The sequence below is a fragment of the Brevundimonas sp. GN22 genome (genome assembly GCF_054824005.1).
On the sequence record NZ_JSYD01000075.1, the window covers coordinates 1 to 46,676 of the forward strand.

The following is a 46,676-nucleotide window of genomic DNA, read 5'->3' on the forward strand; positions in this document are numbered from 1 at the left end:
CACGGAACAGCACGCGGGTCACCAGTTCCGACGTCGAGGAGGTGATGTTGACCGAACGCAGGCTGCGCGCCACGCCCAGCACCTTCAACTCGTCCGAGAAGCTGCGCGCGACGGGGCTGGTCACTTCGACCTCCTGCCCGCCACGGCCACCGCGACCGCCGGGACCACCGGGCCCGCCAGGGGCGTCGTTACCGCCCAGGGTGATCTTCAAAAGAGCGGCGACAAGCATCAGCGCCACGACGGCACCGGCCAAAATAATGAAAAAATGGCGCTTAAACACGCTCGAAACTCTCCCCGACAGTCTGCGGTTTCGCATAGCGCCTTTGAGCGGTGGCGCAAATGAAACTCATTTAACGCAGCGCAGGGAGTATTCCGTCGATTAAAATCGTCGCCACAATGCCACAATAGGCCCGTCGCCGGCATTCACCTTGCGGCCTGCAACGGTGGACCGCCAGCCGAACTGGGCAGACCAGTTATCCCAGTGGCGAATCGAACTGATTTCGGCTGTCAGCCAGCGCGCCCCGACCTCGTTCTGTTCGGCCTCGCCCTGACCGGCATAGACCTGAGCCATTATGGTGTAATGGCGGGCCATATGCATACCGGCGGTCGCCTCGATACGTGTTTCTGTAGGCAGCTCGTCGCGCCACCTGCGGGCGAGTTGAACCTCCACGAATTTGGAGCGCGACCCCACGAAGGTGTGGCCGGCGAGAAGGCGAAGATCGAACTCCTCGGCACCCTGACCGGGGGAACCCCACGCGGCATTGCGTCCATCGCTGTCTGTAACATAGGTCGCCTGTAGCGAGGCGACCGACGGTCCTTTCGAAAGGAACTGCCAGCGGCCGCCCAACTCGGTCGGTCCCATCCCCCTGAACGAGCGCATTCTATCATCAGCGTCCTGCCAGTCGGTTTTAAGCAGGACAGTCAGATTATCCGTCACTCCATACTCGGCCCAAAGCGACGCCACATGGTCCAGCCGCTCGTGATGAAGCCGCACCCTGTCGCCATCCTCGTCGAACCCGTGGATCGACCAGACCGGTTCGTATTTCACAATGGCCTGCCCCTGCCCCTTGGGCTGGTTCCAGGCTCCTGCAACGGCGCTGTGCGGCACAACCAGTGCCGCCGCACCCAGCGTCAACGCCCCCAACACCCCCCGATGTTGCATTAGGCATCATATCCCGGCGACTTGCGATCCAACTGACGAAGAGCCCCCGGCCACGCGAGGCTGGACACCATGCCAATCGCCTCTCCCTGATGGCGTGTCTCTTCCTGCGCGGCATCGGGTGCATGCAGGACATTTTCGATGCCCGACGAAAGCGCCGCGACCTGTTGTGCGCAGGCCCGCTCGAGGAAGAAGATACGAACCCAGGCCGCAGCGGCAGTCTCACCAATAGCTAATGTGCCATGATTTCTAAGCAACATCATATGCTTGTCGCCCATATCTGCGACCAGGCGTTCGCGTTCGTCATGGTTCAGTGCCAGCCCCTCATAGCCGTGATAGGCGACGTCCGCCTGTAACAGGCAGGCGTTCTGGCTCAGCGGTAGAAGTCCGTGCTGCTGCGCCGCGACGCCCACCCCCGCGACCGTATGCAGGTGAATGACAAAATGGGCGTCGGGTTTGGCTGCATGCACAGCCGAATGGATGGTGAAGCCTGCCGGATTGATAAAGCTGTCCGTCTCCTGAACGATGTTCCCGTCCAGATCGACCTTCACCAGCGAGGACGCCGTGATCTCTTCAAAATAGAGGCCATAAGGGTTGATGAGGAAATGCGTCTGCGGCCCTGGAACGCGCGCGGAGATATGGGTGAAAATCATATCGTCCCAGCCGTGCAGCGCCACCAGTCGGTAAAGCGCAGCCAGTTCGACACGGGTACGCCACTCGGCTTCAGACACGCTATGGCGGATCGTTGAAACTGTGCCGTCTGCCATGATCTCCTCCCGTCGCATTATTTACACTGAACACTGTTCCGTAGGAGCGCTAGCGTCAACCCTCGCGCAGCTTTAGAGTTAACGGTGTTTTCACTGGCGAATCGTAGCGTAAATCCCTGAACCTTCGGAGTTTCGCGCGTTTGTCTTCACCCGACCTGCACCTTTCTGTCCCCTCTCGTTCCGAGGAGTGGGCGAAAGTTATTGCTGCCGTTCGGTCGCGCCCTGCGGCGGACCAGACCCGTCTGGTGATGGGTGTCGCGGACCTCTACTCGCGCCATGACGCTTCCCCGCCGCAACTGGGTAAGCTGGCCGCGATTTTCATCGAGCTGGTACGATCCGTCGAAGCCCAAGTGCGACAGGGATTGTCCGAGCGACTGGGCGCTACCGATTGGCTGCCACACGGACTGGTCCAGATGCTCGCCAGTGACGAAATCGCCATTGCCCGTCCCGTCATTTCGGCCAGTCCTCTATTGAACGACGCCGACCTTCTGCATCTGCTGGCTTCGGCCTCGACCGAACACCGGCTGCAGATCGCCCTGCGCCCTGATCTGGGTGCCGCCGTTTCCGAGGCGATACTGAATACCGACGAGCCACTCCTACTGACCGCACTGGCGTCCAACGGATGTGCGCAGATGCCCGCAGACGGCATGATGCGTCTGGTCAACGCGTCAGAGCACATCATCAGTTTGCGACAGCCGTTGCTGGACCACCCCAAACTCACCGAGACATTGGCCGAGAGACTTTATCTCTGGGTGGGCGACATCATGCAGCAAGCCCTGTGCGAGCGTTTCCCGCATCATGCCGACCAACTGCGCTTGGCTGTTGATGACAGTGTTCGTGTACTGGCCGACGCCCGCGTCGCGCTCAAGATGCACGATACAGGTCGCCTTACACCGGTCAGCTTGCTGCGGTTCCTGCGCGAAGGTCGGCGCGGTCTATTCATGCAGGGGCTTTGTCTGCTGGCGGAGATCCGCACCGATGAAGCCGATGCAATCATCCGCCAGCCCAGTGCGCGGCAATTTTACCTCGTGTGTCTGGCAGCCGGTATTGATCGCGCAGCCTTCCCCGAAACGCTCGAAGGGTTGCGTCGCGCGGGCGTGAGTGTCCCGCCCCCCCTCATCGACACCGAACTCCGCCTCGGCGAGCGGGATCGATATCAGGCCAAACTTGAGCTCAGAGCCCTGCTGGACAGCGTCGCACACGCTCACATTTTCCACTAAGTGACGGGTATCGTTTGACACTCGGTGAAAGCTCGGCTTGCCTGTCGCTGTGACTCAATCAACGCCCCTACCCACCCTGCACTTTGTCGCCAGCGATCGCCCCGAGGCACGCGAGGCGTGCAAAGAACTGCAGGATCGGTACGGCATCGTGCCGCTGGAGCAGGCGGACGTGATTGTCGCGCTCGGTGGTGACGGCTTCATGCTGGAAACCCTTCACGCCAATCTGCGGGCTCGCAAGCCGGTCTACGGCATGAACTGGGGCTCGGTCGGCTTCCTGATGAACGACTATGCCATCGAAGGCCTGCCCGAGCGCGTGGCCGAGGCGGATCGTACCATCATCCACCCGCTGCAGATGGATGCATGGGCCCAGACGGGCGAAGTCCACAGCGGCCTCGCCATCAACGAGGTTTCGCTCCTGCGCCAAACCCGCCAGACCGCCAAGCTGCGGGTGACAGTTAACGACCGTGTGCGTTTGGAAGAACTGACCTGCGATGGATGTCTGGTCGCGACCCCGGCGGGTTCTACGGCATACAATCTCTCCGCACACGGGCCGATCATCCCTCTGGATGCGCCGAGTCTGGCTTTGACCCCGATCAGTGCCTTCCGCCCGCGCCGCTGGCGTGGTGCCCTGCTGTCCCACACGGCACGCGTCCGTTTCGAAGTTCTGGAAGCCGAAAAGCGTCCGGTTTCCGCCACTGCGGATAATTTCGAAGTGCGCAACGTTAAGGCCGTCGAAGTGCGCGAACGCCGTGACATCAGTCTCGTTATGATGTTCGACGCTGGCCGTACCTATGAAGAACGTGTGCTGGCCGAGCAGTTCGCCGGTTAAGCTTAGAGAAAATCTTAAGCGTAAGCGTTCAGGTTACGACGCCTATAGAACTGTAAGGACTGCTCCCCGTGTCCCAACCGCCTGAAATGATCCGACGCCCAAACACCTTGCGCACCAAGCTGGGTGGCGGATTTGGCGGAATTGATGCCGCAGCGGTCGCCCGCGCCGAAGAGGCCCTGAAAGCCCTGTCGTCACAGTTCGACCAGTGGCTGCAGGACGAGATCACCAAGCTGGACGCTGCCGAAGCCGTCATTCGCAATGAAGGCTTTACCGAAAAGGCTGCTGAAGGCCTTTATCTGCGCGCGCACGATCTCAAGGGCCTGGGCACCACCTATCAGTACCCACTGGTCACCCGCATTGCTGGGAGCCTGTGCCGGTTGATGGATGATCCTGTCCAACGCATGAAGTCGCCTTGGCCGCTGATCGAAGCCCATACCAATGCTATTCGCGCCGTCGTGCGCGATGGCATTCAGGATGAAAACCATCCTGTCGGTGTCGAACTGGCGACCGCACTAGAAGCCGAGGTTCGCGCCCTGGGGCTTTAAGCCACACGGGCCTTGAGTGCGACGGTGTCCGCAGACGGCACCATGTCCAACCGCTCCATCAGATAATCCAGATCGGCACGGCCAATGGTGTGCATCTGGGTCATGAACCGTTCCAGCATGCGCTGACGGAACGCCTCCGCATCCAGATTTGCCCCTTCGGCCTGAATGGCGCGCCACGTATCGACGCCCGAGCGGAAGGCCGCAAACAGGCGCGGCGGCAAGCCCGCGCGATCATAGATCGCTCGCAAGCCCAGCGGCCCCGCGTCATGGATCATCAACCACGCGCGGTGATGGGGCACCTGTGCCAATATCGACAGCCCGTGCTCGAACAGGGCCATCTGCCCACGCGCAACGGCGCGCAGCAGTAAGGATGCATTCAGCGCCTTGCGTGCATAAAGCCCGCGCACAAACTCCGGCAGGTTCTCGGCCCGTATCGACTCATCTATCAGGTCCAGCGTGGCCCGTTCGCGGGCGAAGTCCGACAGACGCACCGCCGTATTCAACGGCACCTGATGGCGCTGAACGAGGTGGTGTTTGACCTGTTCGGTTGCCAGCACGACCAGACGATCGACAATGGACGGCGGCAAAATATTTCGATGTGCCAGCAGGTTGATCGTCTCGGCATCATGCCCAAAGCGGTCAATCGCGATGCCCATGGCACGCTCCGACACGTCGGCATTGTCGTTGGCCGACAAGGCGCGGACAGCCTCGACCACCGCCTCGGAGGCAATCACCTCCGCCACATCGCGGCTGAGGGCCGGGCGCGAGGCGACGGCCACCTGCACATGGGTGCGCCCTGCCCGCACAATGGCCATAAGGTCTTCGTCAGAAAATAACGGCGACTGGCTAATCAGCGGGATAGCAATCGTTTCGACATCCCCCACCAAACGCATCGCCACGTCGTGGGGCATCAGGTCAGACGACCTCAGTGTGATGACCAATGCCCGCCGCACCAGTTCCGCGACATCGCGCGAGAGGAAGGTGATGATTTTCCGGGCCGCCGCGCGCTCTTCCTCGCTGAGCTCCAGCTTGAGCATGCTGCGACACAGTTTGTGGGTGGCAGTTGCACGTTCTTCTTCGACCTCTGACCGTATCAGAAGCTTCAGATCACTATCGCTGAGCGCGAGGGAGCCACTGTTCATGATACCGCTCTCGGACGGAAGGATGGGAGTCTTAACCCAAGCCTAGCCATAACGACGTTAAGCGGTCGTTACGATTTGATACAGATATCAAACGTAATGCGATTGTCCCGATTCGGAACAGTCAGTTCTTTACGGCTTCACTGAACGCGCCGCCAAAGTGCGAGCCCTCGCCTTGGCTCAGCAGCAGGGACAGTAGGCCCTGGTCCTGTTTCAGCCGATCCATACGCGCGGCCAACGCCATATCCTTGGCACCCATAGCCGGCGCGGCAGGTTTTGCGTCGGGCAGGACGGGCGTCGATCCACCGGCCGTGCTTTGGAGGTTGGCATACACCTCGGCCACCGTCGCAGGGCGTCCCTGACGATAGAAGATCGAGCGGTTGGACGCAGCAGCCTCGGGGAACAGGTTGACCGCATTGCCGTTGGGGGACGACCGCATCGCCTCCATCAGCTTCGCAGCCCCTGCGGGACCAAGGAAGTGCGCGGCATAGAGATCACCGCCGTTCGGCGTCATCCCTGTCCTGCCCCGCAAATAGGCGGCATTGGAGGCTGTCAGCTCGCCCGCCATGACAGAGGCCGCCTGCGGATCAAAGCGAAGGTCCAGCACCACATTGCGGGCCGATCCCCTCACCTGCCAACGGCCGTCATTGCCCTGATAGATCAGGTCCGCGTACTGGCCATAGCCATGCTTGGCACCGTGCTGTTTGACGGTCGCAAGCCACGTCTGCTCGATGAACTGGAACAGGCCGGAAGCCGACGAAGTGCGGGCCTTGGCGTCAGGGTTGAACCCGCTTTCACGACGCGCCGTCTTCATCAGGAAATCGAAGTCGACCCCTGTTGAGGCAGAGGCGCGCCGGATGGCCGCCTCTATGCCTGATGAAGATGGAATCGCTCTGACGCTCATAGGTCAACGGTCGCTAACCAAGGTTAACAGAACCCTAACACGGGACCTCGTGCATTAACGAATCAGTATCATCCAGACCAAGGTCGGACACTTGTCCACAAAACGACGTAATTTGAGATGCACCTTTGCCATAGGGCCCGGGGGGGCCTGCGATTGGAGGCGCAGATCATGATGATGATGACACGTGCCGCTGGCGGAGCCGATCTATCCGCCCTGTTGGGTCCACGGCCGACGACCATGTCGTCGCGCAAGACGTGGATCGCAGTGCTCTCTGTGGCCCTTGCGGCCCATCTGGGAGCTGGTTTGTTCCTGTATCACCAGAAGTTCGAACTTGCTGCCACGGCACCAACCGCACGGGAGGTACCGCCGACGGTCGTGGTTCTGGAGCGTCCCATCATCAAGCCCGAGGTAAAGCCGGACACGCCTGCGCCCGCAGCAGCGCCGCCGCTGCACTGGCCCGATAATGTCATCGAGACAGACGTCCCGCCCTTGGTCGCGACGCCGTCGCCCGTAACCACGCCGGATACGGGGCCGGTGTTCACGATCACCGAACCGGCCACCAGCACCACGCCGGGTGACGCCGTTCCGCCGCCCAGCCCGCCTCGCGCCCCCTCGGTGATCAACAACCCCGACTGGATCAAGCGCCCTACGGCAGACCAGTTGATGCGGGCCTATCCCGCCGCGGCCCTCGACCAGGGGCTGGCCGGCAGCGCGACGCTGAACTGCTCGGTGCGGGTCGATGGTACGCTCAACGACTGTCAGGTCAGCAACGAGACGCCCGAGCGCAAAGGCTTTGGCCGTGCTGCGCTCAGCCTGTCCCGTCAGTTTCGTATGAGCCCGCGCACAGTGGACGGAGCGCCGGTTGACGGTGCCCGCGTCGCTGTCGCTATCCGCTTCAATGTGACGGATTAAAAGGTCCGCGAGGGATCGAGGGCTGCCTCCGGAAGGGACAGTCCCTCGAGACCGGCCACCACCTGCCCCGCCACCAGCGGAGCCAGCAACCACCCATTACGGCGGGGTGCCAACGCCACGTGCAGACCCCGGGCAACCGGACCCGCCATGGGCATGCCATCCGGCGATGCGCCCCGAATGCCTGCTCGCCATTCCATGTCGATCTCGACAGGCTCATTACCCAGCAGCGCCCATGCCGCGTTCATCATCTGCTCGCAGAGCTGCGCATCGGTCGCGACCTCGCGAACGCCCGTTTCCATTGTCGCGCCGACCACCGATCCGCCTTCATAGGAGCCCGCGTTGACCGGAGCGATATAGGCCCCCGGTCCGCGAATGACGTGATCGGCCAGACGCTCGTGCGTAATACCGATCTGGCCTCGCACGGGGATAATCTTGCTAATGAGTGCCGCCAGCACCTCGGGCATGCCATCAATGGCAGCCGCCGCACCCGTAGCAATTACCACATGCGGTGCGGTGATGGAGCCTGCACCAAAATCCACAGTCCAGACATCGTTTTCGAAACGCACGGCCTTCGCCGTCGCATTAATCCGCTCAACGCCTTGGGACAGAACGGCGAGTGCCGCCTCGGGGTCCAGTTTGGCGTCCTCTTCGGTCACGATCCACTGGTGGTCGGGCAGATAGGTGTATTCAAACTCGTTGTTCTCCAGCGAGGTTGCCAGTCTGTCGGCACCCTCGCCGCGCCATTCGGCGGGCATGTGCTGGAGTTGGATGCCCGTGCGCGTCGCAAAGTCCGCCCATAGCACGCGGCTGCGTTTCAGAATGGCGGACTGCTCGCGTGACAAGCCGTCGATGGCCGTTTCCATGGCCGGAGCAATCATGCCGGCAGCAATGGCCGAGGCCGCGCCACCCTCGGGCGCAACCACAGTCACCTTATAACCGGCAAGGCGTAGTTCCGCCGCCGTGGCGAGGCCAAACGCACCTGCACCAAGGACGACAACATCAGACGAAGCGGAGGGAGAATTGATAAGGGGCACGGGCTGTCATTCGACCTCCCGCGCCCCGATTTCAAGCCGTTTTTTAGTCGGACTTATTCCGCAGCCATGCGCGAGGCGCGGGCCTCTTCCAGACGCTTCGTCAGCGCAGCGTGCTGATCCCACAGGGCCTTGGGCAGGCGATCACCGAACTTCTCGTAGAAGGACGGGATCAGGCTGGCTTCCTCGGTCCAGACGTCGGCGTCGACGTCCAGCAGGGTCGAGAGCTGGGCTTCGGTCAATTCCAGACCCGACAGGTCCAGACCCTCGCGGCTAGGCACGCGGCCAACGGCGGTGTCCACGGCGGCACCCTTGCCTTCCAGACGCTCGACGATCCATTTCAGAACGCGGGCGTTGTCGCCAAACCCCGGCCAGACGAACTTGCCGTTCTCGTCCTTGCGGAACCAGTTGACGAAGAAGAAGCGCGGCAGCTTCGAAGCGTCCGGAGCCGAAGCGCCGACCTTGAGCCAGTGCGCGAAATAGTCGCCCATGTTGTAGCCGCAGAACGGCAGCATGGCGAACGGGTCGCGGCGCAGCTCGCCGACCTTGTTTTCAGCCGCAGCCGTGCCTTCCGAGGCAACAGTCGAGCCGAGGAACACGCCGTGCTCCCAGTCAAAGGCTTCGGTAACGAGCGGCACAGCCGAGGCGCGACGACCACCGAACAGAATGGCGTCGATCGGCACGCCAGCCGGATCTTCCCATTCGGGGGCGATTGACGGGCATTGACCGGCCCACACAGCAAAGCGGGCGTTCGGGTGGGCGGCAGGCTCGCCCGAGGCCGGGTCGTGCGGCTGGCCCTTCCAGTTGGTCATGCCTTCCGGCACTTCCTTGGTCAGACCTTCCCACCACACGTCGTTGTCGGCGGTCAGGGCGACGTTGGTGAAGATGGTGTCTTTCACCAGAGTTTCGAGCGCATTTTTGTTGGTGTTGCGGCTGGTGCCCGGTGCCACGCCGAAGAAGCCCGCTTCCGGATTCACGGCATACAGACGACCGTCTTGGCCGAAACGCATCCAGGCGATGTCATCACCGACCGTCTCGGCCTTCCAGCCGTCCAGCGCCGGTTGCAGCATGGCAAGGTTCGTCTTGCCGCATGCCGACGGGAATGCGGCCGCAACGTACTTCACGACACCTTCCGGCGAGGTCAGCTTCAGGATGAGCATGTGCTCGGCCAACCACCCCTCGTCACGTGCCATGATCGAGGCGATACGAAGGGCGTAGCACTTCTTGCCCAGAAGAGCGTTGCCGCCATAGCCCGAGCCGTAGGACCAGATTTCGCGCGTTTCAGGATAGTGGACGATCCACTTGTCGTCGTTGCACGGCCAGGCGACGTCGGCCTGACCTTCGGCCAGAGGTGCGCCCAGCGTGTGCACAGCCGGAACAAACACGCCGTCGGTGCCCAGCTGCTCCAGAGCGCCCTTGCCCATGCGGGTCATGACGCCCATCGACAGGGCCACATAGCCGCTGTCGGTGATTTCAACGCCCAGAGCCGAGATGTGCGAGCCCAGCGGGCCCATGCAGAACGGCACCACATACATGGTGCGGCCCTTCATGCAGCCGTCGAACAGCTTCTCCATGCGGTCACGCATTTCAACCGGATCGGCCCAGTTGTTGGTCGGACCGGCGTCGGCCTCTTCTTCCGAGCAGATAAAGGTGCGGCTTTCGACGCGGGCGACGTCCTTGGGATCGGAGGCAGCGTAATAGCACCCCGGACGCTTGGTCTGGTCCAGCTCTTTCAGCGTGCCCTTTTCGATCAGGTCGGCAATGATCTGCTGCTTTTCAGCTTCAGACCCATCGCACCATTGAACGCGATCCGGCTTGGTCAGGGTTGCGATCTGCTCCACCCAGGCGACAAGGCCCTGATGTTGCGTCGGGGCCGGGAAAAGGCCGGGGATCGATTGGCTCACGTCTGCTCTCCTGAGTCCTTACCGTCGTCCGTACTCAACGACGGATCGCGTGCTGGATCACGCATAGTTACGGGCGAAATGGCCTGTCAGCGACGCAAGGTCAACCTTCATAACGCCATTCCGCATTGCAGCAATTTCCGTAGGTTGTGCCGGATTTTATTTTCTCGAATGGGCTTAGAGATTTAGCGCCCCAACCGACAGGTACGCCTCCCTATTTGCGACTGTGGATTGTGTGCACGCTCCGCACGGCGGAGTGTCCGATAGTCGGCAGAGGCCAAACCCGCGTTCGACCGCACAGATTCGCTGCGCTCGGGACTATAGACGCGGGCCAACAACCGCTAGTTTCGGCCCATGCAAACGATGGATAATCTGGTCGCGACGCCACAGGGCGCTCTGACATCTCCGGCAGCACAGCGTAACGCCGACGCAATCCTGCAGCGTCTGAGGCCCCACCTTCCGGCCAAGGGACGTGTGCTGGAGATTGCTTCCGGCTCGGGCCAGCACGCTGTCCATTTCGCAAAAGCCCTGCCAGACATTGATTGGCAGCCTTCCGATCCCAGTGCGGAAGCCCGCGAGAGTATCGACCTTTGGGCCAAGGCCAGCGCACTGCCCAACCTGCAGCATGCCATGGCGCTGGACATGCTGGACCAGAGCCAATGGCCGCAAGATTCCTACGATGCCATCGTCTGCATCAACATGGTCCACATCAGCCCGTGGGCCGCGACCGAGGGGTTGATGCAGTTGGCAGAGCGGGCCTTGCCGCGCGGGGGCTTGCTCTATTTGTACGGCCCTTATCGGGAGGAGAAGGTGCCGCTGGCTCCTTCCAATGCAGCCTTCCATGCCAGTCTGAAATCGCGCAACCCCGAATGGGGCCTACGTGATCGCGCTCACGTCTCCGCACTGGCCAAACAGCACGGACTGCTCCCGACCTTGCGGGCCGAAATGCCTGCAAACAACATCAGCCTGATGTTCCGCCGCTTCTGACGCTTTCTTTACGGTGCTGCACGGCTTAAACAGCCCGCCCTGACAGGAGACCCCCATGGCCTTTACCCGCACCTACGACGGCGACGAACCGGTTCGCATCAACAAGTGGCTGGGCCAGTCGGGCGTCTGCTCGCGCCGCGAGGCCGAAGCCCTGATCGCCGAGGGCTATGTCACCATCGACGGCGAACAAGTTACCGACGCGGGCCGCAAGATCGAAAAGGGCCAGACGCTGGTCCTGAACAATGATGCCGAAGAAGCCCTTCAGGCGGGCGTCACCATCATGCTGCACAAGCCGGTCGGCTATGTCTCGGGTCAGCCCGAGCCGGGCAAGATTCCGGCTGTTCGTCTGCTGTCGTTCAAGAACCGGGCGGACGAAGGCTATATCCCGCGCCGTGATGAATCCCTGCCGCCGATTGGGCGACTGGACGAGGACTCGCGCGGTCTGCTCCTGGTGTCGTCGGACGGCGTCGTCGCCAAGGCCGTGATCGGGCCGGAGTCAGATCTCGACAAGGAATATCTGGTCCGCGTGTCAGGGGACATCACCGCCAGCAAGCTGGACAGGTTGCGCAATGGTCTGGAACTGGATGGCCGTCGCCTGCGCCCTGCCAAGGTGACGCTTATCCGGGGTCAGGACCTGAAGTTCATCCTGAAAGAAGGCCGCAAGCGCCAGATCCGCCGTATGTGCGAACTTGTTGGCCTGGAGGTCGTGGACCTGTTCCGCACCCGCATCGGCCCGCTGCATCTGGGCACCCTGCCCGAAGGCAAATGGCGTCACATTACCCCCGAGGAACGTGACGCCCTGATCAAAGCCAGCGTCGCCTAGATCGTCAGCTCTGCGCTGATTTTTACCAGCCGCTCCAACTCGGCCACATGGGCCTTGAACGCCTTTTTGCCGCTCAGGGTCATGGATAGCCACGTCCGCTGTCGACCTTCAAAGGGGGCTTTGCGCACGGCGACATAACCGGCCTCTTCCAGCGCCTTCACGTGTTTGGATAGGACAGAGTCCGAGACCTTGATGGCATCGCGCACCACCGCGAACTCGGCCTCTGCTGCCGACAGGATGGCGCAAATCTGCAGCCGTCCCGGCGCGTGGATCAAAGGATCAAATACGGGCGCTGTCATTTCAGATCCCTCACGTCTTTGCGGTACAGGGCCATCCACACCCGCATGCCGACCAGACCCAGCACGGCGGCAACAATCCCGCAGACGATCGGCACCCAGATGATGTCCTGCACGCGTCCATACCAGACGCTGATGGCCATCAACCCGAGCAGCAGGCCTGCCAGTCCGAACGCAGCCCAACGGGCACGCTTGGGGCCGTAGCCGTTAACCCACATGCCAGTCTCGGCCTGCCATTTGCGCATGATGAGGACGAGGATGGCGATAGCGACTGCCGTGCAGGCCACGCCAATGGTGGTGCCCAGCCCCTGCCCTGCGACCAGCAGTCCACAGGCCGCCGCATAGCCGGCGTCATACCACCAGGGCCAATAGTCCATCTTGCCGAGCGCCTGCTCGCGCGTCTCGCGGATGCTGTTCAGAGCCTCCATCGCGCCAGCGCCGTCAAACTTTTCATGGTCGTTGGTCATCAGCGTTTCCTCACTTTCCATACTGGAAAATGACACCGACTTTCCAACTTGGCAAGTCGTAACTTTCCAAAGTGGAAAATTACCTTACAGCAAAACCCAGTTATGTTGAGGGTATTTACGCCAGAGCTTCAAACCAACGTTGCAGCATCACCGTCTCGGCACGCTGGGTGGCGGCGCGGGCAGCGGCTTCTTCGTCAATGCCCCAACGCTCTTCGGTGAAGGCCTCGTCCAAGCGAGACAGATCATAGGCAACCTCGCCCGTCAGCTTTCCCTGTTGCAGGGCCAGACCCAGCACGGCTGAACCCAGCAGCGGCACCGCCATAGCCAGACCCGACAGGTGGAAATGGTCCAGCGACAGAGCCAGCGACTTCACCTTGTCCAGCGAGGCCTGATCCTGTGGTTGATGGACGATGCCCTGAACCGGGACCAGACGGATGCCGTGCTCGTCCTCGGCCCATTTACGCCATGCGCCCCACTCGCGCTCCTGACGCTCGATCAGGGATTGCGGGGCTTCGGCGAGATAGCAGGTCAGGTCGTTACCGGCATAGGCGGTGATCTCGTCGGCCACCGCCTCCATTACCTCGACCACGCGATCGATCGCGGTCGAGGCTAGACGGGTGGCAGGCATGGTGCCCGGTTCAAGGAACTCGCCCTGCGCGTCCCATTCTGCGGCCACCAGTTTCGCCGCAGCCTCGGTGGGCAGGACCAGCTTGCGGTGCGCAGGGGTTTTCGGCGTGCGACCATCCAGAACCACCGCCCAGCCCTCTTCGGTTTGAACGACGCCCGCTTCTTTCCAGAAGCGTTTGATGCGCTCTTCGGATTCCTTGAAGCCTTTACGGGCGGCGACGTTCGGGTCCAGCGGTGGGATATGGCTCATGGTCTTAACTCGGTTCTCAGGCCGCGAGGGCCGTTGAGGCAAAGCGGTTCAACGCCGCCTGCAAATCTTGGAAATCATCGGCAACGTGAACGGCACCTGCCGCCAGTTGCTCTTCGACGGTGTGGAAGCCCCAGCCGACGCCCTGCCCCGCCACCTTGGCGTTCACGGCCATCAGCATGTCGTGGCTGGTATCCCCGATCATAACCGTTCTGGCCGCGCAGGCACCATTGCGGTGCATCGCCGCCAGCAGCATCGACGGATCAGGCTTGCCCGGACCATCGGACGCACAGTGCGCCGACAAGAACAGGTCGCCCCACTCCGGACGGGCCAGATTGCGCGCCACGCCACGGCTGTTTTGTCCGGTCGCAATGGCCAGCTTCCAGCCGTCCTTCTTCAACTGGCGCAGGGTCGGCATTACGCCATCGTACAGCGGCTCTTCGTGGCCCGCTTCATAACGGTCGCGGAAGCTCTTTTGGAAGGCGGCAACGAACTCGGCCAGTTCGGCCATGGTCAGTTGCGGCTCCAGCGTGTGCAGCGCCTTGTCCAGCGTCAGACCCACAATCTGGCGCACGCGGTCATAGCTCGGCTCGGGCAGGCCCAGAGCCTTGGCTGCCTCGCACGCGCCGATGTGGATCGAGCTACGGCTGTCGACCAGCGTCCCGTCGACATCGAATACAGCCAGCGGGGCATCGGAAGCGGTCATAAGGTCAAGCACTCAGACAGGGATCAGATCGAAGGCGATGGTCAGCCGGTGCCGCTCGTCTTCGAACGGCAGGGTTCCATGCCACATACAGGACGGAAACAACACCAGCTTGCCCGGTTCCGGCTTTTCGACCTTTAGCGGTTCAAGCGGCGTCTGCATCCGATATGGGGGCACGCCAAAGCCGATCCAACCCTCGGTCCCGCCGCGATCCACCGCCGTTGGCAGATCAATGTAGCAGGCCGACGACAGCCAACCGTTGGAGTGGATATGCGCTTCGTGGAAGCCACCCGACTGCAACCGCACCGACCAGCAGCCGACGATCCGGTAATCACCCGTATTGCGGCTTCGCACGGCATCGCTGCCTGTACCCATCGCCGCGAGATGGCGACGGATCGGACCGTCGATGGCCTCGAAGAAGGCCTGAATGACGGGATCGTCGACACGGCGCAAATCGACCGGCGTCTGCGAACCATGACGCAGGCTCTGACCAATGGGATGGCGCGAGAAACTGTGCTGCGCCTCCAGCGCCTTGGTCAGGTCCGCCAGATAGTCCGAAAGCGTATCCCAACCCTGTGGAGCGTCGATCGTCATGCCGCGGATCAAACCATCGGCATCGTCCAGTCCTGTGGGATTGGGACGCCCCGCCATGCGCATCGCCGTGGCGTGGATGGCCAGAGTGGCTTGGTCGTGACCCGCCACGCGGACCAGTTGATCCATGATGGCAACCGCGTCTTCGGCCTGTCCGCTGACCAAGTGGCATTTGGCCACAGCCGTCCAGGCCGGAAGGTCGTTGGGAACGATCTGCGTCGCCGTTACAGCGTGGGCCATGGCCCGCTCGACATCGAAATCCAGCGCAAGGTGCGATGCGGCGACCTCGACGGCGGCGTCTCGCAGTGCGGCCTTGGTCCTTCTGGCAACCAGATCGTCGTAAACAGCTTTGGGATCAACACCGACATAGGCGTTGAAAACCGCCAGCGCGCGCAGCAACGGCGAACTGGCCGGAAACTGCTCCAGCGCCTGCTCGAACGGCTCACGCGCCGCCTCGACGGCACCGCCTGTCATCCAGATCTGCTGGGCAAGTTCATTGACCGCTTCGACGTAGTCGGGCTTTAGGCTCAGTACCTGACGATAGGCGTCGATGGCTTCATCGGCCTTGGCTTGGGCCTGAAGCGCGCGGGCCAGCACCAGCCAAGTCTCGGGCGAGTTACCACCCAATGCTATGGCCTTGCGGGCGCTTGCTTCGGCATCGGCCTGTTTTCCAGCATCGCCCAGAACAGAGCCGAGATTATGATGCGCCACCACCGAGGCGGGCTTTTCGGCCACCTGCTGGCGACGCAGCGTCACCAGCCCGTCAAAGTCCTGACAGGCCCGCAGCAGGCCGATTTCCAGTTCACGAAGCGCGGCGCGATCCGCCGACGACGCGGCCTGCACCAAGGCCAGCGCCTCGCTGATCTGCCCCTCGCGGGCCAGCGACTGGGCCGTCTGGCCCCGCTCCTGAACCGAAATCTGCTTCACGACGCCTTCTCCCCCGAGGTACGTCCTTAGCGCATGCGTTTGACGTTGGCGAAGATGTCCTCGTCGGCATCCTGCTCGGTAAAGCCAAAGTGCTCGAAGCCAGCGCGCATCTCGGGGCTGATCGGTGCCTCGACGATCAACTTGCCGCCGTTGGGGTGATCCAGCTCGATACGACGGGCGTGAAGCTGAAGCTTCAGATTGCCCGACAGAGCGTTGGACTTCTCGTCACCGTATTTCGGGTCGCCAAGGATCGGGTGGCCAATGGCCGCCATGTGGGCGCGAAGCTGGTGCGTGCGGCCCGTAAACGGACGCAGCGCCATGAAGGCGGCACGGTGTGCAGCGCGGCTGATGGTGATGAAGGCGGTCTCGGCGGTCTCGGCGTTGGCATCCTTGGGATTGGCCGGACGCATGATCTCGAAATCGTTGATGCCTGACTTCTTCAGCGGGATATCGATCTGGCCTTCGCTAGGCTTGGGGTTGCCGATGACGATGGCCCAATAGGTCTTTTTGGCCTGACGACGGGCGAAGGCACCGGCCAGACGCTTGGCAGCTTCCGGTCCCTTGCCCAGTAGAAGAACGCCCGAGGTGTCTCGGTCGAGGCGGTGCACCAGACGCGGACGGTCCATGCCCTCGCCCCATGCCGACAGCAGACGGTCGACGTGCTTGGTCGTCTTGGTGCCACCCTGACAAGCCAGACCAACCGGCTTGTTCAGCGCGATGACCATCTTGTCTTCATAGATGACCAGAGACTTGGCGTAGTCGATATCGCGCTGGGTCAGCACTTCGCGCTCGCCCGGTGCGCGGACAATAGCTTCGGGGATCGGCGGCACGCGCACAGCAGCACCGGCCGTCAGGCGAGCCTCGGGCTTAACGCGGCTGCCGTCCACGCGGATGTTGCCTGCGCGAGCCATCTTCTGGACCTGAATGTGCGACAGGTGCGGCCAGCGGCGTTTGAACCAGCGGTCCAGACGGATGCCGTCTTCGTCCTCGGCAACATAGAGGGTTTGTGCTTCGCGGCTCATCCGAAAACCTTACGCATGACAGTCAAGCCGATGAACACGGCGACCGTCGAAAGAAAAACTGAAGCGAGCGCGTAACCCAAAGCCATGGCTATCTCGCGGCGCTCAAGCAAATTGACCAGTTCGAGCGAGAACGCCGAAAAGGTCGTGAACCCGCCCAATACTCCGACAACGGCAAAAAGGCGAATGCTCTCGCTGTTCGCGGGCCCTTTAAATGCAATCCAGCCGGTAATCAGGCCGATCAGCAGTCCGCCGATCAGGTTGGCGCCGAACGTGCCCCACGGCCACGCGGTCGCGCCCAGCCAGCGGCTGGCGGCCAAGCCCGTGCCATAGCGCGCCATCGCACCCATAGCGCCCCCTATTGCCACAATCAGGAATTGGATCATGGTGTGATCTAACGCTTCTAGCGGATTTTGCGAAGGGAGAGCCCATGCTGTCGCTGATCCTCGCGTGCCTTCACCACCTGACCCTGCTCGGCTTGATTATAATGGTAGGCCGCCAAGCCGTTCTGCTCGAACAAACTCCGCTGCCCATCCTTCCGCTATCCAAGTTGGATAAGGGCGTGGGCATGGGGTCGGGCCTGATCCTCGTGATCGGACTGTCCCGTGTCATCTGGGGCGAAAAAGGCTGGGCCTTTTACCAATCCAACCCCTTCTTCTGGGCAAAGATGGTGACCTTTTTGCTGATCGGATTGTTGTCCATCGGGCCGACAGTAATGTTCGTCCGCTGGTGCTCGTTGGCTTCCTGTTCGTGTTCGCTGCCGCGATGGCTCGCTGGCCCTTCTAAGGCTCTAGAGGCGATGTCCGATGGCTTCCAGCACGCCACGCGCCGAATAGGCTTCCGGGCTATCGGGCTTGGAGCCGCGTCCCATCACAACCTCCAGTGTCGTTGAGGTGGGCGACGGGCCGTTGAGGTTGAGGCCCACACCAACACCCACACCCGACGTCGACCATCCGCCGTAACGTCCGCTGCTTGCCCCGATGGAGACATTGGGACGCACACCGCCTGCGCTGTCGGGTCGTCCGTCAATCCAGCGCTGCGTGACCTCAAACCAGTCATAGCCGTTCTGGGTCGCCAGTTCGGCAGCGCGATAAAGCGCAAGGTCGGCCACCGGCCCCACCGCGCCGACGCCCGAATAAGTCACGCGAAAGCGGTTACTCTCTATCTGTTGCTCGGAATAGCCCTGCCCCCGCGCCGCCATCTGCGGCCCATAGGGCGCGAGGCTGGCACAGGCTGTCAAAGCCAGCGCCGAGGCCGCCAGCACAGATACGGTCAGGCTCTTTTTTGAAAAGACAGACGTCATGGCGATCACTCCGAACAGATCATACGGACTCAGCGAATATGAAGTCCCATTGTTCCGATATGTGGGCTGAACGCCAGATGAAACCGCTTACAGCCCCGCTGCTGCCCGCAAGTCCGCGAAGTCCTTAGGCTCGGGCGCTTCGACCATCATGCGCTCGCCCAGCGGATGCGGGAAGGTCAGCTTGGCAGCATGTAGCATCAGGCGTGGCGCTCCACGCCCTGCGAAAGTCAGCGCACCGCCATAGCGGACATCACCGACCAATGGCCGTCCGATATGGGCCATGTGGACACGCAGCTGGTGCATACGGCCGGTCAGAGGTTCAAGTTCGACCACCGCGCCCTCATCGTTCGCAGTCAGCGTACGATAGCGGCTTTGCGAGGCCTGCGCGCCCTCGGCATCATCGGCGACGACGCGCATATAGGCTTCTCGGCCAATCTCCTCGCGACGCAGAGCGGCCTCGATCATCCCCTGCTTTGGCTCGGGAGCTGCAGAGATGATAGCGCGATAGGTCTTCTGGAATCTGCGATCCTGCATCGCCTTGCCGAGGAAGCTCGCCGCAGGTTTGGTCTTGGCGATCAGGATGACGCCCGAGGTGTCGCGGTCGAGGCGATGCACCAGTTCCGGACGCTTGCCATTGGAGCGTTTGAACGCCCACAGCAGGTCATCAAGCGTATGCGCCTGAATGCGCCCGCCCTGACTGGACAGGCCCGACGGCTTGTTCACCACCATGACATGCGAGTCCTGGAACAGGACCAGTGAACGCATGAAGGCGACGTCTTCGGGGGGCAGGTCTAGGGGCTGGCGCTTACTCATGGCGCGCTCTTAGCCCACCCGCCCCCGAAGGTCGATTAGCTTAGCGGATAATGCTGCGCGAACGGGCGAAGTGGGCATAGGCCGCCGAGGCTGCCGCCACGACGATCACAGCAATCGCGGCATACAGGGTACCGACGCCGAACACTTCGCGGCCATTGGTCATGACCTGCATGTAGATGGTGTTGGCGACAACGGCGATCAGGCTGGCGACAAAGGCGTTGAAGGCCAGCTTACGGCGGAGCAACAACATCAGCGCACCCAGCACGCCGGTCCAAACACCGACGCCGAACAGGACTTCCACCCACACCGGCTGGGCCTGCAGGAACTGCACCTGCTCCATGGTCATCTGCGCGTAATAGCTGCGGACCTTCATCGCCTGCATATACCACTGGGACGCGCCAAAGCCGTTCCAAATCAGGGTCAGGAGGCCTACGGCATACAGATGCCAAGGTGCTTTTGTATTGCCGTTCATGGTTCAACTCCCAGCCAGAAACCTGAGCGAGCCGTAGGGCAGCGCTCTGGGCTTGGCAATGGTCGTGTTCAGCTTCCAGCCACGCGCCAGGGCGGATCGAGCCGGTTCGTCCCCGCAAAATAAAGGCACAGCCGATTGCCATCCGGATCGCGCAGCCACGCCTCACGCCAGCTCCAGTTCTGATCGACAGGATCGTTGTCGAAAGCGATGCCCTTCGCTTTCAGAGCAGCAACACGGGCGTCCAGATCATCGCACTCGAAATAAACGCCGCCCATATTGGGTCTCACAGGATCGGCAATATGGATCGAAAAGGTCGAGGCGGCGTCGCTCTCCGGCCCCACGATGAAGCGCGCATAGTGGTCGCTGGACACGATCATCGTCAGGCCCAACGACTGGTAAAATGCCTTGGCGCGCGGAATGTCCGAGACTTCGACCGTGACCTGATTAAGCCTCACTGACGGCCCCAGTCGTCGTCCTCTTCGGCAGAACCGGCCTTTTGCGTCTGAATCCGCGCGCGCATCTGGGCCCAACGCTCCATGCGCTGTTTGACCTTCTCTTCGTGGCCCTCACCCTTGGGGTTGTAGAAGCGCTGGCGCGGCATGCCGTCGGGGAAGAAGTTGTCTCCGCTGAAGCCTTCTGGCGTATCGGGGTCATAGTTGTACCCCTTGCCGTAGCCCAGTTCCTTCATCAATTTGGTCGGCGCATTGCGGATATGGGCGGGCGGTATCAGAGAGCCGGTCTCGGCTGCTGCCTTACGCGCCGCCTTATAGGCCGCATAGACGCCGATGGACTTGGGCGCGGTCGCCAGATGCACCACGCATTGCGCGAGTGCCAGTTCACCCTCTGGCGAGCCGAGGAAGTCATAGGTATCCTTGGCCGCATTGGCGACGAGGATGGACAGCGGATCGGCCTCGCCGATGTCCTCCACCGCCATGCGAACCAGTCTCCGCGCAATGAACAACGGATCCTCCCCGCCGTGCAGCATCCGCGCAAACCAGTATAGCGCCGCGTCCACGTCCGATCCGCGCACCGACTTATGCAGGGCCGAGATCAGGTTGTAGTGCTCTTCCCTGCTCTTGTCGTAGGCGGGGGCGCGTTTCTGCAGGATGGCCGACATGCCCTGCACGTCCAGCTGTTCGCCTTCCGCCAGATTGAACAGAACCTCAACCATGGTCAGCAGATAGCGGCCATCGCCGTCGGCCATGACGAACAGGGCTTCACGCGCTTCGTGCAGCAGCGGCAGCGGCTTGCCCATGTGAGCTTCGGCGCGTTGCAGCAAAAGCTCCATCGCCGCATCGTCGAGGCGCTTGAGCACATAGACCTGCGAACGTGACAGCAACGCGCCGTTCAGTTCAAAGCTGGGGTTCTCGGTCGTTGCGCCGACCAGCGTGACCACGCCCGCCTCGACGAACGGCAGGAAGCTGTCCTGCTGGGTGCGGTTGAAGCGGTGGATTTCGTCGACGAACAGCAGAACCGAACGGCCCGAGGCCCGAATGGCCTTGGCCTGTTCAAACGCCTTTTTCAGATCGGCCACGCCGGAAAACACGGCGCTGATCTGCATATATTCATAGCCTGCGGCCTTTGCGAGCAAGCGGGCAATCGTGGTCTTGCCGGTGCCGGGCGGCCCCCAAAGGATCATCGAGCCGAGACGGCCAGCCGCCGTCATCCGGCGGATCGGTCCACCTTCACCCAACAGATGGTCCTGTCCCACCACCTCGTCCAGCGTCGTCGGGCGCAGACGGTCGGCCAAAGGCGCGTCGGGGGGATGGATGCCGGAGGCTTCGAACAGATCACTCATGACCTTTCCATAAGCCGTCCGGCGTCCGATTTCACCTGCTTACGGGCAGCAACTTAAGGGATACGACCGTTCAGTTGGCGACCGCCGCGGATGATCGTCAACTCCGAACCGCGCGCCGCACGGCTCACAGCCTCGACCGAGTTCACAGCACGACCATCGATGCTCTTGATCACATCATTGGGTCGCAAGCCGATCCGTTGCGCGATGCTTCCACGCTGGATACCGGTGATGAAGACACCCGTCATGAACGGATCACCGCCGAGGCTTTCGGCACGCGCAGGGTTCAGCGCAAAAGCGGTGATGCCCGCCAGTGCGCCTTGGGATACCGCCGTGCCCTTGTCCACTGTCGCGTCACCCGGAACCGGCGTCACGCGGGCATTCACCGTGATCTCGCGCCCGTCACGCAGCAGCGTCACGCGCACGGTATCATTCGGTGCCTTGGTGCCGATCTGATAGTTCAGGCCGCCTTGATCGTTAATCTCGACGCTATCGATAGAGGTAATCACATCGCCTTGCTCGATCGAGGCGCGATCCGCCGGACCGCCCGAATAGATCTCTGTGACCAGCAGGCCCTGCGGTCGGGACAGGCCGAGGCTGCGGGCCATGTCGCCGGACAGGGTATCGCCCTTTACGCCTAGCCACGGGCGGATCACCCGCGTTTCACCGCCAACAGCCGATTCCAGCACACGACGAACCATTGCCGCGGGCACGGCAAAGCCTACACCCGAGGACGAGCCCGAACGGCTGTAGATCGCGGTGTTGATGCCGATCAGATCACCATCCATGTCCACCAGTGCACCGCCCGAGTTGCCGGGGTTGATCGGTGCATCGGTTTGGATGAAGGAGCCGGAATCGCTGATGCCGGTGTCCGTGCGGTTCAGGGCCGAAACGATGCCGTTGGTCACCGTCTGGCCGACCCCGAACGGGTTACCGATAGCCAGCACCAGATCCCCGACCTGCTGCTCTTCCTGATCGTCGAGGCGAATGGTCGGCAGGTCACCGTCAACGCCTTCCAATTGAAGCACCGCAATGTCCGACCGCTCGTCGGCCAACAGGACACGGGCCGGAAACTCTCGACGGTCGTTCAGCGTAACGCGGATTTCACTCATGTTCTTGATGACGTGGGCGTTGGTGATGACCACACCATTAGGCCGCACGATCACGCCCGAACCTATAGAGCCGGTCTGGCGTGCCGTCGGGATGCCCCAGAACGGATCGCGACCCTGCTGAACGCCACGCGCCGAGATGTTCACGACTGCCGGTGCCGCCTTGCGCACCACAGGCGCAAAGCTGGATTTGACCGCGCCTGCGTCGGTGGGAACGACGCGTGGCTGTTCGGCAAATACGCCCTCCTGCGCCTTTGACGGCTGGGACTGGCCGCAGGCTGCAACCAGCAAAGCTGCCGTGATAGCAAGATGTGAAGTCTTCATATCAATCCTAAATCTTCAGGCACGTCAGGGTATTGGACGCCATTCCGCAACGAAACTGCGACCGGATCAAGGCACTCTGCGGAGCGCCGGTCTGCCATATTTCATTTAAGGGCGAAGTCAGCCGCTTCAAGGCGACGCGCAGACGCAGAAACGGGCGGCCCGACATCGCCGAACCGCCCGTTATTCAAACTCTCGTATAGCTTAGCGCTTTGTGACCGGCAGGGTGTCCGCAGGATTGCCGTCGCCCTTGGGCACTTCGATGCCCAGCAGTCGACCCAACAGAGGCTGAACATCGACGCTGTCCAGATTCTGGAGCTGACGGCCAGCCACCACCCCATGACCATGTGCGATGAAGACGGCCTGCATATCGGCCCACTCATTGTCATAGCCATGCGCCCCGCCCGCACGGGTCAACGGTCGGGCCCGTGTCGCAACAACCCAGTTGTTCTCGGCCAGACAAACAAAGTCGGTCACGCGGCGATGGGTCCCCAGCGCAAAGCGGGCGGGAATCTCGCCCTTGCGCCAGCACTCCATATGCGGGTGTTTACCCACCAGAGCCCCGGCAACCTCAGCCTCACGACCCTCGGACGCATTGATGAAGCCAACAGGGCCCGAATAAACGACGCTGAACGCATCTGCAGGTACCAGATCATCGATATAGGACACACGATCCGGCGACACGTCCGCCATGCCGTGATCGGATACGACGATAACAACCGCGTCCTTCTCCATGCCGCGGTCTTTCAGACCCTGCATCAGCCGGCCAATGCTGGCGTCGGTTGCCTTGACCGCGTCTTCGGCTTCTTGGGAGTTGGGGCCGTGGTGGTGGCCCATGGTGTCGACCAGATCGAAATACAGGGTGGTCAGACGCGGACGCTGGCCCTCGGGCAGATCCAGCCACGACAGCAGGCGGTCAACGCGCACATCGCCCGGCATCGACTGCTCGAACACAGCCCAGTGCGTAGGACGCACACCGCGGACATCAGCTTCGGACCCCGGCCAGAACATGGTGCCGGTCACAACGCCCTGCTTTTCCGCCGTCACCCAGATCGGCTCGCCGTCATCCCACCAGCGGCGATCCGTGACCGCAGCGCGATTGCCCAGAGAGAACGATCCCAGCTCCGCATCGCGCATATTGTTGCCGACGATGCCGTGATGATCGGGGTGCAGGCCCGTGACCAAGGTGTAGTGGTTGGGGAAGGTAATCGTGGGGAAGGACGGCTTCATCGCGCCTGAAGCCCCCTCTGCCGCAAGTTGCGACAGGTTTGGCGTAATACCGCGGTTCAGGTATTCTGGGCGGAAACCATCGATGGACACCAGAATAACCGTGCGCGGCAGCTCTGCCTTGGCCTCGGCGGCGACCGGAGCCGACATTTCCGGCGTGGTGGCGCAGCCGCTCATCAGCAGGCCCAGGCCGATAGCCGACCCCAGTAACAGGTTACGCAACGACAGGGGGTTGGCCATACACATCACTCCGGCGACTCAAAAATAACCGGGTCACACTGCTAAGCTGTTTGTGTCACAGCTTGAAGACAGCGTTGAAGATGAATCGACTTGCCGCAACCGCGAAGTGACGTCAGTGTCCGGTTATGAACGCTGTTATTTCAATCGAGCGACTCACCAAGTCCTTTGGCGACGTCCGCGCGCTGGACGGGCTGTCCCTCGAAATCCCGCAAGGCGGTGTTTACGGCATTCTGGGGCCGAATGGCGCTGGCAAATCGACACTGTTCCGCATCCTTCTGGGGCTCATACAACCGACAAGCGGTCACGCTCAGGTCATGGGTTATCCCCTCGCCCACACCGAGACCCTGCGCCGCATTGGCTCGATGATCGAAACGCCGCGCTACCCCGCCTATCTGACCGCGCGGGACAGCCTCCAATGGTTGGCGGCCGCCCACGGCCAGGCGACACAGATCGACGTCGACCACTGGCTGGAACGCGTAGGTCTTAAGGACGCTGCCGACCGGAAGGTGCGCGGCTTTTCGGTAGGCATGATGCAGCGTTTGGGCTTAGCCGCCTCGCTTATGACAAGGCCCGATCTGGTCATTCTCGACGAGCCCACAAGCGGCATGGACCCGCCCGGAATTCACGAGATGCGTTCCCTGATCCGTGATCTGGCCGAAAACGACGGCGTTACGGTTATCTTGGCCAGCCATCAGTTGCTGGAAGTCCAACGTATCTGCGACCGCGTCGCCATTTTAAACCGCGGTCGTCTCGCCGCCGAGGGCAAGGTCAGCGATCTGACCGAAGCCACCGAATACCTGCATCTGGAAGCCACCCCGCTGGCGAAGGTGAAGGAGATCATCGGCGATGCCGCCGAGATCGTCGGCGATGCCATCCTGGTCAACATCCGCCGCGAAGATACCGCAGGCCTGATCCGCCATCTGGTTCAACAGGATGTCGACGTGATGGAGGCGCGCTGGGTGGGTGGCGATCTGGAAGCTGTGTTCATGTCCGAGACCCTCGGTGTCCCCGAGGCAGAGGTGAGCGCCCATGTTGATTGATGCCATCCGAGCAGAACTCTTCCGGTTTTCGCGCAACGGCACCGTGTGGCTGTGGTCCTTGCTGGTCATCCCGTTAGGCTCGGCCATCGTGGGCATTTTCGCCCGCCAGTTTTTGATGACGTCGCTCCAGAAAGCCGCCGCATCCTCGCCGGCCAGTCTGGTTATTCCCAAAGCCGCGATGAACCTCGGTGACGTCATCACCGACCAGACCGCACAACTGGCAGGCATCAACCTGCTGGCATTCTTCCTGATTGCGGCGGCCACGATCTCGGCCTCGGACTATCGTTGGGAAAGCTGGCGGCTTATCCGCCCGCGTAATAGCGGGCGCAATCTCATACTGGGTAAGGGCATCGCCATTGCTGTGATTGCCCTCGTACCGCTGTCGCTGCATCTCGTATGCGAGACGTTCGGGCGCATCATCAGCGCCAGTCTGGAGAACCGGTCCATCGTTATCGGCTTCGAAACAAAACAGGCTGGTGCGACGGTGCTCATGTTCGTTGTGGCGTGGCTACGGACACTACAGGTCGCAGCCCTCGCGCTTTTGGCCGGTGTCGCCACCCGATCGATCTTCGGTGGCTATGTGGTGCCTATGGCTGTTTCGGCAGGCACCTTCCTGTTGGCCGGCATGCTTTCCGGCTTCGGGTGGGATGCCAACCAGTGGCGCACTCTTCTACTGTTCCCTGCTAAGGCGCACGATGTCCTTCAGTCGGCGCTAGCAGGTGGCCCCATCCCTGCCGCAACCAATGTGAAGGCGATTATCGGCCTTATGTTCTGGTTGGCTGCACCAACAGCCCTAGCCATCTGGCTTTTCGAGCGTCAGGACCTGTCGAAGGAATAGGCGGCTTCAGGCCAGCCGCTTTTCCATGAAAATGTCTGCCCGCGCATAAGGCGTGTCCCGCGCGGGCAGATATTCAAAGCCCCAGCTTTCATAGAGGCGTAGCGCCGGAGCCAATGACGAGTTGGTTTCAAGATATAGCCGATGCGCCCCCAATTCGCGCGCCTTCGCTTCGCATGCCTGCATGAGCTGTTTGGATAGCCCTGCCCCGCGCGCTGCAGGCGAGACGGTCATCTTGGCCAGTTCAAAGCCACCGTCGTCCATTTTCTGGATAGCGCAACATCCCACACAGGTGCCATCAGCGCCTTCAATCATGAAGATGTGGCCGCCCGGGTCGAGAATACTCGCCTGCGGATTGCCCAGCACCAGCTGGTCTTTGGCTTCGATGATAAAGCCACCCTCCAGGATCCACGCCTCGTTGAGTGCTCGCCACGCTTGGGCATGCTGGGGACGATACGGAACAACGCGATACAAAAGCTCGACCATATTCGCTCTATCCCGCGCATGGGGTCACAACGCAAGGCACCGAACCTGCACAATGACAAAAGGGCGGCCCGCCATACAGCGAACCGCCCTTTTCGATCACTTGGATCAGGAAACGAAGATTAAGCTTCGTCGCCTTCGATCATGACAACCGGACCGGAGTCCTTGCCCTTGGCCGAGACGTCGCGGTCGACGAACTCGATGACTGCCATTGCGGCGTTGTCGCCGTGACGGAAGCCAGCCTTCATGATGCGGATGTAGCCACCTTGGCGGTCTGCGTAGCGAGCAGCCAGGGTGTCGAACAGCTTGCCGACTTGCGGCACATCACGAACGGCGCTGATGGCCTGACGACGAGCGTGCAGGTCGCCGCGCTTGGCGAGGGTGACCAGCTTCTCGACGAAGGGACGCAGTTCCTTCGCCTTCGGCAGGGTGGTGGTGATCTGCTCGTGCTTGATCAGCGAGGCAGCCATGTTGGCGAACATGGCCTGGCGGTGGCTGACCGTGCGGCCGAGCTTACGATAGGCGGCGCCGTGGCGCATCGGGGTCTCTCCTACTCAACCCTGGTTTCCTGCCCGAACTCTGTGTGGGCGAGGACCTAGGGCCTCTCATTCTAACCGCCCCAACCAATCCAACTTAAGGACCTGGGCGGAGGGTTGATGATCAGATCTGGTCGTCGAACTTCTTGGCCAGGTCTTCGATATTTTCCGGCGGCCAGTTCGGTACGTCCATACCGAGGCTGAGGCCCATGGTCGCCAGCACTTCTTTGATCTCGTTCAGCGACTTGCGGCCGAAGTTCGGGGTGCGAAGCATTTCGCCCTCGGTCTTCTGGATCAGGTCGCCGATATAGACGATGTTGTCGTTCTTCAGGCAGTTTGCCGAGCGGACCGACAGTTCCAGTTCGTCCACCTTCTTCAGCAGAGCCGGGTTGAACGGCAGGTCGGGCTTACCGTCCGACTGCTCGACAGCCTTGGTCGGCTCTTCGAAGGTGATGAAGATCTGCAGTTGGTCTTGCAGGATGCGAGCAGCGAAAGCTGCTGCGTCAACCGGCGAAACCGCACCGTTCGTCTCGATCTCGAGGATCAGCTTATCGTAGTCCAGCGACTGACCTTGGCGGGTCGGCTCAACGCGATAGGCAACGCGCTTGACCGGCGAGTAGAGCGCGTCAACCGCGATCAGGCCGATAGGAGCGTCTTCCGGACGGTTGAACTCGGCTGCGACATAGCCCTTACCGTTCTGAACGGTCAGTTCCATGCGGATCGAAGCACCGTCGTCCAGCGTGCAGATAACGTGATCCGGGTTAAGGACCTCGATGTCTGCCGGGACGTCGATCTGACCAGCCGTCACAACACCAGGACCGGTGGCGCGCAGGGTCATACGCTTCGGACCTTCCGCATGCATGCGGAGAGCCAGTTGCTTGATATTCAGGACGATGTCGACAACGTCCTCACGCACGCCTTCCAGCGAGGAGAACTCGTGGACAACGCCGTCGATTTGGATGGCGGTGACTGCTGCGCCCTGAAGCGAAGACAGCAGAACGCGGCGAAGCGCGTTGCCGAGCGTCACACCGAAGCCACGCTCGAGGGGTTCGGCGACCAGACGCGCTTTGCGCTGCGGGTCAGAGCCGGCCTCGACCTGGGGCTTCTCGGGACGGATCAGCTCTTGCCAGTTTCTTTCGATCATTAGTGTCCCTCGAACGGGTTTCGCTGACCCCACCTGTGTGCACTCAGGCTAGTAGGGGCCAGCAAGAAAAGAGTCAGGCGGCGATTAAACGCGACGACGCTTGGGCGGACGGCAGCCGTTGTGCGGCATCGGGGTCACATCACGGATGGTCGTGATGGTCATGCCAACAGCTTGCAGTGCGCGCAGCGCCGACTCACGGCCCGAACCCGGACCAGAGACGTTGACTTCGAGGGTCTTGACGCCGTGTTCAGCAGCCTTCTTGCCAGCATCCTCGGCAGCCATCTGGGCGGCATACGGGGTCGACTTACGCGAACCCTTGAAGCCCATGTGACCAGCCGACGACCACGAGATCGCGTTGCCTTGGGCATCGGTGATCGTGATCATGGTGTTGTTGAAAGAGGCATTCACGTGGGCAACGCCCGAGGTGATGTTCTTACGTTCGCGGCGCTTAACGCGACCCGGTTCCTTAGCCATAGCTTAGGCCTCTCTCTTACTTCTTCTTGCCGGCGATCGGCTTGGCCGGACCCTTGCGGGTACGTGCGTTCGTGTGCGTGCGCTGACCGCGGACCGGCAGGCCCTTACGGTGACGCAGGCCGCGATAGCAGGCCAAATCCATCAGACGCTTGATGCTCATCGAGGTTTCGCGACGCAGGTCGCCCTCGACAGTGTAATCACGGTCGATGGTTTCACGGATTTGCAGGACTTCGGCATCGGAAAGTTGATTCACGCGACGAGCCGGCTCAATGCCAACCTTTGCAGTGATTTCCTTGGCGGTGTGCGCGCCAATGCCGTGAATGTACTGAAGCGCGATTTCAACGCGCTTGTTGGTCGGAATGTTGACGCCAGCGATACGGGCCACGAAATTCTCCAGGTACGCGTTAGTCAGACGCAGAAAACGTTCCGGTTAACAAACCTGGAACGTGTGCGCCCTTCGCGGAAGACCGCCCTTATACATGGGATTCCTTTTCCGTCAACGCTTGCTGGCAGGAAAGAGAGATTAACAGAAAGTTTCCTAAGGCCATTCAACCCCGACGCGGATTTCTGCCCCGTCGATGGGACGGCCATCACGGACCGCTGGACGAAAGCGGAAATATTGCGCGGCCGCAAGTGCTGCCTGACCGAATCCCATCCCCCGTGGTGCCTCGCTGGCGACACGGCAACGGTTGAGTCGGCCGTCCGCTCCCAGACGGCAATCCAGCTGGACCGACCCGCCCTGCCGCCTCCGAAACGCTTCGCGGGGGTGAAGCGCGCGCAACTCGGACTGTAACGGCCCGCGCACGAACCGTGGACCCGAGCCTGCTCCGTCGCCGGATCCACTGCCCTGACCGCGTCCCGTGCCATTTCCCTCTCCGCCCTGTCCCATTCCCGGCGTAGGCGTCGCTTCGTCTGCCGCGCCGATCACGAGGGGTGGATCTGGAGTAGGTGTGGGTGGGGCCGTCACTTCAGGAGGCGGGGGATTGGGGCGCGGGGTCGGGACCCTGACCGCCGACGTCGAGGCAGGAGCCCCTCCCCCTTCGCTGTCGCTCGATGGTTGAGGTGGCGGAGATGACGGAGGCGGCGGTGTTACGACGGGCCGAATGAGGTCGACCAGAATGGCAGGTGACGCGACTATGGGCGGGCTGTCCGCCGTCCAACGTCCCAGCAGCAATCCGGCACCGGCGTGCAGCCCAAGTACGAGTGTGATGACACCCACGCGCGTCCACTGTTTTCGCGAGCGCGGCCGGTTAGGGGGCTGGTCCAGAGGCGACATCCTTCATCAACGCACGAGCCAAAGAAAAAGAGCCGATGCCGGAGCATCGACCCTTAATCTGGATGAGCGAGCCTGAAGGCTAGCTGAACGTCTTAGGCGAGCGCTGCGTCGATAGCCGCGGCTACCGTCGCAATGTCACCCATGCCGTCCACTTCCGTCAGCTTGCCCTGCGCTTCGTAATAAGGAAGCAGCGGAGCGGTGTTGGCGTTGTAGACCGCCAGACGATCCTTGAAGGTTTCAGGATTGTCGTCGGCGCGACCCTGTTCCTCGAAACGCTTGGTGATGCGTTCGGTAAGGGCAGCGTCGTCCACCTTGAGACGAACCACGGCGTCAATCTGGCTACCACGCTTGGCCAGCATGGCGTCCAAAGCTTCGGCCTGGGCCACCGTGCGCGGGAAGCCATCAAAGATGGCACCGCCGGCAGCTTCGGCTTCCGGAAGACGGGCTTCGATCAGGGCGATGACGATCTCGTCGGTGACGAGGTCACCACGCGCCAGCACGTCCTTGACCTTGAGGCCCAGCTCCGAGCCCGATGCGATGGCTGCACGCAGCATATCGCCGGTCGAGAGCTGTACCATGCCGTGGGTCTCTACGAGGCGCTTGGCCTGAGTACCCTTACCGGCTGCCGGCGGTCCGAACAGGATCAGATTCATTGTCAGATTATCCCCAGCACCCGAATCTTAGCGACGAACGACCGGCGTACCGCCACGACCACCACGGCCGCGCAGCTTCGCCTTCTTGATCAGACCCTCATACTGGTGAGCCAGCAGGTGGGACTGGATCTGCGAAACAGTATCCATCGTCACGGACACCACGATCAGCAGCGAGGTACCGCCGAAGTACATGGCGTTACCCATGCCCGCGACCATGAACTCCGGCAGCAAGCACACCAAGGTGATGTAGCCCGCACCGATGACCGTCAGACGGGTCAGCACATAGTCCAGATATTCGGCCGTGCGCTTGCCCGGACGGATACCCGGCAGGAAGCCGCCGTACTTGCGCAGGTTCTCGGCCGTCTCTTCAGGGTTGAAGGTGATCGAGGTGTAGAAGAAGCAGAAGAAGATGATCAGGGCTGCGTACAGCACCATGAACACCGGCTTGCCGTGCGTCAGTTGCGCCGTAACCATCGGCAGCCACGACATCCACTCCGGCAGGTTTGCCGTAGCGGTGAACTGGGCAACCGTCGTCGGCAGCATCAGCAGCGACGAGGCGAAGATGGCCGGAATAACACCGGCGGTGTTCACCTTCAGCGGCAGGAACGAACGTTCGCCACCGGTAACGCGGTTACCTTCTTGGCGCTTCGGATACTGGATCAGAAGACGGCGCTGGGCGCGTTCCATGAAGACAATGAACATCACGGTCGCGACGGCCAGGATCGCCAGACCCAGAAGGGCGAAGGCAGACATTTGACCTTGCTGGGCCAGACCCAGCAGACGCGCGATGGTGCCCGGCAGAACAGCCACGATACCGGCGAAGATGATCAGGGAGATACCGTTACCGACGCCGCGTGCCGTAACCTGCTCACCCAGCCACATCAGGAACATGGTGCCACCCGTCAGGGTAACCACGGTCGTGGCGATGAAGAACAGGCCCGGATTGTCGACGAGGCCCTGAGAGGCGTTCAGACCGACAGCGATGCCGAAGGATTGAGCCAGAGCCAGCACAACCGTCAGATAGCGGGTGTATTGGTTCAGTTGCTTGCGACCGCTTTCGCCGCCTTCCTTCTTCAGCTTCTCCCACGGCGGATAAACCGCGCCCATGAGCTGCACGATGATCGAGGCCGAGATGTACGGCATCACGTTCAGTGCAAACACAGCCATACGCTCAACGGCACCGCCCGAGAACATGTTGAACATGTCCAGGATGCCACGTTGACCGTCCGGGTTCTGGAAGAACTGGAGGAAGGCATCGGAGTTGATGCCCGGGATCGGCACATAGGTGCCCAAGCGGTAAACAAGGAGAGCGCCCAGCGTGAACAGCAGGCGCTTGTGCAGCTCGGTCGCCTTGGCGAACGAGCCCATGTTCATATTTGCTGCGAGTTGTTCGGCGGCCGAAGCCATCTGTTGGTCCCCACGAATATTCGTGTCGTCAGATAAGGTGAAAGCGGCCCCCATGCGAGAGCCGCTTTCGAAAAATCGTCATCCCTATCCGAGAAGATCCCGAATTACGCCCGACTACGAGCGAATTCGGGATGACGAACTAGCAATTAGGCCTTGGCAGCCGTGCGCTTTGCGCGAGCCGACACCTTGTTGGCGTCGCCTTGCGGAGCCTTCGGAGCCGGAGCCTTGCCCTTGGCAGCTTCGCGCTTGGCAACGCGGGCAGCTGCCTTGGCTTCAGCTTCGATACGCTGTTGCTCGACCTTGCCGCCAGCAGCTTCGATAGCCTTGATGGCGCCCGAGGTTGCCGACCAGACGACCAGGTTCAGCTTGGCCTTCAGTTCGCCTTCGCCCAGAACGCGGACGCCGTCTTTTTCACGACGGATGACACCAGCGGCGACCAGAGCGGCACCGTTGATTTCAGCCTTGGCGTCGAGCTTGCCAGCGTCGATGGCTTCTTGGATGCGCCACAGGTTCACTTCAGCCAGCTTCAGTGCGTTTGCATTGTTGAAGCCACGCTTCGGCATACGCATGTACAGCGGCATTTGACCGCCTTCGAAGCCGCCGATGGCAACGCCCGAACGCGACTTCTGACCCTTGACGCCGCGACCTGCGGTCTTGCCCTTGCCCGAGCCCGGGCCACGGCCGACGCGCATACGAGCTTTGGTTGCGCCTTGGTTGTCGCGGATTTCATTCAGTTTCATGTGCCTGATCCTTTCGGGTGCTAAGCGCCAGACGCAATGCGGCTGACTCGGCGTTAAAAACGAAGGGTCGCTTCTAGGCGACCCGCACCTCCGCTGCAAGTGCAAACGCAAATCTGGTTCTGCGGAGGGATAGACAAGAGGCCCCGCACCGAATGATGCAGGGCCCCCTGAATAGCAAAACGCCCTCCCCTGTTTCCGAGGGAGGGCGTCTTAGAGGCTTTAGCCTTCGACCACTTCAACCATGTGGGAGACCTTGGAGATCATGCCGCGGATCGACGGCGTATCTTCCAGGGTGACCTCACGGCCGATTTGGTTCAGGCCCAGACCAACCAGGGTTGCGCGCTGGTCAGCCTTGCGGCGGATCGGCGAGCCAACCTGACGGATGGTCACGGTCTTCTTTTCGCTCTTGGCCATTGATTAGCCCTCCACAGTTTCCGGTGCCGAAGCACCATCATTGCGGCGGCCCATCAGGTCAGCGACCTTCTTGCCGCGCTTGGCAGCAACTTGACGAGGCGAAGACTGGACCTTCAGAGCTTCGAAGGTCGCACGGATCATGTTGTAGGGGTTCGACGAACCGGTCGACTTACCAACGACGTCTTGAACGCCGAGGGTTTCGAGGACGGCACGCATCGGACCACCTGCGATGACGCCGGTGCCTGGAGGGGCAGCGCGCATCATGATCTTGCCAGCGCCCCAACGGCCGTTGCCGTCGTGGTGCAGGGTGCGGTTTTCGCGCAGCGGAACGCGGATCATCGTCTTCTTGGCTTCTTCGGTCGCCTTGCGGATAGCTTCCGGCACTTCACGTGCCTTGCCATGACCGAAGCCGACGCGACCTTTGCCGTCGCCCACAACCATCAAGGCTGCGAACGAGAAACGACGGCCACCTTTAACAGTGGCAGCGACGCGGTTGATGTGCACCAGCTTTTCGACGATGTCCGAATCCGGACCGTCTACGACTGGAGCATTGCGGTTATCGCGACGGTTACCGCCGCCACCGCGTTGGGGTTCACGAGCCATGTCTGTCGTTCCCTTAGAAGTTCAGACCGGCTTCGCGCGCGGCTTCCGCCAGCGCCTTGACCCGGCCGTGATAAATGTAGCCACCGCGGTCGAAAACGACGTCGGAGACGCCCTTTTCGATGGCACGTTCGGCGATCAGCTTGCCAATCTTGGCAGCTGCAGCGACGTCCGAGCCCTTCGAACCCTTGCCACCTTCCAGCGACGAGGCCGAAGCGACAGTGATGCCCTTCGAGTCGTCGATGATTTGTGCCGAGATGTTCTTGTCCGAACGATGAACCGACAGACGCAGACGACCATTTGCCACAGCCTTGAGGCGGCGACGGTTGCGTTCTGCGCGACGCTTGGCTTGTTGTTGAAGAGAGAGAGCCATGACTTACTTCTTCTTGCCTTCCTTGCGTCGGACGGTTTCGCCCTGATAGCGCACACCCTTGCCCTTATAGGGCTCCGGCGGACGCAGTTTGCGGATGACGGCGGCGATTTCACCAACGGCTTGCTTGTCGTTGCCCGAGATCTTGATCTCGGTCTGCTTCGGCACCGCAAAGGTGATGCCAGCAGGCGGAGCGATGTCCACGTCGTGCGAGAAGCCGAGTTGGAGCGACAGCGATTGACCCTTCAGGGCAGCGCGGTAACCCACGCCGACCAGTTCAAGGGTCTTCTCGAAGCCGTCGGTTACACCGGTCACCATGTTGGCAACCAGGGTACGCGACAGACCCCACATAGCCATTGCGCGCTGCGATTGCGAAACCGGGGTCAGGGCCAGCTCATCGCCGTCCTGCTTGATTTCGATTTCTTCAGCGACGGTCCACGAGCGTTCGCCCTTAGGACCCTTCACAGTGACGTTCTGGCCGTCGAGCGTGACAGTCACGCCCTTCGGCACTGCGATGGTTTTCTTACCAATACGGGACATATTAGTAGACCCTGCACAGGACTTCGCCGCCGACGTTAGCGTCGCGGGCAGCAGCGTCGCTCATGACGCCCTTGGAAGTCGAAAGGATCGAGATGCCGAGGCCATTCTTGACCGGCTTCAGATCGCCGATTGCCGAATAGACGCGACGGCCCGGCTTCGACACGCGAGCGATCTCGGCGATCACAGGCTGGTTGTCGAAGTACTTGAGCTCGATCTCGAACTGCGGGAACTCGCCCGGGTTTTGAACCAGGCTGTAACCGCGGATGTAGCCTTCCGACTGCAGCACGTCGAGGACGCGCTGGCGCAGGCGGGAAGCCGGGGTGAGCACCTTAGAACGCTTGCGGGTCGCAGCGTTCTTGATGCGAGCGATCATGTCGCTCAGGGGATCGTTGATCATCATATCTGTTCGCTCCCCTTACCAGCTCGACTTCGTCAGGCCGGGGATTTGACCCAGGTTGCCCAGCTCACGCAGGGCAACACGGCTCATCTTGAGCTTGCGGTAGTAAGCCCGCGGACGGCCCGTGACTTCGCAACGGTTGCGAATACGGGTCGGAGCGGAGTTACGCGGCAGGGCTGCCAGTGCGAGGCGCGCTTCAAAGCGATCCTCCAGCGGCAGGCTCTCATCGTTAGCGATAGCCTTGAGGGCTTCACGCTTCGCGGCATACTTCGCAACCAGGGCCTTGACGGCTTCGTTGCGGTTTACGGCGCTCTTTTTAGCCATTGATCTCTTCCCTTCCCGATCAGTTCACGAACGGGAACTTGAACTCGGTGAGGAGAGCCTTGGCTTCCTCATCGGTCTTGGCCGTGGTGCAAACGACGATGTCCATGCCCCACATCTGGTCGATCTGGTCATAGTTGATCTCCGGGAACACGATGTGCTCCTTCAGACCGGTGGCGTAGTTGCCACGACCGTCGAACGAGGTGCCCTTGAGGCCACGGAAATCCTTCACGCGCGGCAGCGCGATAGTGATGAACCGGTCCAGGAACTCGTACATTTGGTCGCCGCGCAGCGTCACCTTACCGCCGATGACCATACCTTCACGCAGCTTGAAGCCAGCGATCGAGTTACGGGCCTTGGTGGCAACAGCCTTCTGACCAGCGATAGCCGTCAGATCCTTGAGGGCTGCGTTAGCCTTCTTGGAGTCAGCAACAGCTTCACCGATACCCATGTTCAGGACGATCTTGTCCAGCTTGGGCACCTGCATTTCGTTCGTGTAACCGAACTTTTCCTTCATGACCGAACGGATACGCGAAACGTACTCGGTCTTCAGGCGCGGGGTGTATTTCTCGGTAGCCATCAGATGACGTCTCCGGTCGACTTGGCGAAGCGGACCTTTTGGTCACCTTCAACCTTGAAGCCAACGCGAGTCGCCTTGCCGTTGGCGTCAGCGATTGCGACGTTCGACAGGTGAAGCGAGGCTTCTTTGTTTTTAATGCCGCCTTGCGGATCAGCCTGGGTCGGGCGCGTGTGGCGCTGAACCATGTTGATACCTTCAACGACGACGCGGTTTTCGGTCGGAAGAACCTTGAGCACCTTGCCGGTGCGGCCCTTATCCTTGCCGGTCAGGACGATAACGTTATCGCCCTTCTTGATCTTGGCAGCCATGGTTACAGGACCTCCGGAGCCAGCGAGATGATCTTCATGTGGTTCTTAGCGCGAAGCTCACGCGGAACCGGGCCGAAGATACGAGTGCCAACAGGCTCGTTCGACTTGTTAACGATGACGGCAGCCGACTTGTCGAAGCGGATGACCGAACCGTCTTTGCGTTGGATATCCTTGGCGGTGCGAACGACGATGGCGCGAACGACATCACCCTTCTTAACGCGACCGCGCGGGATAGCTTCCTTCACAGAGGCGACAATGGTGTCGCCGATCGAGGCGTAACGACGTTTAGAACCGCCGAGCACCTTGATGCACATGACCCGGCGGGCGCCCGAGTTATCGGCCACTTCCAGGTTAGTTTGCATCTGGATCATAAGATCAGATCCTTCTGATTACGAGGCCGAAGCCGGGGAAAGGACTTCCCAGCGCTTCAGTTTGGACTTGGGGGCGCACTCGACGATACGAGCGATGTCACCGACCTTGAGGACGTTGGCTTCGTCGTGCGCGTGATACTTCTTCGAAAGACGGACCGTCTTTTTCAGAACCGGGTGGAGCAAAGTACGCTCCACCTTAACCACGACGGTCTTGTCGCCCTTGTCGGACACGACCACGCCTTCGAGAATTCGCTTGGGCATATTCGTTTCCTTACGAAGCGCGCTTCTCACGCAGAAGCGTGGAGATGCGAGCGATATCTTTGCGCACTTCACCCACGCGGTGGGTTTTTTCCATTTGGCCGGTAGCCGCTTGGAAGCGCAGGTTGAACTGTTCCTTCTTGAGCTTCAGGAGCTCTTCGGACAGTTGGTCGACGGTTTGCGACCGGAGATCTGCGATCTTGGTCATTATGCGGCTTGCTCCATTACGATGCCGGCATCCAGGCGGGTAACCACCTTGGTACGGATCGGCAGCTTAGCTGCGCCGAGGCGCAGAGCTTCACGAGCGATATCGTCCGGCACGCCGTCGATTTCGAACATGATGCGGCCCGGAGCAACGCGAGCTGCCCAGTGATCCACGGCGCCCTTACCTTTACCCATCCGGACTTCGGCTGGCTTACCGGTAACCGGCAGGTCAGGGAAGATACGGATCCACACGCGGCCTTGACGCTTCATGTGGCGGGTAACAGCACGACGGCACGCTTCGATCTGACGAGCAGTGATGCGTTCCGGCTCCATGGCCTTCAGGCCGTACGAACCGAAGTTCAGCGAGAAGCCGCCCTTCGACGAACCGCTGATACGGCCCTTAAAGGCCTTACGGTACTTGGTCTTTTTAGGTTGCAGCATGGTCTAATCAGCCCTCACGACCACGACGCGGACCGCGGTCACCGCGGGGGCCACGTTCACGGCCTTCGTTGGACGACGGACCCGAGGCTTCTTGGGCCCAACGCTTGTCCTGAGCCATCGGGTCGTGCTCGAGCACTTCACCCTTAAAGACCCAGACCTTCACGCCGATGATGCCGTAGGTCGTCTTGGCTTCATAGAAGCCGTAGTCGATGTCGGCACGCAGGGTGTGAAGCGGAACGCGACCTTCACGGTACCATTCCATACGAGCGATTTCTGCACCGCCGAGACGGCCCGAAACGTTGATACGAACGCCCTTTGCGCCGAGACGCATGGCCGATTGCATCGAACGCTTCATGGCACGACGGAAGGCCACACGGCGTTCCAGCTGCTGAGCGATGTTTTCAGCGATCAGCTGAGCGTCGGTTTCCGGCTTACGGACTTCGACGATGTTCAGGTGAACTTCGCCTTCGGTACGAGCCGCAATGTCCTTGCGCAGCTTGTCGATGTCAGCGCCCTTCTTGCCGATCACGACGCCCGGACGGGCGGCGTAGATCGTCACACGGCACTTCTTGTGCGGACGCTCGATGATTACGCGGGCAACGCCAGCGGCCGAAAGACGATCTTTCAGCCAAGCACGCAGCGCCAGATCCTGGTGCAGCAGCTTAGCGTAGTCAGCACCGCCGGCGAACCAGCGGCTGTCCCACGTGCGGTTCACGCCAAGGCGCAGACCAATCGGATTGATTTTCTGACCCATTAGGCGGCCTCACCTGCTTCGCGAACCACGATGGTGATTTCGCTGAACGGTTTCAGGATGCGCGACGAGCGACCACGAGCGCGGCTCGCAAAACGCTTCATCACCAGGTTCTTACCCACGAAGGCTTCGGCAACGATGAGGTTGTCGATGTCCAGGTTGTGGTTGTTCTCGGCGTTCGAGATGGCCGAATACAGGGCCTTACGAACGTCGATGGCGATGCGCTTGCGGCTGAACTCAAGCTCGTTGAGAGCTTTTTGAACCGGCAGGCCACGGATCGAGGCAGCTACCAGGTTCAGCTTCTGCGGGCTGATACGAACGTTAACCAGCTTAGCGCGGGCTTCGTTCGCAGCAACACGACGGGTGTTCTTGGTCTGGGCCATGGATTATTTCCTCTTGGCCTTCTTGTCCGCAGCGTGACCCGGGAAGTTACGGGTCGGCGCGAACTCGCCGAACTTCATGCCAACCATCTCTTCCGAGACGGCGACAGGAACGTGCTTCTGGCCGTTGTAAACGCCAAAGGTCAGACCCACGAACTGCGGCAGGATGGTGGAGCGACGCGACCAGGTCTTGATCACATCTTTACGGCCCGACGATTGAGCGGCGTCGGCCTTCTTGAGCAGATACCCGTCGACAAACGGGCCTTTCCAGGAGGAGCGGGCCATTCTTAGCGAGCCTTCTTCACGTGACGGCTACGGATAATGTACTTGTCCGTGGCCTTGTTCTTGCGAGTACGGGTACCCTTGGTGTCCTTACCCCACGGCGTAACCGGAGTACGACCGCCCGAGGTACGACCTTCACCACCACCGTGCGGGTGGTCGATCGGGTTCATGGCAACGCCGCGGACGTGCGGACGGAAGCCCATGTGACGCTTGCGACCAGCCTTACCGAGGTTCTGGTTCATGTGGTCCGGGTTGGACACGGCACCAACGGTAGCCATGCAGCCATCCAGAACCATACGAAGTTCACCCGAACCCAGACGGATTTGAGCGTAACCTTGGTCGCGGCCAACCAGCTGGGCGTAAGCACCAGCCGAACGAGCCAGCTGAGCGCCCTTGCCCGGCTTCATTTCCACGTTGTGGATGATGGTGCCGACAGGGATCGAGCGCAGCGGCATAGCGTTGCCCGGCTTCACGTCAACCTTCTCGCCAGCGACGATGGTGTCACCAGCCTTCAGGCGTTGCGGAGCGATGATGTAGGTCTTCTCACCGTCAGCGTACGTCACCAGAGCGATGAACGCGGTACGGTTCGGATCGTATTCCAGGCGCTCAACGGTGCCGATAGCGTCGAACTTGCGACGCTTGAAGTCGATCTTACGATAGAGGGTCTTAGCGCCACCGCCACGGAAGCGGACAGCGATACGACCACCCTGACCACGTCCGCCCGACTTGGTCAGGCCTTCGGTCAGCGACTTTTCCGGACGGCCTTTGTGCAGCTCGGAACGATCAACCAGCACCAGGGCGCGGCGGCCCGGCGAAGTCGGATTGTAATGCTTCAGAGCCATCTGATTAGAGCCCCGTCGTCACGTCGATCGACTGGCCTTCAGCCAGCGTCACGATAGCTTTTTTGATGTCCACGCGACGGCCGTTGATGCCACGGAAGCGCTTGGTCTTGCCCTTTTGAACCAGGGTATTGACCTTGAGGACGTTGACTTTGAACAGGGATTCAACCGCAGCAGCGATTTCATCCTTGGTCGAGGTACCGGCAACGCGGAACACGACTTTGTTCTGTTCCGACAGGATCGTGGCCTTCTCAGTGATGATCGGGCTCAGGATGGTGTCGTAGTGCTTGGCGGTAGGTTGAGCGGCGGCCATTATGCGGCTTCCTTCTCAGCAAAGCGCGCCTCGATTGCTTCAACAGCAGCCTTGGTCAGCACAAGTTTGTCAGCACGCAGGATGTCATAGACGTTCAGGCCGGCGTTCGGCAGGACGTCGATGTGCGGGATGTTGCGAGCAGCGAGGCCGAAGTTGGTGTCAACTTCCGGACCAGCAATGATCAGAGCCTTGTTCCAGCCCAGAGCACCGAAAGTGGCGCGCAGGGTCGAGGTTTTGGCTTCAGCAACCGAAACGGTGTCTACGACAACCAGGTCGCCGGCCTTGACCTTCGAGGACAGGGCGTGACGCAGAGCCAGGGCGCGGACTTTTTTCGGCAGCGAGAAGCCGTGGTCGCGAACGACCGGACCGAAAGCGCGCGAACCACCAACGAACTGCGGTGCACGGCGCGAACCGTGACGAGCGCCGCCGGTGCCCTTTTGCTTGTACATCTTCTTACCCGTACGAGAGTTCTCGTTGCGGGTTTGAACCTTGTGCGTGCCAGCGCGACGCTTGGCCAGCTGCCAGTTCACGGTACGGGCCAGCAGGTCGCCGCGGATGTCGGTCAGGCCGAAAACGGCATCCGACAGTTCCACGTCGCCAGCAGCCTTGCCGTCGAGTTTGATGACAGAGAGTTTCATTACGCTTCACCGCCTTCGCTGGCTTCTACGGCCGGAGCTGCAGCAGCTTCGGTAGCAGCCGACTTCACAGCACCCGGGAACGGGGCTTCAGCCGGACGAGCCTTTTTCACAGCGTCGGTGACCTTGAGGTAGGTACCGTCGTGGCCCGGGACAGCGCCCTTGACCAGGATCAGACCACGCTCAGCGTCAACACGAACGATCGTGAGGTTTTGCTGGGTGACAGTTTCTTGACCGTAGTGACCAGCCATTTTCTTGCCCGGGAACGTACGACCCGGATCTTGGCGGTTACCAGTCGAACCGTGCGAACGGTGCGAGACCGAAACGCCGTGGGTGGCACGCAGACCGCCGAAGTTCCAACGCTTCATCGCACCGGCAAAACCTTTACCGATGGTCAGGCCTTGGACGTCGATCTTTTGACCAGCTACGAAGTGGTCAGCCGACAGTTCGGCACCCACGTCCAGCAGGCCATCCTCGTCCACGCGGAACTCGGTAACGTATGCCTTGGGTTCAACTTGAGCCTTCGCGAAAGCTTCGCGTTGCGGCTTGGCCGTATTTTTGGCCTTCTTAGAGCCAGCGCCCAACTGGAGCGCGACGTAACCGTCACGTTCCTTGGTACGTTGGCCGACGACTTGGCAGCCGTCGAGCTGAAGTACAGTAACCGGCACGTGTGCACCATCATCGGCGAACACGCGGGTCATACCCAGCTTTTTGGCGATCACGCCCGTGCGCATCGGATCCCGCCTCTTCTTTCTTAGATCTTGATCTCGACGTCCACGCCAGCCGACAGGTCGAGCTTCATGAGCGCGTCCACAGTCTGCGGGGTGGGGTCGACGATATCGAGCACGCGTTTGTGCGTGCGGATTTCAAACTGCTCGCGCGACTTCTTGTCGACGTGCGGCGAGCGGTTCACGGTGAATTTCTCGATCAGGGTCGGCAGCGGGATCGGACCACGAACAGTCGCGCCCGTGCGCTTGGCGGTGTTAACGATTTCGCGCGTCGAGAAGTCGAGGACGCGATGATCGAAGGCCTTGAGCCTGATGCGGATGCTTTGATCCATATCGGTTAGTATTCCCATGCGGCCGGAGCCGCGTCCCTGTGAACCATTTCAAAGACCGAAGCCTCAGGGTCGAAACCCCAGGGAACGCAAATCCGCAAAAACGAACGGCCCACACGGTTTCCCGCCTGAGCCAAAAAATCCCAAGAAGCTGCAAAAAGAACAGTAACTTAGGTCGTCCCTGCGAACCGCGTTTGCATCCGGAGATGCACAGCCGGTCCAACAAGAGTGGTGCTTATGCCTTCCGAATCCCTTCGGGTCAAGCACTGAATCCCAAGTCCCATAAGTGTTTGCGCCTCATGAGTTGTCGCCTCATAGCCGCCCCTCCCACCACTTTTCAAGACCCCAATTTGGCCATCTACGACCCCGTGAGAGGCCGAGCCGGAAAAGTTGATTTCAAAACAATGGCCCGCACGCCCCTCCCCTCCAGCCGCATGGAGGGCGATTCCAGAGGGGTTTGGTTAATTTGAATTAAGGGCTGAGGCGAAATGCGGCAGGACCAAGGCAGCAAAAAAGAAACTTCCGACGTACGATCAAATAACGACGTATGTTTGCCTTATTGCGTAACATCGCGGCAACACCATGCCTCGCTAGTCCGAAACATGACAAGTTCGTTACAGCGAACCGCCTCGTTTGACCCTAAGTCGTCTCCACCGGCCCGTTCCTTGGTGAACGAGCCCAAGAAAGTCTTTTAAGGACATACGACAATGAAAACCGTTTTCTTCGCTTCGGCAGCCGTCGCCGCTCTGATCGCTGCTCCGGCTATGGCTCAAACCGTTGGTTCGGCTAGCGTCTCCTACACCCACAGCGACACCGACGTTGCTGCCGTGCAAGGCCTGGACACCGACGCTTTCGCTCTGAACGGCGCTGTCGCCACCCCGATCTTCGGTGACTGGACTGTCACTGCAGAAGCAAACGTCGCCAACACTGAATCGGACCTGGCTGCCAGCGAAACCACCCTGTCGGGTTCGGCTGCCCTGACCAAGGTCATCGGTTCGTACCGCGTCGGTGGCTTCTACGCCGCTAACGAAATGCCGGGTGCAACCCTGAACACCTTCGGCGCTGTCGCTCAGAAGTACTTCGACCGTGCAACCGTTTCGGGCGTCGCTTCGTACGGCTCGGTTTACGACGCCGACATCTACACCGTGAAGGCTGACGCTGCTTTCTACGCAACCTCGGACCTGCGCCTGAACGCGGGCGTTTCGTTCCAGAACGTTGACTTCGGCGGCGCTGACTTCGACACCGTTGCCGGTACCGTTGGCGCTGAATACCAGTTCGCTAACTCGCCGTACTCGGTCTTCGGTGCTTACACCTACACCGACTCGGACGACCTGGCCGTTGAAGACAACGCCTTCAAGATCGGCGTGCGTTACAGCTTCGGCGGTGGCCTGCAAGCCCGCGACCGCGCTGGTGCTCGCATGGACCTGAGCAACAACGTGTTCGTACCGTTCTTCAACTAAGCTTCGCCTTGGTTGAGCCGTAAGGCACACGGAAAAGGCCCCGGTGGATTTCCACCGGGGCCTTTTTGTTGCCTGACGCTCAGTAGGCCCGGTGCGAGGCCACGAAGTCCAGTCGCTGGGACATGAAGTCACGGAAGAACTCCACGCGGCGCCAGTCAGTCGGTGCGCGCTGCAATTCGGCGAGGCGCCGCTCTACCCGATCAATGTAGTGGTCGAGGTGCTGAGCCGTCAGAGCTTCGATCTCGATCTCTACCGGCATTGCCGCACGCTTGGCCTTGATCTGCGCCAGCAGGTCCATAGCCTCGCCCATGTGGCTGTCTTCCATGAACACCGGCACGATGTTCACAGCCGCCAGTCCGTTGATCGCGAACATGGCGATGTACTGGTTGTAGTCGAAGTAGTCGCCGACCGAGTAGGTGCCATAGTGACCGCGGGCTTCATACAGCTTCTGGGCATCGAAGCGGTTCAGCAGCGACAGTCCGAACTCGCGGTTGTGGCACTCCATCAGCACTTGGCCCAGCGACTGGTAGTTCGGCACCGTCACATAGCACCGTGCCTGCTCGTTCATGGCCTGCGCGATATTGTAGATCAGCCGGTGGCTGTCAGGCACGTGCTCCAGCACATTGTCACAGACAACCAGATCGAACTTGCCCAGACTTTCCATGAAGTCGATGTCGTCGGCATCGCCGTAGGTGATTTCGACGGTGTCGAGCGCGTTATTGTCCTCGAGGTTGAGAGCAAAATACTTCAGCTCGGACTCGCCGACCTCTATGCCGCGAACCGTGGCCCCTTGCTGGGCCGCTGCGATGCAGACCCCGCCATAACCACAGCCGATGTCGAGTACGCGCTTGTCGGCTAACGGGCCGGTAAAGTGCGTGACCATCTTATCGACGATCTCTGCACCACGTTCGTTGCCGCTCAAGATGTATTTGAGATGCTCCTCCCAAAGATGGTCTCCATGGGAGATCTCGCGAAGAGCACTCTCAAACTTACCCATATGCCCCATGTGAACGCCTGCCCTCACTCTAAGCCGAAGCCGGATTGATTCTAGCTAACAACGTTATAGATAGAACTCCGGGGATCAACTCATTTGGCAAGCGGGGTGACGTTAATCGCCCCTAGTCCCGACGACGCACCCGTACGTCACCCGAACCGACGGCACGTTTGCTCACATTGCCGGTCACACGATCGATCACGATATCGCCTGCGCCGGCGATGCTTGCCGAGACATCGCGAACAACACCGCCCACCTGCACATCGCCAGAGCCCATAATGTTGACCTGCAACTGGCCGATGCGGCCGTCGGTGATGTCAACATCACCTGAGCCCGCGATGGAAATGCGGGCGTCGCCCTCGGCCCGCTGGACTTCGACATCGCCCGAACCGGCAATATTGATCGAGAGGTCGCCAACCGCCGTGGAACGGATATCTCCGCTGCCACCGATCGAGACATCCAGCTTGCGAGCACTTCCGGTCCACACGTCTCCCGAGCCCCCGATGCTCACCTTGGTGTCGTTGGCGACGTTGGCAATGACCCAGTTGCCGCAACCCGAATGGGCCAGACGAACGTTCTCCGCCCCTCGCCCGATCGCGCCAAAGACGGCGCCGTCGGTTCGCACATCCGCGTCGCGGGGGCCACGGATGATAATCAGCGGAGCGCTGGACAACTCGACACGACCCGTGCCGCGCACAGAGGCGGAGGCCCCCTCACCGGGGCGCGAAGGTGGGGTATCTCCGCGCCTTCCGCCTTCGCAGCTCAAAGCGCGGGTGCGCAGTCCACGGCGGTATATGTTGCCGTCGATGCGAACGTTTCCGCCCTCGCGGACAACTTCCAAGGCGGGCAGGTTGCTGTTACCTTGCTGGACCTCCACCGCAATGTCGGAGCGGGCCTCCGGCATGTAGACGACGCGGGCAATCGCGTTGTCGACGCGGACGGACTGGGCGCTCGCTGCACCACCACCAAGGGTCGCAACTGCGGCACCGGCCAAAAGCAGGGTCAGGGTCTGTTTCATCGTCAGTCTCCTTGTTCGGCCACGTCGCCGTTGTTGGAAGCATGCTGACCCAAGGCTGATCCGATGTCCGCTTAAAAGCCTGTCATTAAGCCCTTTTAATCTTGCGCCTGAATCCGCAGCCCTCCACTGGCCGTAGGATCCGCCACAAACTCGCGCGGGATCGCGGCAATGCGGTTCCCGAGGACCATCATGCGCCTCAGGGGCACAGACATCGCCCACTTCATAGCCAGCGCTGGACCGTTTACGGCCGAAACGGCGGGCGGCTTAAGGCCGCGTGTGCGCATATAGGCGTGGGTATATAGGGCCCCCGTTCGGGCGCGGCTCTCCCAAGTCTGGTATTCCATCGACAGGCTCACACAGAGACCATCGACATTCTCGACGCGGTGCGGCGCGTACAACGGCCACGCCAGCGCCTCGCCCGGATGTAGCTCAAACACCTGCGCATCTGCCTCGAACTCGAGACTGTAGGGCACTTCCTCGGACGTCTGACGGGCGACAACCCTTTCCATCGTGACTTCCGGTAGATGGGCTTCATCAGATGGGTAGACAAACATGCGTTTGATCCCGCGCATGTGGAACAGCACTACGCCGGCCGGATCAAAGTGATACGGCACGCGGGTTCCGGGCGACGAGATGATCAACTGTCCCGAACGTTTGATGGCCCGTAACGATGGGTAGGCCGCTGCAATGTCCCCGAAAGCATCCGTCGCCCGCGACCACAGTTCCAGCCACTGATCCTCAATGCCGCGGAGATTGACCCAGATGCGCGCTCTGCGGACCGCTTCCAGGAGTTCCGCCCCGGTGGCATCGCCTCTTGTGCCCGCGCGCAAGGTAACCTGTCCGCGCTCGTCGAAGCGATATTCGTTGATGTCGATCAGTTCTTCTGGATAGCGGTCCAGCAACGCCGCCAGCGCCGCATCGCCGGTGAGTTCCGCGCTATCCAGCCCGTGGGTGTAAACCGCGCTTTGGCGTATCGGACCCAGCTCACGCTTCGTGCCATAATCATGCATTCTCAGGACTCCCCCGTCCGTATCCGGCTGGCCATGCTCTTGCCTGCAAGAAGGAGACCGCGGCCCTTCCCCAGCCCGCCCGTCTCGCTCGCATCAATCGCAGCCCACCGTCGTCGCGCGCTCACCAGCACGCGCTCGTTTCTGACAACCCTCCCCACGTGGTCGACCCAC

62 protein-coding genes and 1 pseudogene are annotated in these 46,676 nt (G+C 61.1%); 10 read left to right on the forward strand and 53 right to left on the reverse strand.

The features are described from left to right. The 3 genes and pseudogenes from OB03_RS10860 to OB03_RS10870 all read right to left on the reverse strand — a co-directional run. A pseudogene (locus OB03_RS10860) lies at window positions 1-280 on the reverse strand (efflux RND transporter periplasmic adaptor subunit); the annotation flags it as partial. 99 nt (window positions 281-379) lie between these two features. Then, window positions 380-1,162: a hypothetical protein gene (locus tag OB03_RS10865; protein ID WP_242914231.1), complete on the reverse strand. Its 783-nt coding sequence runs from the start codon at window positions 1,160-1,162 to the stop codon at window positions 380-382. Next, entirely contained in the window at window positions 1,162-1,926 is a 765-nt protein-coding gene (locus tag OB03_RS10870) for a class II aldolase/adducin family protein (RefSeq protein WP_242914232.1), read from the reverse strand. The genes OB03_RS10865 and OB03_RS10870 overlap by 1 nt, the downstream gene beginning before the upstream one ends. A gap of 140 nt (window positions 1,927-2,066) precedes the next feature. Between OB03_RS10870 and OB03_RS10875 the strand changes: the two genes are divergently transcribed. From OB03_RS10875 to OB03_RS10885, 3 genes are all read left to right on the forward strand, one after another. Next, window positions 2,067-3,146 carry a DUF2336 domain-containing protein gene (locus tag OB03_RS10875; RefSeq protein ID WP_461344154.1) on the forward strand — a complete coding sequence of 360 codons (1,080 nt, stop codon included), beginning with the start codon at window positions 2,067-2,069 and terminating at the stop codon, window positions 3,144-3,146. Between the two features lie 49 nt (window positions 3,147-3,195). Beyond that, window positions 3,196-3,975, forward strand: a complete 780-nt coding sequence (locus tag OB03_RS10880; RefSeq protein ID WP_461344155.1) for an NAD kinase — start codon at window positions 3,196-3,198, stop codon at window positions 3,973-3,975. A gap of 86 nt (window positions 3,976-4,061) precedes the next feature. Next, window positions 4,062-4,520 (forward strand): Hpt domain-containing protein, encoded by a 459-nt coding sequence (locus OB03_RS10885; protein ID WP_242914235.1) that lies wholly within the window; start codon window positions 4,062-4,064, stop codon window positions 4,518-4,520. On the opposite strand, the gene spbR is transcribed toward OB03_RS10885, so the two are convergent. Both spbR and OB03_RS10895 read right to left on the reverse strand, forming a co-directional pair. Continuing rightward, entirely contained in the window at window positions 4,517-5,662 is a 1,146-nt protein-coding gene (gene spbR, locus OB03_RS10890) for a SpbR family protein (RefSeq protein WP_461344156.1), read from the reverse strand. The genes OB03_RS10885 and spbR overlap by 4 nt on opposite strands. A 121-nt stretch (window positions 5,663-5,783) precedes the next feature. Continuing rightward, complete coding sequence (locus OB03_RS10895; RefSeq protein WP_461344157.1) at window positions 5,784-6,563, reverse strand: transglycosylase SLT domain-containing protein; 780 nt, start codon at window positions 6,561-6,563, stop codon at window positions 5,784-5,786. A 168-nt stretch (window positions 6,564-6,731) separates the two neighbouring features. Between OB03_RS10895 and OB03_RS10900 the strand changes: the two genes are divergently transcribed. Beyond that, complete coding sequence (locus tag OB03_RS10900) at window positions 6,732-7,475, forward strand: TonB family protein (RefSeq protein ID WP_461344158.1); 744 nt, start codon at window positions 6,732-6,734, stop codon at window positions 7,473-7,475. On the opposite strand, the gene OB03_RS10905 is transcribed toward OB03_RS10900, so the two are convergent. Together OB03_RS10905 and OB03_RS10910 are read right to left on the reverse strand one after the other, a co-directional pair. Next, window positions 7,472-8,509: an NAD(P)/FAD-dependent oxidoreductase gene (locus OB03_RS10905; RefSeq protein ID WP_461344159.1), complete on the reverse strand. Its 1,038-nt coding sequence runs from the start codon at window positions 8,507-8,509 to the stop codon at window positions 7,472-7,474. The genes OB03_RS10900 and OB03_RS10905 overlap by 4 nt on opposite strands. Window positions 8,510-8,562: 53 nt before the next feature. Then, window positions 8,563-10,410, reverse strand: coding sequence for a phosphoenolpyruvate carboxykinase (GTP) (locus tag OB03_RS10910; RefSeq protein ID WP_242914240.1), 1,848 nt, complete (start codon window positions 10,408-10,410; stop codon window positions 8,563-8,565). A gap of 351 nt (window positions 10,411-10,761) precedes the next feature. Here OB03_RS10910 and OB03_RS10915 point away from each other — a divergent pair, with 351 nt between their 5' ends. Next, entirely contained in the window at window positions 10,762-11,394 is a 633-nt protein-coding gene (locus OB03_RS10915) for a DUF938 domain-containing protein (RefSeq protein WP_461344160.1), read from the forward strand. 55 nt (window positions 11,395-11,449) lie between these two features. Continuing rightward, window positions 11,450-12,217, forward strand: a complete 768-nt coding sequence (locus OB03_RS10920) for a pseudouridine synthase (protein ID WP_242914242.1) — start codon at window positions 11,450-11,452, stop codon at window positions 12,215-12,217. Here the strand turns inward: OB03_RS10920 and OB03_RS10925 are convergent. The 7 genes from OB03_RS10925 to crcB all read right to left on the reverse strand — a co-directional run bounded on the left by OB03_RS10925 (window position 12,214) and on the right by crcB (window position 17,480). Continuing rightward, window positions 12,214-12,516 carry a winged helix-turn-helix domain-containing protein gene (locus OB03_RS10925; RefSeq protein ID WP_242914243.1) on the reverse strand — a complete coding sequence of 101 codons (303 nt, stop codon included), beginning with the start codon at window positions 12,514-12,516 and terminating at the stop codon, window positions 12,214-12,216. The genes OB03_RS10920 and OB03_RS10925 overlap by 4 nt on opposite strands. Beyond that, window positions 12,513-12,980, reverse strand: coding sequence for a hypothetical protein (locus tag OB03_RS10930; RefSeq protein WP_242914244.1), 468 nt, complete (start codon window positions 12,978-12,980; stop codon window positions 12,513-12,515). Before OB03_RS10930 ends, OB03_RS10925 begins: the two co-directional genes overlap by 4 nt. A 115-nt stretch (window positions 12,981-13,095) precedes the next feature. Further along, window positions 13,096-13,857 (reverse strand): ATP12 family chaperone protein, encoded by a 762-nt coding sequence (locus OB03_RS10935; RefSeq protein WP_461344161.1) that lies wholly within the window; start codon window positions 13,855-13,857, stop codon window positions 13,096-13,098. A gap of 16 nt (window positions 13,858-13,873) precedes the next feature. Beyond that, window positions 13,874-14,560, reverse strand: a complete 687-nt coding sequence (locus tag OB03_RS10940; protein ID WP_242914246.1) for an HAD-IA family hydrolase — start codon at window positions 14,558-14,560, stop codon at window positions 13,874-13,876. 12 nt (window positions 14,561-14,572) lie between these two features. Next, window positions 14,573-16,075 carry a putative 2OG-Fe(II) oxygenase gene (locus tag OB03_RS10945; protein ID WP_242914247.1) on the reverse strand — a complete coding sequence of 501 codons (1,503 nt, stop codon included), beginning with the start codon at window positions 16,073-16,075 and terminating at the stop codon, window positions 14,573-14,575. Between the two features lie 26 nt (window positions 16,076-16,101). Further along, window positions 16,102-17,097, reverse strand: coding sequence for an RluA family pseudouridine synthase (locus OB03_RS10950; RefSeq protein ID WP_242914248.1), 996 nt, complete (start codon window positions 17,095-17,097; stop codon window positions 16,102-16,104). Then, window positions 17,094-17,480, reverse strand: coding sequence for a fluoride efflux transporter CrcB (crcB, locus tag OB03_RS10955; protein ID WP_461344162.1), 387 nt, complete (start codon window positions 17,478-17,480; stop codon window positions 17,094-17,096). The genes OB03_RS10950 and crcB overlap by 4 nt, the downstream gene beginning before the upstream one ends. Window positions 17,481-17,581: 101 nt before the next feature. Between crcB and OB03_RS10960 the strand changes: the two genes are divergently transcribed. After that, a complete protein-coding gene (locus tag OB03_RS10960; RefSeq protein WP_461344172.1) occupies window positions 17,582-17,986 on the forward strand; it encodes a DUF2214 family protein in 405 nt (134 codons plus the stop codon). On the opposite strand, the gene OB03_RS10965 is transcribed toward OB03_RS10960, so the two are convergent. The 7 genes from OB03_RS10965 to OB03_RS10995 form a co-directional block, all read right to left on the reverse strand. Continuing rightward, window positions 17,885-18,397, reverse strand: a complete 513-nt coding sequence (locus tag OB03_RS10965) for a CC0125/CC1285 family lipoprotein (protein ID WP_461344163.1) — start codon at window positions 18,395-18,397, stop codon at window positions 17,885-17,887. The two genes, OB03_RS10960 and OB03_RS10965, sit on opposite strands and share 102 nt — an antisense overlap. An 87-nt stretch (window positions 18,398-18,484) precedes the next feature. Next, on the reverse strand, window positions 18,485-19,210 hold the full coding sequence (locus OB03_RS10970; protein ID WP_242914253.1) for an RluA family pseudouridine synthase: 726 nt from the start codon (window positions 19,208-19,210) through the stop codon (window positions 18,485-18,487). 40 nt (window positions 19,211-19,250) lie between these two features. After that, entirely contained in the window at window positions 19,251-19,682 is a 432-nt protein-coding gene (locus tag OB03_RS10975; protein WP_242914254.1) for a hypothetical protein, read from the reverse strand. 68 nt (window positions 19,683-19,750) lie between these two features. After that, window positions 19,751-20,137: a VOC family protein gene (locus OB03_RS10980; protein WP_242914255.1), complete on the reverse strand. Its 387-nt coding sequence runs from the start codon at window positions 20,135-20,137 to the stop codon at window positions 19,751-19,753. Beyond that, entirely contained in the window at window positions 20,134-21,480 is a 1,347-nt protein-coding gene (locus OB03_RS10985) for a replication-associated recombination protein A (protein ID WP_461344164.1), read from the reverse strand. Before OB03_RS10985 ends, OB03_RS10980 begins: the two co-directional genes overlap by 4 nt. A gap of 53 nt (window positions 21,481-21,533) precedes the next feature. Beyond that, window positions 21,534-22,910, reverse strand: a complete 1,377-nt coding sequence (locus OB03_RS10990) for a trypsin-like peptidase domain-containing protein (protein WP_242914257.1) — start codon at window positions 22,908-22,910, stop codon at window positions 21,534-21,536. A 201-nt stretch (window positions 22,911-23,111) separates the two neighbouring features. Beyond that, on the reverse strand, window positions 23,112-24,374 hold the full coding sequence (locus tag OB03_RS10995; RefSeq protein ID WP_242914258.1) for an alkaline phosphatase family protein: 1,263 nt from the start codon (window positions 24,372-24,374) through the stop codon (window positions 23,112-23,114). A gap of 125 nt (window positions 24,375-24,499) precedes the next feature. On the opposite strand from OB03_RS10995, the gene OB03_RS11000 reads away from it, so the two are divergent. Together OB03_RS11000 and OB03_RS11005 are read left to right on the forward strand one after the other, a co-directional pair. Beyond that, window positions 24,500-25,414 (forward strand): ABC transporter ATP-binding protein, encoded by a 915-nt coding sequence (locus OB03_RS11000; RefSeq protein ID WP_242914259.1) that lies wholly within the window; start codon window positions 24,500-24,502, stop codon window positions 25,412-25,414. Beyond that, a complete protein-coding gene (locus tag OB03_RS11005) occupies window positions 25,404-26,252 on the forward strand; it encodes a hypothetical protein (RefSeq protein WP_461344165.1) in 849 nt (282 codons plus the stop codon). The genes OB03_RS11000 and OB03_RS11005 overlap by 11 nt, the downstream gene beginning before the upstream one ends. 6 nt (window positions 26,253-26,258) lie before the next feature. On the opposite strand, the gene OB03_RS11010 is transcribed toward OB03_RS11005, so the two are convergent. From OB03_RS11010 to rpsJ, 29 genes are all read right to left on the reverse strand, one after another. Further along, window positions 26,259-26,735, reverse strand: a complete 477-nt coding sequence (locus OB03_RS11010; RefSeq protein ID WP_461344166.1) for a GNAT family N-acetyltransferase — start codon at window positions 26,733-26,735, stop codon at window positions 26,259-26,261. Window positions 26,736-26,854: 119 nt separating this feature from the next. Further along, the gene (gene rplQ / locus OB03_RS11015; RefSeq protein ID WP_242914262.1) at window positions 26,855-27,271 is read right to left on the reverse strand and encodes a 50S ribosomal protein L17; all 417 of its coding nucleotides are present in this window, start codon (window positions 27,269-27,271) and stop codon (window positions 26,855-26,857) included. 121 nt (window positions 27,272-27,392) lie between these two features. After that, window positions 27,393-28,412, reverse strand: coding sequence for a DNA-directed RNA polymerase subunit alpha (locus tag OB03_RS11020; RefSeq protein WP_242914263.1), 1,020 nt, complete (start codon window positions 28,410-28,412; stop codon window positions 27,393-27,395). Between the two features lie 84 nt (window positions 28,413-28,496). Further along, window positions 28,497-28,886, reverse strand: a complete 390-nt coding sequence (gene rpsK / locus OB03_RS11025; protein WP_242914264.1) for a 30S ribosomal protein S11 — start codon at window positions 28,884-28,886, stop codon at window positions 28,497-28,499. Window positions 28,887-28,902: 16 nt separating this feature from the next. After that, window positions 28,903-29,271 (reverse strand): 30S ribosomal protein S13, encoded by a 369-nt coding sequence (gene rpsM, locus OB03_RS11030; protein WP_242914265.1) that lies wholly within the window; start codon window positions 29,269-29,271, stop codon window positions 28,903-28,905. 153 nt (window positions 29,272-29,424) lie between these two features. Beyond that, window positions 29,425-30,162 (reverse strand): energy transducer TonB, encoded by a 738-nt coding sequence (locus tag OB03_RS11035; protein ID WP_461344167.1) that lies wholly within the window; start codon window positions 30,160-30,162, stop codon window positions 29,425-29,427. A 92-nt stretch (window positions 30,163-30,254) separates the two neighbouring features. Continuing rightward, window positions 30,255-30,815, reverse strand: a complete 561-nt coding sequence (locus tag OB03_RS11040) for an adenylate kinase (RefSeq protein WP_242914267.1) — start codon at window positions 30,813-30,815, stop codon at window positions 30,255-30,257. Between the two features lie 27 nt (window positions 30,816-30,842). Beyond that, complete coding sequence (secY, locus tag OB03_RS11045; protein WP_242914268.1) at window positions 30,843-32,222, reverse strand: preprotein translocase subunit SecY; 1,380 nt, start codon at window positions 32,220-32,222, stop codon at window positions 30,843-30,845. 146 nt (window positions 32,223-32,368) lie between these two features. Beyond that, the gene (gene rplO / locus OB03_RS11050; protein ID WP_345791442.1) at window positions 32,369-32,962 is read right to left on the reverse strand and encodes a 50S ribosomal protein L15; all 594 of its coding nucleotides are present in this window, start codon (window positions 32,960-32,962) and stop codon (window positions 32,369-32,371) included. 219 nt (window positions 32,963-33,181) lie between these two features. Continuing rightward, complete coding sequence (gene rpmD, locus OB03_RS11055) at window positions 33,182-33,376, reverse strand: 50S ribosomal protein L30 (RefSeq protein WP_242914269.1); 195 nt, start codon at window positions 33,374-33,376, stop codon at window positions 33,182-33,184. Window positions 33,377-33,379: 3 nt separating this feature from the next. Next, window positions 33,380-33,979, reverse strand: coding sequence for a 30S ribosomal protein S5 (rpsE, locus tag OB03_RS11060; protein WP_242914270.1), 600 nt, complete (start codon window positions 33,977-33,979; stop codon window positions 33,380-33,382). 13 nt (window positions 33,980-33,992) lie between these two features. Then, entirely contained in the window at window positions 33,993-34,349 is a 357-nt protein-coding gene (rplR, locus tag OB03_RS11065) for a 50S ribosomal protein L18 (RefSeq protein ID WP_242914271.1), read from the reverse strand. Between the two features lie 3 nt (window positions 34,350-34,352). Beyond that, entirely contained in the window at window positions 34,353-34,886 is a 534-nt protein-coding gene (rplF, locus tag OB03_RS11070) for a 50S ribosomal protein L6 (RefSeq protein ID WP_242914272.1), read from the reverse strand. Between the two features lies 1 nt (window position 34,887). Further along, window positions 34,888-35,286, reverse strand: coding sequence for a 30S ribosomal protein S8 (rpsH, locus tag OB03_RS11075; protein ID WP_242914273.1), 399 nt, complete (start codon window positions 35,284-35,286; stop codon window positions 34,888-34,890). A 15-nt stretch (window positions 35,287-35,301) separates the two neighbouring features. Beyond that, the gene (rpsN, locus tag OB03_RS11080; RefSeq protein ID WP_242914274.1) at window positions 35,302-35,607 is read right to left on the reverse strand and encodes a 30S ribosomal protein S14; all 306 of its coding nucleotides are present in this window, start codon (window positions 35,605-35,607) and stop codon (window positions 35,302-35,304) included. 19 nt (window positions 35,608-35,626) lie between these two features. Further along, a complete protein-coding gene (gene rplE, locus OB03_RS11085) occupies window positions 35,627-36,184 on the reverse strand; it encodes a 50S ribosomal protein L5 (RefSeq protein WP_242914275.1) in 558 nt (185 codons plus the stop codon). Continuing rightward, entirely contained in the window at window positions 36,184-36,492 is a 309-nt protein-coding gene (gene rplX / locus OB03_RS11090; RefSeq protein ID WP_242914276.1) for a 50S ribosomal protein L24, read from the reverse strand. Before rplX ends, rplE begins: the two co-directional genes overlap by 1 nt. Before the next feature lie 2 nt (window positions 36,493-36,494). Beyond that, a complete protein-coding gene (rplN, locus tag OB03_RS11095) occupies window positions 36,495-36,863 on the reverse strand; it encodes a 50S ribosomal protein L14 (protein WP_167178083.1) in 369 nt (122 codons plus the stop codon). Window positions 36,864-36,881: 18 nt separating this feature from the next. Next, window positions 36,882-37,124, reverse strand: a complete 243-nt coding sequence (rpsQ, locus tag OB03_RS11100; RefSeq protein ID WP_242914277.1) for a 30S ribosomal protein S17 — start codon at window positions 37,122-37,124, stop codon at window positions 36,882-36,884. Window positions 37,125-37,134: 10 nt separating this feature from the next. Beyond that, window positions 37,135-37,329 carry a 50S ribosomal protein L29 gene (gene rpmC / locus OB03_RS11105; protein WP_242914278.1) on the reverse strand — a complete coding sequence of 65 codons (195 nt, stop codon included), beginning with the start codon at window positions 37,327-37,329 and terminating at the stop codon, window positions 37,135-37,137. Further along, window positions 37,329-37,766, reverse strand: a complete 438-nt coding sequence (gene rplP, locus OB03_RS11110) for a 50S ribosomal protein L16 (protein ID WP_242914279.1) — start codon at window positions 37,764-37,766, stop codon at window positions 37,329-37,331. The genes rpmC and rplP overlap by 1 nt, the downstream gene beginning before the upstream one ends. A 7-nt stretch (window positions 37,767-37,773) precedes the next feature. Further along, on the reverse strand, window positions 37,774-38,520 hold the full coding sequence (gene rpsC, locus OB03_RS11115; protein WP_242914280.1) for a 30S ribosomal protein S3: 747 nt from the start codon (window positions 38,518-38,520) through the stop codon (window positions 37,774-37,776). Further along, window positions 38,520-38,900, reverse strand: coding sequence for a 50S ribosomal protein L22 (gene rplV, locus OB03_RS11120; protein ID WP_242914281.1), 381 nt, complete (start codon window positions 38,898-38,900; stop codon window positions 38,520-38,522). Before rplV ends, rpsC begins: the two co-directional genes overlap by 1 nt. A 3-nt stretch (window positions 38,901-38,903) precedes the next feature. After that, window positions 38,904-39,182, reverse strand: a complete 279-nt coding sequence (rpsS, locus tag OB03_RS11125) for a 30S ribosomal protein S19 (RefSeq protein WP_167178089.1) — start codon at window positions 39,180-39,182, stop codon at window positions 38,904-38,906. Window positions 39,183-39,184: 2 nt separating this feature from the next. Next, window positions 39,185-40,021, reverse strand: a complete 837-nt coding sequence (rplB, locus tag OB03_RS11130; protein ID WP_242914282.1) for a 50S ribosomal protein L2 — start codon at window positions 40,019-40,021, stop codon at window positions 39,185-39,187. Between the two features lie 4 nt (window positions 40,022-40,025). Further along, window positions 40,026-40,331, reverse strand: coding sequence for a 50S ribosomal protein L23 (locus OB03_RS11135; protein ID WP_242914283.1), 306 nt, complete (start codon window positions 40,329-40,331; stop codon window positions 40,026-40,028). Next, window positions 40,331-40,969 carry a 50S ribosomal protein L4 gene (gene rplD / locus OB03_RS11140; protein WP_242914284.1) on the reverse strand — a complete coding sequence of 213 codons (639 nt, stop codon included), beginning with the start codon at window positions 40,967-40,969 and terminating at the stop codon, window positions 40,331-40,333. Before rplD ends, OB03_RS11135 begins: the two co-directional genes overlap by 1 nt. Then, entirely contained in the window at window positions 40,969-41,700 is a 732-nt protein-coding gene (gene rplC / locus OB03_RS11145) for a 50S ribosomal protein L3 (protein ID WP_242914285.1), read from the reverse strand. Before rplC ends, rplD begins: the two co-directional genes overlap by 1 nt. Before the next feature lie 20 nt (window positions 41,701-41,720). Next, the gene (gene rpsJ, locus OB03_RS11150; RefSeq protein WP_003164367.1) at window positions 41,721-42,026 is read right to left on the reverse strand and encodes a 30S ribosomal protein S10; all 306 of its coding nucleotides are present in this window, start codon (window positions 42,024-42,026) and stop codon (window positions 41,721-41,723) included. 704 nt (window positions 42,027-42,730) lie between these two features. On the opposite strand from rpsJ, the gene OB03_RS11155 reads away from it, so the two are divergent. Next, window positions 42,731-43,483, forward strand: coding sequence for a hypothetical protein (locus OB03_RS11155; RefSeq protein ID WP_461344168.1), 753 nt, complete (start codon window positions 42,731-42,733; stop codon window positions 43,481-43,483). Between the two features lie 79 nt (window positions 43,484-43,562). On the opposite strand, the gene OB03_RS11160 is transcribed toward OB03_RS11155, so the two are convergent. From OB03_RS11160 to OB03_RS11170, 3 genes are all read right to left on the reverse strand, one after another. Then, window positions 43,563-44,405, reverse strand: a complete 843-nt coding sequence (locus OB03_RS11160) for a class I SAM-dependent methyltransferase (RefSeq protein WP_461344169.1) — start codon at window positions 44,403-44,405, stop codon at window positions 43,563-43,565. A gap of 196 nt (window positions 44,406-44,601) precedes the next feature. Next, window positions 44,602-45,495 (reverse strand): GIN domain-containing protein, encoded by an 894-nt coding sequence (locus OB03_RS11165; RefSeq protein ID WP_461344170.1) that lies wholly within the window; start codon window positions 45,493-45,495, stop codon window positions 44,602-44,604. A gap of 95 nt (window positions 45,496-45,590) precedes the next feature. Further along, the gene (locus tag OB03_RS11170) at window positions 45,591-46,505 is read right to left on the reverse strand and encodes a cupin-like domain-containing protein (RefSeq protein ID WP_461344171.1); all 915 of its coding nucleotides are present in this window, start codon (window positions 46,503-46,505) and stop codon (window positions 45,591-45,593) included. Window positions 46,506-46,676 lie beyond the last annotated feature (171 nt).

Excerpts from the sequence above, each read along its gene's own strand:
- secY (WP_242914268.1), bottom strand. The coding sequence starts at position 32,222 with ATGGCTTCGGCCGCCGAACAACTCGCAGCAAATATGAACATGGGCTCG.
- OB03_RS11170 (WP_461344171.1), bottom strand. The coding sequence starts at position 46,505 with ATGCATGATTATGGCACGAAGCGTGAGCTGGGTCCGATACGCCAAAGC.
- rplC (WP_242914285.1), bottom strand. The coding sequence starts at position 41,700 with ATGCGCACGGGCGTGATCGCCAAAAAGCTGGGTATGACCCGCGTGTTC.
- rpsH (WP_242914273.1), bottom strand. The coding sequence starts at position 35,286 with ATGATGATCAACGATCCCCTGAGCGACATGATCGCTCGCATCAAGAAC.
- OB03_RS10975 (WP_242914254.1), bottom strand. The coding sequence starts at position 19,682 with ATGAACGGCAATACAAAAGCACCTTGGCATCTGTATGCCGTAGGCCTC.
- OB03_RS10870 (WP_242914232.1), bottom strand. The coding sequence starts at position 1,926 with ATGGCAGACGGCACAGTTTCAACGATCCGCCATAGCGTGTCTGAAGCC.
- rplO (WP_345791442.1), bottom strand. The coding sequence starts at position 32,962 with ATGAAACTGAATGAAATCCGCGACAACCAAGGCGCAACCAAAGCTCGT.
- rpmD (WP_242914269.1), bottom strand. The coding sequence starts at position 33,376 with ATGGCCAAGAGCGAAAAGAAGACCGTGACCATCCGTCAGGTTGGCTCG.
- rplF (WP_242914272.1), bottom strand. The coding sequence starts at position 34,886 with ATGTCCCGTATTGGTAAGAAAACCATCGCAGTGCCGAAGGGCGTGACT.
- OB03_RS10965 (WP_461344163.1), bottom strand. The coding sequence starts at position 18,397 with ATGACGTCTGTCTTTTCAAAAAAGAGCCTGACCGTATCTGTGCTGGCG.
- rplN (WP_167178083.1), bottom strand. The coding sequence starts at position 36,863 with ATGATCCAGATGCAAACTAACCTGGAAGTGGCCGATAACTCGGGCGCC.
- rplB (WP_242914282.1), bottom strand. The coding sequence starts at position 40,021 with ATGGCTCTGAAGCATTACAATCCGACTTCGCCGGGCCGCCGCGCCCTG.
- OB03_RS10885 (WP_242914235.1), top strand. The coding sequence starts at position 4,062 with ATGATCCGACGCCCAAACACCTTGCGCACCAAGCTGGGTGGCGGATTT.
- OB03_RS10985 (WP_461344164.1), bottom strand. The coding sequence starts at position 21,480 with ATGAGTGATCTGTTCGAAGCCTCCGGCATCCATCCCCCCGACGCGCCT.
- crcB (WP_461344162.1), bottom strand. The coding sequence starts at position 17,480 with ATGATCCAATTCCTGATTGTGGCAATAGGGGGCGCTATGGGTGCGATG.
- OB03_RS10865 (WP_242914231.1), bottom strand. The coding sequence starts at position 1,162 with ATGCAACATCGGGGGGTGTTGGGGGCGTTGACGCTGGGTGCGGCGGCA.
- OB03_RS10925 (WP_242914243.1), bottom strand. The coding sequence starts at position 12,516 with ATGACAGCGCCCGTATTTGATCCTTTGATCCACGCGCCGGGACGGCTG.
- rplQ (WP_242914262.1), bottom strand. The coding sequence starts at position 27,271 with ATGCGCCACGGCGCCGCCTATCGTAAGCTCGGCCGCACGGTCAGCCAC.
- OB03_RS11035 (WP_461344167.1), bottom strand. The coding sequence starts at position 30,162 with ATGTCGCCTCTGGACCAGCCCCCTAACCGGCCGCGCTCGCGAAAACAG.
- OB03_RS11135 (WP_242914283.1), bottom strand. The coding sequence starts at position 40,331 with ATGGCCGCCGCTCAACCTACCGCCAAGCACTACGACACCATCCTGAGC.
- rpsE (WP_242914270.1), bottom strand. The coding sequence starts at position 33,979 with ATGGCTCGTGAACCCCAACGCGGTGGCGGCGGTAACCGTCGCGATAAC.
- OB03_RS11020 (WP_242914263.1), bottom strand. The coding sequence starts at position 28,412 with ATGATCGAAAGAAACTGGCAAGAGCTGATCCGTCCCGAGAAGCCCCAG.
- OB03_RS10970 (WP_242914253.1), bottom strand. The coding sequence starts at position 19,210 with ATGAGTAAGCGCCAGCCCCTAGACCTGCCCCCCGAAGACGTCGCCTTC.
- OB03_RS10950 (WP_242914248.1), bottom strand. The coding sequence starts at position 17,097 with ATGAGCCGCGAAGCACAAACCCTCTATGTTGCCGAGGACGAAGACGGC.
- rplV (WP_242914281.1), bottom strand. The coding sequence starts at position 38,900 with ATGGCCCAGACCAAGAACACCCGTCGTGTTGCTGCGAACGAAGCCCGC.
- OB03_RS11165 (WP_461344170.1), bottom strand. The coding sequence starts at position 45,495 with ATGAAACAGACCCTGACCCTGCTTTTGGCCGGTGCCGCAGTTGCGACC.
- OB03_RS10900 (WP_461344158.1), top strand. The coding sequence starts at position 6,732 with ATGATGATGATGACACGTGCCGCTGGCGGAGCCGATCTATCCGCCCTG.
- rpsS (WP_167178089.1), bottom strand. The coding sequence starts at position 39,182 with ATGGCCCGCTCCTCCTGGAAAGGCCCGTTTGTCGACGGGTATCTGCTC.
- rplE (WP_242914275.1), bottom strand. The coding sequence starts at position 36,184 with ATGGCTACCGAGAAATACACCCCGCGCCTGAAGACCGAGTACGTTTCG.
- rpsN (WP_242914274.1), bottom strand. The coding sequence starts at position 35,607 with ATGGCTAAAAAGAGCGCCGTAAACCGCAACGAAGCCGTCAAGGCCCTG.
- OB03_RS10920 (WP_242914242.1), top strand. The coding sequence starts at position 11,450 with ATGGCCTTTACCCGCACCTACGACGGCGACGAACCGGTTCGCATCAAC.
- OB03_RS10995 (WP_242914258.1), bottom strand. The coding sequence starts at position 24,374 with ATGGCCAACCCCCTGTCGTTGCGTAACCTGTTACTGGGGTCGGCTATC.
- OB03_RS11040 (WP_242914267.1), bottom strand. The coding sequence starts at position 30,815 with ATGAATCTGATCCTGTTCGGACCGCCGGCAGCCGGTAAGGGTACTCAG.
- OB03_RS10935 (WP_461344161.1), bottom strand. The coding sequence starts at position 13,857 with ATGAGCCATATCCCACCGCTGGACCCGAACGTCGCCGCCCGTAAAGGC.
- rpsQ (WP_242914277.1), bottom strand. The coding sequence starts at position 37,124 with ATGCCCAAGCGAATTCTCGAAGGCGTGGTCGTGTCCGACAAGGGCGAC.
- rplP (WP_242914279.1), bottom strand. The coding sequence starts at position 37,766 with ATGCTGCAACCTAAAAAGACCAAGTACCGTAAGGCCTTTAAGGGCCGT.
- rpsC (WP_242914280.1), bottom strand. The coding sequence starts at position 38,520 with ATGGGTCAGAAAATCAATCCGATTGGTCTGCGCCTTGGCGTGAACCGC.
- rpmC (WP_242914278.1), bottom strand. The coding sequence starts at position 37,329 with ATGACCAAGATCGCAGATCTCCGGTCGCAAACCGTCGACCAACTGTCC.
- OB03_RS10990 (WP_242914257.1), bottom strand. The coding sequence starts at position 22,910 with ATGAAGACTTCACATCTTGCTATCACGGCAGCTTTGCTGGTTGCAGCC.
- OB03_RS10915 (WP_461344160.1), top strand. The coding sequence starts at position 10,762 with ATGCAAACGATGGATAATCTGGTCGCGACGCCACAGGGCGCTCTGACA.
- rpsJ (WP_003164367.1), bottom strand. The coding sequence starts at position 42,026 with ATGGATCAAAGCATCCGCATCAGGCTCAAGGCCTTCGATCATCGCGTC.
- spbR (WP_461344156.1), bottom strand. The coding sequence starts at position 5,662 with ATGAACAGTGGCTCCCTCGCGCTCAGCGATAGTGATCTGAAGCTTCTG.
- rplR (WP_242914271.1), bottom strand. The coding sequence starts at position 34,349 with ATGGCTCTCTCTCTTCAACAACAAGCCAAGCGTCGCGCAGAACGCAAC.
- OB03_RS10940 (WP_242914246.1), bottom strand. The coding sequence starts at position 14,560 with ATGACCGCTTCCGATGCCCCGCTGGCTGTATTCGATGTCGACGGGACG.
- rplD (WP_242914284.1), bottom strand. The coding sequence starts at position 40,969 with ATGAAACTCTCTGTCATCAAACTCGACGGCAAGGCTGCTGGCGACGTG.
- OB03_RS11010 (WP_461344166.1), bottom strand. The coding sequence starts at position 26,735 with ATGGTCGAGCTTTTGTATCGCGTTGTTCCGTATCGTCCCCAGCATGCC.
- OB03_RS10895 (WP_461344157.1), bottom strand. The coding sequence starts at position 6,563 with ATGAGCGTCAGAGCGATTCCATCTTCATCAGGCATAGAGGCGGCCATC.
- rplX (WP_242914276.1), bottom strand. The coding sequence starts at position 36,492 with ATGGCTGCCAAGATCAAGAAGGGCGATAACGTTATCGTCCTGACCGGC.
- OB03_RS11155 (WP_461344168.1), top strand. The coding sequence starts at position 42,731 with ATGAAAACCGTTTTCTTCGCTTCGGCAGCCGTCGCCGCTCTGATCGCT.
- OB03_RS10960 (WP_461344172.1), top strand. The coding sequence starts at position 17,582 with ATGGTAGGCCGCCAAGCCGTTCTGCTCGAACAAACTCCGCTGCCCATC.
- rpsK (WP_242914264.1), bottom strand. The coding sequence starts at position 28,886 with ATGGCTAAGGAACCGGGTCGCGTTAAGCGCCGCGAACGTAAGAACATC.
- OB03_RS10930 (WP_242914244.1), bottom strand. The coding sequence starts at position 12,980 with ATGACCAACGACCATGAAAAGTTTGACGGCGCTGGCGCGATGGAGGCT.
- OB03_RS11005 (WP_461344165.1), top strand. The coding sequence starts at position 25,404 with ATGTTGATTGATGCCATCCGAGCAGAACTCTTCCGGTTTTCGCGCAAC.
- OB03_RS11000 (WP_242914259.1), top strand. The coding sequence starts at position 24,500 with ATGAACGCTGTTATTTCAATCGAGCGACTCACCAAGTCCTTTGGCGAC.